Source organism: Pseudomonas sp. MEJ086, assembly GCF_030209025.1.
In the GTDB taxonomy this organism is placed as follows: Bacteria; Pseudomonadota; Gammaproteobacteria; order Pseudomonadales; family Pseudomonadaceae; genus Aquipseudomonas; species Aquipseudomonas fulva_A.
Window position 1 is genome coordinate 170,185 of the sequence record NZ_JARVSV010000020.1, and the last position, 56,068, is coordinate 226,252.

Here is a 56,068-nt window from a genome sequence, read left to right on the forward strand (position 1 = left end):
TGTTCAAGGCAGCCGGCGGTAGCCGAGCCGGCTGGAAGCTGGGCGTCGGCAGCCCAACGGCCATGCGCGCTGCGCAACTATCGCGGCCGCTGATAGGCCAACTGGAAGCCGCCCGCTGCCGCCCCAGCGGCACACGACTACAACTTCCGGCAAGTGGGCCACTGACCATCGAATGCGAAATCGCGTTCGTGCTCGCCCGGGATATCGAGCCGCTGCCGGGCCGTGGCGTGCAGCCCGATGACATCCGCCACACCTGTCTGACCTTCGAAGTGGTGCGCTCACGCTTCATCGACCGCAAAAGCGTCGGCTGGCCAAGCTTCACGGCGGACAACGTCGGCTTCGAAGCGCTGATCATCGGCCCGCCCGCCTGCACAGGCCTCGACCTGCAGGTGCTGCGCGAACTCGCGCAAACGACCCTGGTGCACCTGAACGGCGAGCCCAAGGCGCGCACGCTGCAAGGCGATGCCGCCACCGATCCGCTGAGCTCACTGGCCGCCCTCTACGCCCATGCCGCCGAACGCGGCGAGACGCTGCGCGCCGGCGACATCGTGTCCACCGGCGCGCTGTGCGAACCCTTCGATATCAGCGGCAGCGGCCATGAACTGACGGTGCGTTATCTAGGCCGGGAGCTTTGTTTTTTCTGTTGACGAGGACAGACGAGACCAACGCCACCCCGGCCGAGCCTCAGCCTTCAGGCAGCGAGCGACGCACCTTGTCGAGCAGCTCGTTCATCTTGAACGGCTTGGTCAGCAGTTCCATGCCGCTGTCGAGGAACACCTGGCGGTTGATGGCGTTCTCGGCATAACCGGTCATGAACAGGATCGGCAGATCGGGACGCAGCTTGCGCCCCGCCTCGGCCAGCTCACGACCGTTCATGCGCGGCAGGCCGACATCGGTCAGCAGCAGGTCGATCACTGCGCCGCTCTGCAGATGGGCCAACGCAGTCTCCACGTCTTCGGCTTGAGTACAGCGATAACCCGCCTCCTCCAGCACTTCGCAGACGAAGGCCCGTACCGTGGCCACATCCTCGACAACCAGTACCCGCTCGCCAGCGCCGCGATGCTCGACCTGTTCGGCATCGCTCTCGATGACCACCGGCTCGCTGCTGGCCGGCAGCATGATGGTGACTTCGGTACCTCGCCGGGTGGCGCTGCGAATGCTCGCGTTGCCGCCAGACTGGCGGGTGAAACCATAGATGGTCGACAGCCCCAGCCCGGTGCCTTGGCCTACCGGTTTGGTGGTGAAGAAGGGATCGAACACCTTGTCGATCAGGGCATGGTCGATACCGCTGCCGTCGTCGCGCACCGACAGCGCCACGTACACGCCATCGGCCAGGTTCGGGTCGCCACTGGAGTGAGCGGTGTAGGTATTGACCCAGATATTGCCGCCATTGGGCAGTGCATCCCGGGCGTTGATCACCAGGTTGAGCACGGCGTTTTCCAGCTGACTGGGGTCGACCAGGGCGATGGCCGGCTTGCCGGTCAGTTCCAGGGTCAGGGTGATCTGCTCGCCGATGGTACGCACCAGCAGCTCTTCCAGCGAACGCACACGCTCGTTGACGTCGACGGCGCGATTGTCGAGCGGCTGCTTGCGGGCGAACGCCAGCAACCGATGGGTCAGCGCAGCAGCGCTCATCGCCGAATTCAGCGCAGCCTCGGTATACAGCTGCACGCGGTCGAGGCGCTGCTCGGCGACCCGTTTCTGAATCAGCTCCAGGCTGGTGATGATGCCGGTGAGCATGTTGTTGAAGTCATGGGCAATACCACCAGTGAGGTTGCCCAGGGCCTCCATCTTCTGCACTTGCAGCAACTGCGCTTCGGTGCGGGCGCGCTCGGCGACTTCGCGGGCCAGCCTGCTGGTGGCGTCGTCCAGTTGTGCCAGGTGCAGACGTTCGCGGCGACGGTGCTCGGTAACGTCTTCGACGAACACCAGGCTCAGTTCCGGGGTGCGGTAAGGCGACACCTGCCACTCGGTTTCCCGGGTTTCGCCCTGCACCTGCATGTTCAGCGAGCCCTTCCAGCGCTCGCCAGCCTTGAGACGCAGGCGCAGCTCGTCGAGCAGCGAAGCCTGGCCATCGGCAAAACACTGGCTGAGCAGTTGGGTATCCGGCTCGTCCTGAATCAGCTGAGCGAAGGCGTGGTTGCACTCATGCACCTTGAGGTCCGAATCGAGGACGGCAATCGGCGCTGAAACGTTGACGAAAATCTCCCGAAAACGTGCCTCGCTTTCCCGCAACGCATGTTCGGTATCGCGTACCCGCAGCAGAGTGCGCAGGGTCGCCAGCAGCACGTCGGGATCGACCGGATGCACCAGATAGGCGTCGGCCCCGGCCTCCAGACCGGTAATGATGTCGCCCGTCTGGATCGACGCCGCCGAGACGTGGATCACCGGCAGCAGCGCCGTACCCGGCTCGGCACGCAGGATGCGGACGATATCGAAGCCGCTCATGTCCGGCAGGTTGACGTCGAGGATCAGCGCATCCGGCGACTCGCCACGAATCAGCGCCAGCCCGTCGGTGCCCGTGCCGGCCTCCAGCACCTGATACCCGTGCTTCTCCAGGCGCCGGCGCAGGGCATAGCGGGTGGCGACGTTGTCATCGACGATCAGCAGGCGGGTATCAGGCTTCATCGACAGACTCCGCTGCGATCGCCAGGGGAATGCTCACGAAGAACACCGACCCGACGCCCGGCTCGCTTTCCACCCCGACCTCGCCTCCCAGCAACGCCGCAAAGCGCTTGCACAGGGAGAGCCCCAGGCCGGTGCCGCGCAGACGTTTCTGCAGCGGCGAGTCGACCTGGGAAAAGTCCTCGAACAGCGCGCCGTGCAGCTCGGGGGCGATGCCAATGCCGGTGTCGCTGACCGCGAAACGCACCCGATCGGTACCTTCCAGGCGGGCGGACACCCGCACTTCACCACGGGTGGTGAACTTCAGTGAGTTGGCGATGAAGTTACGCAGGATCTGCGCAAGCTTCTTGTCATCGGTGTACAGCCGCGGCAAGCCCACCGGCTCCTCGAAAATCAGGTCCACGGCGCTGGCGTCGACGATTGGCCGGAACATGCCGCGCAAGGCCGAGAACAGGTCCAGCATGTCGAACCAGGCCGGCGAGATGCTGATGCGCCCGGCCTCGATCTTGGCCAGGTCGAGCAGGTCATCGACCATGTCGCTGAGCTCGCGTGCCGCCGTGCTGACGAAGGCTACCTGGCGATGCTGCTCGGCGCTTAGCGGGCCATCGAGTTCATCGGTCAGCAGGCTGGTGATGCTCAGGATCGAGCCCAGCGGCGTACGGAACTCATGGCTCATGTAGGACAGGAAGCGGCTCTTCAGGTCCGATGCCTGGCGCAACTCGTCGGCCTGATTGTCGAGTTCGGCATACAGGGCGAGGACGCCCTGGTTGGTTTCATCGAGTTCTTCGCGCAGCGCCGCACTTTCACCTTGCAGACGGGCGATCAGTGCGGCCTGCTCGGCATGGGTCAGGTCAGTTGGCTCAACCATGAGCGGGCTCCAGGGCAATGACCACGACCGTGACATCGTCACGGCCACGGCAGAAATCTCGGTGCAGCACGGCGGCGATCACCGCCGGATGGCAGTGCACCAGGCCGGGGTAGTCCTTCAAACTCCAGCGCGACTGCAGGCCGTCACTGTGCAGAATCAGCAGCTGGCCATTGACCTCGTCGTAGTCGAAAGGCTGCGCCTTGCGGTATTGGCCACCGACGATGCCCGGATGCGATGCCAGGCCGCGGGACTTCTCGGCGTTGATCAACGCGGCGCTGATATTGCCGACCCCGACGAAGCGCAGGGTACCGTTGTCGAGCCGTGCCTGGGCGATGGCCACCGCGCCACCGCGGGTGCCGTTCATGGCGCGGTGCAGCTCCTCGAGCAACATGACCGGCTCACTGAACGGGCTCAGAGCGAAGGCGCGCTCGCCTGCCTGCGCGGCGCGCTCGGCTTCCTCGCCATGGCCAAGCCCGTCGATTACCAGCGCGCTGAAGGTGCGGCCCTGGGCTGCGAGGTACCAGACATCACCGCAGGCCGGGTCGTCGTGCAGCGAATGCTGGCTGATCCCGAAGCGCCAGTCCGGCTGTTTGTCCGTGCGTGCGTAAACGCGTGCGAGCAACACCGCACCGCGGGCATCGGCGTACACGTCGAACACCTCGGCCTGCCGCGACACCGCGCCCAGCCCGATGCCCTGGGTACCGCCGGTGGAATAACCGTCGGCCAGGCAGGCATTCAGATCGAACCCCTGGGCGCGATCCACGGCAAGCACCTCGATGCCAGCGCCGCTGGGGCGTGGCACGACCCGCAGGTGCAACTCACCACGCCCGGCATGCTTGAGCAGGTTGCTTGCCAGTTCGGTGGTCACCAGGGCGACACGGCCCGCATCGGTGTCGTCGAAGCCCTGCTGCTCGGCCAGTTTCTGGGCGGTACGCCGGGCATGACCGACCTGGCTGCTGTCGTCGATGGGCAGCACCAGGGTCATGCTGCCGCTGATCGTCATGTCCATCGGGTGATCGTGATTCGTGTGCCTTCACCGGGTGCGGTGTCCAGCTCGAATTCGTCGACCAGACGCTTGGCGCCCGTCAGGCCGAGCCCCAGGCCATTGCCGGACGTCCAGCCATCGGTCATGGCGAGCTTGAGGTCGGGAATGCCGGGGCCTTCGTCGCGAAAGGTCAGGCGCAGCCCGATACGCGCGCTGTCTTCGAGCACCTGCCAGTCCATGTCACCGCCGCCGCCATAGACCATGGTGTTGCGCGCCAGCTCGCTGACCGCCGTGACCAGCTTGGTCAGATCGATCAGCCGCATGCCGCACTCGGTGGCCAGCTTGCGTGTGGTCTGGCGCGCCAGGACCACGTCCTGCTCGATGTTGATCGGTTGGGTACCGCTGCTGCGTACGATCATTGCCGAGCTACTCGTTCCCGCAGCAGCTTCATCCCGCGATCGACGTTCAATGCGGTGCTGACGCCCGGCAGGGTCATGCCCAGTTCCACCAGGGTGATCGCCACGGCGGGCTGCATGCCGACCAGCATGGTCTCGGCGTCCATGATCTTCGACAGCCCGGAGATGGTGCCGATCATCCGGCCGATGAACGAATCGACCATGTCCAGCGCGGAGATGTCGATCAACACACCGCGGGCCGAGGTCTTGCTGATCAGCTCGGAAAGATCGTCCTGCAGGGTCAGCGCGAGCTGGTCATGCATGTCGACCTGAATGGTCACCAGCAGGAACTCGCCCATCCGCAAAATCGGAATGCGTTCCATGGCTTCAGACCGCTTTGCTGAGGGTGACGCCAAGACGGCTCAGGGCCAGCTTCAGGGCGTCGGCCAGGTTGGCTTTGGTCACCACGCCTTGCAGGTCGAGGCCCAGGTGCACGATGGTCTGCGCGATCTGCGGGCGCACGCCACTGATGATGCAGTCGGCGCCCATCAGGCGAATGGCGGTCACGGTCTTGAGCAGGTGCTGGGCGACCAGGGTGTCTACGGTCGGCACGCCGGTGATGTCGATGATGGCGATTTCCGAACCGGTATCGACGATCCGCTGCAGCAGCGACTCCATCACCACCTGCGTGCGTTGCGAGTCCAGGGTGCCGATCATCGGCAGCGCCAGGACGCCATCCCACAGTTTGACCACCGGCGTGGACAGTTCCAGCAACTCTTCCTGCTGACGCTTGATCACCGATTCGCGGGATTTCTGGAACGTGCGGATGGTATGCAGGCCCAGATTGTCGAACAGCTCGGAGACTTCCCACTGCTGCTGAGCCAGTTCTTCGGGCTGGTCACGGTACTGGCGCTGCAGCAAGGCGAACAGCGGGCCCTTCAGGGCGAAGATGAAACTGGCGGCCTGGTGGGAGTCATGGCCCAGCAGCGCGCGGCTGGACGACAGGCGTTCGAGGAACTGGCGCACGTCTTCCCAGCTGGCGACCGCGATGTTGGCAGCACCGCCGCTCTCCAGCCCGGCGATGGTCAGTTGCAGAAACTCCGCGGTCTGCTGCTGCAGATCCTGCTCCTTGAGGTTGCGAGTCGAACCGCTCGCCTCCAGGCCCCTGATCCACTCATCGAGCAGTTGTGCCTGATTGTTCTTGATCGCCTCGATGGTGCCGAGCTGCAGTGCTGCCATGTGCCATTAACTCCTGAACGAATACGGATCGATACCGAACTGACCGCTGTTAGACAGTGACAGGAGGGGTTCGGGATAGTTGGAGATAGTTTTGCGCCACGCATAGTACGAGCAAATCATCCCCATAAAGAAGGGGTAAATAGACCCAGAATGACATCATTGTCCGACGCACTGAGAATCGCTTCGCATTCCTTTTCGAGCAAGGCCGCCAGGGCAGTGGCGACAGGCTCTGGCAGGGCCATTGCGGGCGTTCGGCGGCCCGCCGAACGGTATGCATGTCATGGCAGCATGAAATCATTCGTGCCCGTATACTGACGCCACTCCAATGACATGGAACATCACCCATGCGCCTCGACACACTGACACTCAAGACCCGCCTGATCATCGCAGTGGCCATCCCCTGCATCGCGCTGATTCTGGTCGCCGTGACCAGCCTCAACAGCATGTCCAACATGCAGAAGGAGGCCAGCGCGCTCTATCTCAATACCTCAGCCCCCATGCGCGCGATGGCCGAAGCCGCCTCGCGGATTCCGCGCATGCGCGTGGGTATCGACATGATGCTGCTGCAGGACACCGCCCTGCGTGACGAGCGAGGGGTCAAGACCCGTGTGCAGGAAGCCCTCAACGAGGACATCCCCGGCATGCGCACGGCCATGCGCAACGCCGTCGAGGCGCAAGTCAACCCGGAGCGCAAGGCCCAGGCGCAGCGCTTGCTCGACCAGTTCGAGGCCATGGTCAGCGGTGAGCTCACGCCCATGCTGCAGGCCCTGGACGGCGGCGACATGGCCAGGGCGCAGCAGATCTACCGTGATCAGTACGCGAAGAGCTACGGGGTGATGCGCCAGGGCGCCAACGAACTGCTCGACACCCTGCTGCAACAAGCCGAACAGCAGAACCAGCGCAGTACCGACAACTATGAGCAAGGCCGCGTGCAGCAGCTGACGATCATCGTGCTCGGCCTGCTGGTGTCGTTCATCGCCTCCTGGCTGATCGTCGCCAACCTGCGCCGCCGCGTATCCATTCTGCAGACCAGCCTGGGCAACGCCGCCGACAACCTGGCGCTGAACGCACGCATCGAACTGAGCGGCAGCGATGAGCTGAGCGACATCGCGCAGAGCTTCAACCGCTTTCTGGCCAGGGTGCACGGCATCATGCAGCAACTGGCCGGCAACTCGCGGGAGCTGTCGGGCATGGCCCGCGAAGTCGCCGAACGCGCCCAACTGACGCAAAGCAACTGCACCGCGCAGAGCGACCGTACGGTGCAGGTGGCCACCGCCATCCACGAACTGGGCTCGACGGTCAACGAAATCGCCGGTAACGCCGAGAATGCCGCCAAGGTGGCCCGCGAGGCGACCGAGCATGCCAATGGCGGTCGTGAAGTGGTGGACCAGGCCAACCGACAGATCGATGCGCTCAGCGGCGAACTGGAGCAGGCATCCAAGGTCATTGGCGCGCTGGCCGGGCAGATCGACGCGATCAGCTCTACCCTGGGCACCATTCGCAGCATCTCCGAGCAGACCAACCTGCTGGCCCTCAATGCCGCCATCGAGGCTGCCCGCGCTGGTGAGCAGGGCCGCGGCTTCGCGGTGGTGGCCGATGAGGTGCGTACCCTGGCCAGCCGCTCGGGCGCCTCGACCGAAGAGATCCAGAAGGTCATCGACCGCCTGCAGAGCGAATCCCGCTCGGCTGTAGAGGCCATGGCCAAGGGGCGTCAGCAGAGCGAGCGGGTGGTCGAATACGCCGCCAAGGCATCTGAAGCGCTGGCGCAGATCAACGGCCACATCAGCCAGATCAGCGATCAGAACATTCAGGTCGCCACCGCCACCGAGGAGCAGTCCTGCGTGGTCGAAGAGATCAATCGCAACGTCGAGCAGATCAACCAGTTCACTCAGGAAACCACGGTGATCGCCGACCAGCTCAACACTGCCAGCGGCAACCTGCAGAGCCTGTCCCGGCAACTGGATGATCTGGTGGGCAACTTCAAGCTGTAATCACGCCGCTACGCAGCACCGCCAGTGCATGCCTGGCGGTGCTCTGCGTTCAACCCGAGGGGCGCGCGTCACTCTCCCCGCCCGCAGTGCTCAGCAGGCGTGCCCCCAACGCCACGGCGCCGCCCAGATACACCACACCACTCCAGGCAGCCATCAGGATGCCGCCGAAGCGCTGATCGTCCAGTTGCGCGAAGCCGAACGCGCCCAGGCAGAGCTCGGCGGGATAGATCAGCTTGGGCGCCATGATCAGCATCACGCCGAGCATGGTCATGTGCGCGAAGGTCAGAAAGAAGCCGAACATCGCCGCGGCCACCCCGCGCCGCGACTGGCTGGCGAACCCCATCGACCACACACCCACCCCCACGGCCAGGAAGCTCGCCTGCTGGGCGACGAACGCCCAGACATTGATGGCCGCCGCTTCATGCAGCAACGGTGCATGCCAGCCCCACACCACCAGCATCTCGGCGAAGAACACCAGAAAGGTCCAGACGCCGACAGGGCGAAGGCTGTCCACACGCAGCCCCGAGCGCGCCAGCCCAATGGCCAGCAGCGGTGCGGCGAGCGCCACCACCCCGAGGTGCAGCAGCATATGGGCGGAGAAGGCCGTGCGGCTCATGGCGGGCAGCGGCCCCAGCCAGCAGGCGGCGAGCACCACGAAACCGAGCAACAGCGGCCAGTTGCGCGCCCGCCTGTTCTCTTGCTCACGCAGGGTGGCGGTCATTTAACGCTGGCCGATGGCGCTGGAGATTTCCTGCACCATCGCCTCGGCTGTCATTCGCGGGGAGAACAGCTCGGCGAACGCTCCATCCGGTGCCATCAGGTAAATCGAGCCGGTGTGATCGAGCATGTAGGTATCGCCCATCGGTACCTTCTCGACGTACACACTGTAGGCATCGGCGACCCGGCGGATCTGTTCGGCACTGCCGGTCAGGCCGAGGATGCGTTCATCGAAGAACGCGGTATAGGCCGCCAGCACCTCCGGCGTGTCGCGCTCGGGATCCAGGCTGATGAACAGCGGCTGAACCTGGCTGGCCTGCTCGCCCAGACCATCGAGCACCCTGGCCATGTGTACCAGGGTGGTCGGGCAGATATCGGCACAGCGGGTGAAACCAAAGAACACCAGCAGCCACTGGCCACTGAACGTCCGTTCACTGACGGCCTGGCCATGCTGATCCTGCAACTGGAAAGGCCCGCCAACCCGAGCGCCCTCGCCGACCGCCGCCGCTACCGGGGTACGGGCTGGCCACAGCTGATAGGACAGCGGCAACGCGGCGAGCAGCAGCACGATGGCGACGGCACTGGCGACCCAGGTACGATTCACGCTGCGCTGCCCTCCTCCATTATCCGCGTACGGCGAGCCCGAACGCGTTCCTCGACCTAATGACCGCAAGCCAGCCAGGGCGTGCAGGCAAATGAATGTTACCGGGAGCTGCGAACCTCTAAAGCTTGGCGGTGGACGACAGTTGCAGCCACAGCGAGAACAGCCCCAGGACCATCCAGAAGATGGTGAACAGCCAGGGTGACCGCAGCGAGAACCTCAGGGATTTGTAGTAACGCTCGTCACTGGACTCGTGCTCGCTGAACAACGGCGACTCGTCGTAGGCATGACCGAACTTCGGCTCGCTGCGCAGGAGTTGTTCCTGCTTGAAGTGCCAGTGGCCGATGATCGCCGATGACGCCTTGATGCCCGGCCAGGCGTTCAGCGAGCTGATGATCCCGAGGAGTGCCAGCAGGGCCGGCACTACCAGAGTGAACAGGTCGCCCCAGGACGGATTCGCATTGGCCATGGACGAGGCATAGGCGATGACCAGAAACGACTGGGCAGCCAGGTAGGCGTTGGTTCGATCGGCCAGCAGGTTGGTTTCGTACTGAATTTCCCGACGGTAGAAGTCCAGACGCTCCTTGGGCGTGCCGAACATCAGGGAATCGGATACGTCGGTGGCTTCGGCTTCAGGAGTCGGACCTACGGAGGAGATGATTCTGGACACAGCGGTTACCACGACATCATTGCGCATTGAAAAAGCGGCTGATCCTGCTCGGATCGACCGTGGCTCATCAAAGGTGGGAGCCGGGCCCTCGGGTATCGGTTCGAGAATGAGGACGAGTGGTCAGTTGGCAGACTCACTCGCCTACCGTCGTCAGGAAGCTGTCGCTATGGCGCATGGCGTCGATGGCACGACCAATGGGTCCGTAAGGCAGTCGACGGCACCTAAAGTGCGGCCTCTCGATCAGGCTGTGCTTTCCATCGAACACTGGCTACATTTGTCGAGCGGTTCACTCCAATAATAAAAGGACTTGCCATGAAACGCTTACTCACGCCACTGGCGGCGGCCTGCCTGCTGGCCAGCGCATCTTCCCTCTCCGCCGCGCCGTATAGCGCCCTCTATGTCTTTGGTGACAGCCTCAGCGATGCCGGGTGGTTTGCCGATGCCAATGGTCCCGCCGGTGCCACCACTCGCTTCACCAATCGCACCGGCCCGACTTACCAGAATGGCAGCGGCGAAGCATTCGGAGAGGTATCGCCCATGCTGCTGGGCAATGCACTCGGGTTGTCGGGCCCCGGTCTGGGCTCGGCGAACACCGTGGACGGCGGCAACAACTGGGCGGTCGGCGGTTTTCGAACCGATCAGATCCTCAATGCCATCACCGGGCCCGGCGGCTATCTGCAGTCCACCGGCGGCCGAGCCGCCCCCAACGCCTTGTACTACCTGACGGGCGGCGGCAACGACTTCCTGCAGGGCCAGGTCGTCAGTGGGCCCAGCGCCCAGGCCGCAGCGGGGCGTCTGGTGGATAGCGCCGAGGCGCTGCAACAGGCGGGTGCGCGCTACATCATGGTGTGGGTGCTGCCGGACCTCGGCTTGACGCCGAACTTTTTCGGCAGCCCGCTGCAGGGGCAGGTCAGCGCATTGGGCGCAGCCTTCAACACCGAGCTGGTCAGTCAATTGGCGACGCTGGACGCCAATGTGATTCCGTTGAACATGCCGCTCTACCTCTCCGAAGTGGTCAATGACCCTGGCCGCTACGGCCTGGTCGCCGATCGCGCCACGGTAATTGGCACCTGCTTCGCGGGTTGCAGCAACCCCAACCCGATCTTCGGGCTCAATGGCAGCACACCGGACCCGACGAAACTGCTGTTCAACGACGGGGTTCACCCGACGATTGCCGGCCAGCGCCTGATCGCCGACTACGCCTACTCGTTGCTGGCCGCCCCCTGGGAAGTCACCCTGTTGCCGGAAATGGCCCTGGGTACCCTGCGTGGCCATCAGGATCAGCTACGCGCCCAATGGCTGGCGGATTGGGACGCCTGGCAGGCGGTCGGTCAGTGGCGCGCTTTCGTCAATGGCGGTGGCCAACGGCTGGAATATGACCGCGAGGGTGGCAATGCCGATGGCAATGGCTACAGCCTCAACTTCGGCGGCAGCTATCGCCTCGATGACGCCTGGCGCGTCGGCCTGGCGGCCGGGCTGCATGAACAGAATCTCGAGGCTGGCGCAGCGGATTCCGATTACAACCTGCGCAGCTACATCGGCACGGCGTTCGCTCAATACCAGCACGATCGCTGGTGGGGCGACCTCTCGGCCAGCGCCGGACGCCTGGAATACGACGACCTGAAACGCAAGTTCGCTGCCGGCCCGGCCACCAACTCGGAGAAGGGCGACACCGATGGTACGCTCTGGGCCGTCAGCGGCCGCTTCGGTTACGACATCGCCCAGCCGGGCAGCCAGTGGCACCTGAGCCCCTTCATCAGCGCCGACTACGTGCATATCGATGTGGACGGGTACAGCGAGAAAAGCCAGCGCTCCACTGCGCTGAGCTTCGACGACCAGACGCGCAAGTCCAGGCGCCTGGGTGCTGGTCTGCAAGGGCTTTACGACCTGAGCCCGCAGACCCGGGTGTTCGGCGAGCTGGCAGTGGAGCGCGAATACGAGGATGACCCCGCCGAGCTGCGCATGTCGCTGAACAGCCTGCCGGGGATCGGCTTCGAACTGCCCGGCCATCGCCCGGATGACCGCAGCCTGCGCGGCCACTTCGGTGTCAGCCAGCGCCTCGGCGACGGTCTGTCACTGCGCGGCAGTTACAGCTACCGCCACGCCGATGACGAGCTGCAACATGGCTTGAATCTGTCGGTGTCGCTGGACATCTGACCTGGCAGTGGCTATTTCGCTACTCCTGATAGGAGCCCCGCGGCGACGGGTGACCATCACACGGCACATGCGATGGTCACCCGTGTATCGCGTCGAAGGCGACGCGCCTTGCACCCTCCCCTCGATACCCGCCTACGGGCGAAGAATGACCTTGCGGCAGTCCTCGTCCTTCTTGTCGAACAGCCGATAGCCCTCGGCCGCGTCGGACAGGTTCAGGCGATGGCTGATGATGATCTCCGGGTTCAGCGCGCCACTCTGAATACGCTCCAGCAGATCCGGCAGCAGGCTGTGAACATGGGTCTGGCCCATCTTGAAGGTCAGCCCCTTGTCGAACGCGTCGCCGAACAGGAAGCCATGGATGAAGCCGGCATATACGCCCGGCACGCTAACCGTGCCGCCGCGCCGTACGGCGGCGATGCATTGGCGCAACGCCTTGCCGCTGCTGCCTTCCAGCTTGAGCTGGGTCAGCAGGGTTTCGGTGGTGCTGCCCTTGGCTTCGAAACCGACCGCATCGATCGCCGCGTCGACACCGCGGTACCCCTCGGTCTGCTCGATGATGGCCTCGGCCGGATCGTCGATCTTGTCGAAATTGATCGGGATCACGCCATAGGTCGACTGCGCGTAGGCCAGACGATAAGCGTGATGATCGACCATGAAGATCTGCTTGGCGCCGAGCATCCGCGCACACGCAGCAGCCATCAGACCAACCGGCCCGGCCCCATAGATGGCCACGCTGCTGCCTTCGCCGATACCGGCATTGATCACCGCCTGGTAGCCAGTGGGCAGGATGTCGGAGAGGAACAGCACGCGCTCGTCATCGAGCTCGTCGGGGATCTTGAACGGCCCGGCATTGGCTTTCGGCACCCGCACCAGCTCGGCCTGCCCTCCGGGGATGCCGCCATACAGGTGGCTGAAACCGAACAGCGCAGCACCCGAGGGAATCTGCTTCTTGTTGATGATCGCGCCACGCCCGGTATTGGTGGTTTCGCAGGCGGCCTGCAGGTTCATGTCGCAGAAGAAGCAACTGCCGCAGGCGATTACGAAGGGCACCACCACCCGGTCGCCCTTGCTCACCGCCGTCACCGCACTGCCGACCTCCTCGACGATGCCCATGAACTCGTGGCCGAATACGTCGCCATGCTTCACCTGAGGAATCTTGCCGCGATACAGGTGCAGATCCGATCCGCAGATGGCCGTGGCGGTGACACGCAGGATGATGTCATCCGGCTCTTGAATGACGGGGTCCGCCACGTTGTCGACGCGGACGTCGTTGCTGCCGTGATAGGTCAATGCGCGCATGGTGAACTCCGGGGCGTGAGGTAAGTATCCAGATAGATACCGAGAAGCCCCCTCGCCCTTAAGTTCATGCATGAGGATAAGCGGGGTTGGCTGGCCCACTTAGCGCGCTCAATGCCGGCGCTTGAGCAGCACGATGAAGAACAACCCGCCCAGTGCCGCCGTGGCGATACCGATGGGCAGGTCTTCCGGGGCGATCAGCGTGCGCGCGGCAACGTCTACCCAGACCAGGAACAACGCCCCCAGCAAGCCACTGACCGGGATCAGCCGACGATGCTCGGCGCCGACCAGCGCACGGGCCACGTGCGGCACCATGAGGCCGACGAAACCGATGGCACCGGACAGCGACACCAGCACGCCGGTCAGCAGCGAGGTGCAGACGAACACCTGCAGGCGCAGCCGCTTGCCGCTGAAGCCCAGGCTCACGGCGGTCTGCTCGCCGCTCATCAATGCATTCAACCCGCGCGACAGCACCAGCAACGCCGCGCAACCGAGGGCCACGCAGATCGCCGGTAGCCAGATCACCTCCCAGCGCGCGGCGCCCAGACCGCCGAGCATCCAGAACACCACCGACGCCGCGGCATGGTGGTCGCCGGTGTACAGCAGCAGATTGACCAGCGCCATCAGCACGAAGGACACCGCCACGCCGGCCAGCAGCAGCCGATCGCTTTCCAGGCGACCACTGCGCCGTGCCACCGCCAAGACCAGCAACATGCTGCCCGCCGCACCGATGAACGCGGCCAGCGGCAGGCTGAACACACCGAGGAACTCCCCCAGGTAAAGCACCACCAGCACCGCGCCAAGCGCTGCGCCGGAACTGACACCGAGCAGATGCGGGTCGGCCAGCGGGTTGCGGGTCACCGCCTGCAGCGCAGTGCCAACCAGCGCCAGCCCGGCGCCGACCAGCGCACCGAGCAGCACCCGCGGCGCCCGGATCAGCCAGACGATGGGCTCCTGGCTACGGCTCCATTCGGCGCCCAGCTCCAGGCCCAGCTGCTTGCCGAGGATCCCCCAGACGGTGGCCAGCGGCACCGCTGCCGGGCCGAAGCCCAATGCCATCACACAGGAAAACGCCAGGGCAACGCACAGGCCGATGACCAGCGTTCGATAGGCCGCTGCACTGCGGATCGGCATCAGCGGCTCTCCGACTGCGGATGCAGAGCGGCGGCGAGTTTCTCGATGGCCGTGGCATTCTCCACCGATGGCGTGACCTCCAGGTAGGAGAGCACCACGAAACGCTGCTCGCGGATCGCCGTCACCGCCTGCAATGCCGGGTTGCCGAGCAGGAAGTCACGCTTCTGCTGCCAGGAACGCGGGCCGTAGTCGACGATCACGATCACTTCGGGGTCGCGCTCCACCACGCTCTCCCAGTTCACCTGAGTCCAGCTGGCCGTGACATCGTCCATTACGTTGTGCCCGCCTGCCGTTTCGATCAGTGCCTGGGGCATGCCCATGCGCCCGGACGTGGTCGGACGGTCTTCGCCGCTGTCGTAGAGAAACACTCGTGGAGCCGTGCCGTCCTGCCTGACGCTGGAGCGTACCGCTTCGATGCGCTCGCGCAGTTGCCCGACCAGTGCCTCGGCCCGTGGCTGCACCGAAAAGATCCGTCCAAGGTTGAGCAGGTCGCGGTACAGGTCATCGAGGCTGGCGCCCTGCTGTTTCATCACCCAGGAACAGGATTCGCTGAGTTCATAGACCGCGATGCCGAATGGCTGCAGGGTCGTTGGGGTGACCGCACCACCGACTCGCATGCCGTAGTTCCAGCCGGCGAAGAACAGATCCGCGTCGGCCTCCAGCAAGGTTTCCACGGAGGGATAGCGGCTGGCCAGTTCGGGCACATCGCCAAGCGAATCCTTGAAGGCCGGGTCCAGGGTTTTCCAACCGCTGATGCCGGTATAGCCGACCATCCGTTCGCGCAGGCCGAGGGTGATCAGCATGCTGGTCATGTTGATGTCGTGGCTGACCACGCGCTGCGGCGCCTGCTCGAAGGTCACGTCACGGTCACAGCTGCGTACCGTGAGTGGATAGTCGCTGGCTACAGCCGGCAGTGCGAGCAGCGCCAGCGACAGGCCGCAAAGGTGTCTGAAGATGTTCATTGGGTAATCCAGGTGATCCGTGGGTAGGCATGCAGCGGATGGCTGTCGACCAGCGCCTGCACGGCGAATACGCGCTGCAACAGCTCGGCGCTCAGCACCTCGCTGGGTGTGCCACTGGCGACCAGGCGGCCAGCGGCCACGACATAGAGGCGGTCGCAGAAAGCCGCCGCCAGGTTCAGGTCATGAAAGCTGGCCAGGGTGCTCAGGCCAAGGCTGCGCAGGTGCTGCAGCAGCTCCAGCTGATAACGCGGGTCGAGGTGGTTGGTGGGCTCGTCGAGAATCAGCAGGCCGGGCTGCTGGACCAGCGCCCGGGCCAGCAGCACCCGTTGCTTCTCGCCGCCGGAGAGGGTGGCGAATGCTTCACTCGCCTGCGCACTCAGGCCGACCTGCTGCAGTGCCTGGGCTACCAGTGCGGTGTCCTCGGCGCTGTCGCCGGCGAACAGCCCCTGGTGCGGCGTGCGCCCCATGGCGACCACATCGGTGACGCTGAGGCCGAACTCCTGGGGAAACTCCTGCAGCACCACGGCAATGCGTTGCGCACTCCAGCGCGGGCTCTGCCGCCAGAGGTTCTCACCGTCGAGATGCAGGCTGCCGCTCGCCGGCTCGCTGGAGCGGTAGGCGCAGCGCAACAGGCTGGTTTTGCCACTGCCATTGGGGCCGATGAGGCCGACGAACTCGCCCTCGCCGATATGCAGATCGATGTCCTGCAACAGCCAGCGTGGCGCAGCGCGCCGACTCTCGACGGCCCATGACAGCTTTTCGATACGTAGCGTCGACATGCCAGACTCCTTCTTGTGGGCGCACCGGGATGGCCCGGTGCGCCAGCGTTTAGAAGCTGTAGTCAGCGGTAACGAAGAACGAACGCGGTTGGCCCAGGTACCATTGTTCGCCATCACTGCTGCTGGTGGTGGCGTACTGGCGGTCGAACAGGTTGTTCAACTCCAGCCCCAGGCGTACCTCCGGCAATACCTGCCAGGCGACGTTGGCATCTACCACGGTATACCCAGGAATCTCCACGGTATTGGCCGTATCGGCATAGCGCGTATCGACATAGCGGGCGCCGATACCGGCCTCCACCTGTTCGTTCAACGCCTTGCTCAACCAGAGGTTGGCGGTACGGCGCGGCACATCGGTCGGGCGATTGCCACTGCGGTCACCACCGGCTTCGGTGAAGTCGTCGTACTCGGCACGCACCAGCGCGGCGTTGGCAGAGACCTGCCAGCCCTGCCCCAGCGCCAGCTCCAGCGTGGCTTCCAGACCATCGGAAGATTGCTGACCGATCTGCTCGGTCGGTGCCGCTGGCGTGGCACGGCTGAGCAGCTTCTCCTTGACGATGTGATAGGCGGCCAGTGTCCACTCGCCACGTCCCTCCCAGAATGCGTGCTTGAGGCCGAACTCGGTCTGGCGCGCCTCGCTCAGGTCGAACTGCTGCTGGGCCGGGCTCAGCGTGAGCAGGTTGCTCACGCCCTCGGTGCTGGTGGCGTACTGCCCATAGAGCGACAGTTCCGGGGTCAGTTCGAAGACCAGCCCGGCGCGCCAGTTATCGCCGCTCAAGCTGCGATCGACACGCGAGTCATCGTCTAACGCGGTGCGATCGATATGCACCTGATCACGGCGCACACCGGTGACCAGAGACAGGCGCTCGGTGAGCTGGGTACGGTTCTCGGCGAACAGCGAGAACTGCCTGGCCTGGTTGAGCTCCCGCGGCCGGTAGCGATCATCGCTCAGATACGAGCCGCCGCCGGACTGTGCCAGCGGCACGACATCGCCAAGGCTGTTGTCGAAATCGTGATGGCGGGCGAAACGGATGCGGTTGTAATCGACACCCACGACGCTGCGGCTGTCGAGCCCGAACAGCGGATGGTCGAGGGTGAAGCTCTGGCGATCACCCACCTGTTCCTGAGTGTGCTTGATGCGCCAGAAGTCGCCACGCTCGACCAGATCACCCGGTTGCCAGCGATAGGCCTCGGCATTGCGCCAGTAGCGCTGGGTCTTGATGTAGTAGAGCTGGTTGCTGGCACTGAGGGTGTCGCTGATCTGCCAGTCGGTGACCAGACGGGTGATCTGGTCGTGGTACTGAATATCGGCGTCCCCGACGTTGTAGTTGCGCTCACGCAGGCCCTCGCGAAAACGGCCATCGACCAGCGGCGTGCCCAGGTAGCGCATCGGCTGCTGATCGGCATGATCGTGGGACAGGGTGAAGCTCAGGTCGTCACTGGCGTCCCAGCGCAACGCCGCGCTGAGCGCCAGGCTCTCGGAATCGCCACGGTCGACCCAGCCGTTGCTGGCCTGCTGGTTGAGGGTGAAGCGGTAACTCAAGGCGTCGTTCAGCGAGCCACCGCTGTCCAGCGCAGCCTGGCGACGATCATCGCTGCCATACCCCAAGCGCAGTTGATTGCGGACCTCACCCGTGAAGGGCTTCTTCGGGATGACGTTGATCACCGCACCGGTCGCGCCCTCGCCATAGAGCACCGAAGCCGGGCCACGCAGCACGTCGAGACGCTCCACCGACCAGGTATCGACCGGAAAAGTCACGGTGCCAGCGCCGATGTACTGGCGGGTACCGTCGTACAGCTGCATGGTCGAGGCATGCCCGGAAAAACCGCGAGCCGACAGCGCGGTGCCACCGTTGCCGGGCGTACCGATCGTGGTGATGCCCGGTGTGCGGGTCACGGCATCCTGTACGGTGAGGTTATTGCGGCCACGCACTTGCGTACCGCTGAGGCTGCTGGTGCTTGCCGGCGTTTTCAGTGGGGTGAGCCCCAGGCGCGAACCGGAGGTGGTTGGCGTGTGCAGATCAGGCGGCTGCGACGACTCGTCGGCTGTGCCGGTGATCGCCGTCGACGGCAAGGCCAAGGGCTCGTCCGACTCGGCGGCCTGCACGGGCATGGCGAACAGCACGCAGGGCACCAGGCCCACGCGCAGGGATTTGCCCGACAGGGCATAGAACAGAGAAGATCGGGACATGTCGTTCCACTCGAAACAGGAATGAATGAATCCCGGAGGGAACAACGCATAGGGAATCGCAGGCGTACGAAGCCCACGGAAACCGGCCTGCGCCCGCCCACCGCGGGTTTGCCAAACTGAAGTTTCGGGCCGGTCTCCGGGCTCGCGAGGGTCATGAAGCATTCACCTTCCCATGCCGTGGCACAGTGGTCATTCGAATGCTTCGCTCGCATACCGTTGCGGGGGCAGCGCCGGACTGATCATGTTCATGACGAACCGGCTTCCCGTTTCACCCCATGCACGGCGGCATGGGACACCTGAAACTGGCGCGCATCTGACCATCCAAGCGTCGAGCCGTCAATCATCGCCATGCAGTTGCCGCGATCCGTGCACCAAGGCATCGCCTGCTGGGATAACATCGCCCGACTCGGGTTGGCCAGGAAACACAGGATGCAGCGAGACGATGATCGAGCGACCGGCAGGCGCTCTTCTAGCGCCCCCGGCAAGCCGCCGACGCTGGCGGATGTGGCCAAGGTCGCCGGGGTTTCGCCGATCACCGTGTCGCGTACGCTCAACCAGCCGGAGATCGTCCGCCCCGAACTGCGCGAAAAGGTCTTTCGAGCCGTGCACAAGACCGGCTACGTGCCGGCCATGCTCACTGGCGTGGCCGAACAGCGCAGCCGGCTGATTTCCCTGCTGGTGCCCACGGTTGCCAACTCGATCTTCTCGGACACGGTGCAGGCACTGATCGACACCCTCACCGAAGCCGGCCACGAGACGCTGATCGGCCTGACCAACTACAGCGCCGAACGCGAAGAGCAGTTGCTCGACGCCATCCTGCGGCGCCGTCCCGATGGCATCGTACTGACCGGCACCCTGCACACCAAGGCCAGCCGCACGCGCCTGTCGCGTTCGGGTATTCCCATCGTCGAGTCCTGGGATCTCGCGCCGCGGCCGCTGGACATGCTGGTGGGTTTCTCCCACGAGGCGGTCGGAGTGGCCACCGCGCGCTACCTGACGGGCAAGGGCTATCGACGTTTCGCCGTGGTGACCCTGGATGACCCCCGCGGCCACCGCCGCTGCGAAAGCCTGATCGGCGAACTGGCGAGCCAGGGCATTGCCGAGGTGCCTCGCGTGGTGTTGCCGCCGCCGGCCACGGTGAACCTCGGGCGCGAAGGCCTGCAGCGCCTGCTGGCCGGTGGCGAGCGCCCCGATGTGGTGGTGTGCAGTTCCGATACCCTGGCCCACGGCATACTCGAGGAAGCCACCGAACGGGGCATTCGCGTGCCGCAGGATCTGGCCGTGATGGGCTTTGGTGATCTGAGCAGCGCCGCGCACCTGCACCCCGCCCTATCCACCGTGTGCATCAACGGCGCGGACATCGGCGTGCAGGCCGCCCGCGCGCTGGTGCAACGCCTCGATCACCCCCATGAAGAGCCGGTGAAGGTACGCATCGATACCGGCTTTAGCATTGTTGAACGGCAAAGTGCGTGAGAGTCGACTCACATATCCAGCCCCTAATTCACTCGGCTTTGGCTGTTTAGTGGCGAAAGCGGACCTTCGATTTGGTGGGCTAAAGCCCACCCTACAGCCGCGCATCTAACCGTAGGGTGGGCCGGGCGGCGATCCGCTTCAGCCCACCAATTGGCCCCCGACTACGAACGGCTGCTTTCGCCTTGAAGCAGCCCTGAAGCTCTGCCCATTCCCTTGAATGATTACCTAATCAGCTTAACGTCCGGATTCACGTCAGTGATTTGAAGCACCTGGCGGCACCAACAAAAACGTCAAGCGAGGTAATCAACGTGAGCGAACAACCCCTTTCCCAAGGCTGTGCAGACCAGGATCAGATCGCCTGGATTCGTATCGCTTCGGTGTTCCTGCCCCTGGCCAACCCGATCAGCGACGCCAAGGTGCTGACCGGCCGACAAAAGCCGATGACCGAGATCGCCATGCTGTTCGTGGAGATCGAAAGCAAGGATGGCCATCGCGGCCTTGGCTTCAGTTATTCGAAACGCGCGGGCGGCCCCGGCCAGTTCGCCCATGCCCAAGAAATCGCCCCGGCACTGATCGGCGAAAACCCCAGTGACATCCAGAAACTCTGGACCAAGCTGTGCTGGGCCGGCGCCTCGGTCGGCCGCAGCGGTCTGTCGACCCAGGCCATCGGGGCCTTCGACGTCGCCCTGTGGGACATGAAGGCCAAGCGTGCCGGCCTGTCTCTGGCACGCCTGCTGGGCGCTCAGCGCGACTCGGTGCGCTGCTACAACACCTCCGGCGGCTTCCTGCACACGCCCCTCGACCAGTTGATGAAGAACACCGACCTGAGCCGTGAAAAAGGCATCGGTGGCATCAAGCTCAAGGTCGGCCAACCCAACTCGGCCATCGATATCGAGCGCGTCAGCACCGTACGCCGCCACCTGGGCGACGACTTCCCGCTGATGGTCGACGCCAACCAGCAATGGGATCGCCCGACCGCCCAACGCATGTGTCGCCAGTTCGAAGCCTACAACCTGGTGTGGATCGAAGAGCCGCTGGACTGCTATGACGCCGAAGGCCACGCGGCCCTGGCGGCGGCTTTCGATACGCCGATCGCCACCGGAGAGATGCTCACCAGCGTCGCCGAGCACGCCGAGTTCATCAAGACCCGTGGCGCCGACTACCTGATGCCGGACGCGCCTCGAGTTGGCGGTATCAGCCCATTCCTGAAAATCGCCTCGATGGCCGAACAGGCGGGCTTGATGCTGGCCCCGCATTTCGCCATGGAGCTGCACGTGCACCTTGCCGCGACCTACCCCACCGAGCCCTGGGTCGAGCACTTCGAATGGCTGGAGCCGCTGTTCAACGAGCGCCTGGAAACCCGCGACGGACGCATGCTGGTCCCGACCCGCCCGGGTCTCGGCCTGTCGCTCAGCGACCGGGTCGCCGGCTGGACCGCCCAGGAAGTGGAGATCGGCCAGCGCCGCTAACCCACCCGACGCCGTCACGGCGATTTAGGATGAACCGGAGCGCGTCGCTGACGCTGTCTTCATCCACCGCTACGGCTACCGGTTGGTGACGCGTCACCTGTATGTAGGGTGGATGACGCTCTTTTCATCCACCACTGCGTTTGGCGATTGGTGGATGGGTCGGGCCGCGCAGGCAAGCGTCGGCTACGCGCCCCGGCCCACCCTTGCAATGCAATCGCCAATCAGCAGCTACAATCGTCGATGGTGGCACTTTAACTGCCTGAGTTGGGGCACTAAACTGCGCGCCCTTCACGCGGACAATTCCCTTGGATTAAGCGCGTAACGTCGCCGAAAGCTGCGCTGGCCATTAAAGCTTCCGCGCTGCCGGTCGAATAAAAGGAAACCCAAGGATATTTCTTAGCCAGGAGCTGCGGCATGCAGTCGTTGAAGTCGCTGTACGATTCGATCGAGATGCACTTTTTCGATACCTTGACCAAGAAGCTGTCCAGCCTTTTTCTGCTGGTGGTGGTCAGTGGCCTGCTGTTCTGGGTGGCCATCAGCCTGCGTGCCGACATCCTTCAGCAACTGCATGCCGCGCAGATCGATGCCGCCTTGCTGAGCCGCGTCGAAGCCAAGCTCGATACCCTGGGCAACGCACTGTTGCTCAGTGCGCTGTTCACCCTGGGCATGGTCAGCTTCATGGTCTGGTACTTCCGCCACCTGATCGTGCGCCCGGTCGACAACATGACCCGCGCCCTGGAAGAGATCGCCAACGGCGAAGGTGACCTGTCCCGCGATCTGCCCCTGCTGACCCACGATGAAATCCGTACCCTGGCCAGCACCTGCAACCGCTTTCTGGCCAAGCAACGCGAGATCATCAGCAACGTGCAGGCACTCACCGTGCAGATCGCCGTGGAGTCCGCCCGCTCGCTGAAGAACATCAGCGATTCCAGCGAGAGCGCCACCCACCAGGCGCGCTTCGCCAATGAAGTGATGAGCGAGAGCAACAGCGCCGTCGGCCGCATCGAAGAAGTGTCGCAACAGACCCAGGCGATCTCCGGCACCACCGCACAGAACCTCAGCATGGCCCGCGACTCCTACGCCGAACTGCTGGAGGTGACCGGCAACATCGGCGCCATCTCCAATAGCCTCAACGAATTCGGCACCCTGGTTTCCGCCCTCAACGAGCGCTCGTCGAACATCAAGTCCATCGTCGGGCTGATCCAGCAGATCTCCTCGCAGACCAACCTGCTGGCCCTCAACGCGGCCATCGAAGCCGCCCGCGCCGGAGAAAGCGGCCGTGGTTTCGCCGTGGTGGCCGACGAGGTACGCACCCTGGCGCAAAACGTCAGCCGCGCCACTGGCGACATCTCGCAGAACATCGACGCCATGCTCAAGGAAGTGGGTTCGACCCACGAGCAGACCGCACTGATCAGCACCAGTGCCCGGGAAACCCAGGTGGTGGTCGAACGCGCCACTGGCCATTTCGAAAGCATGATCGTCGACTTCGAATCCACCAACGGCAAGCTCGCGGAAATCGCCGAGCACATCCAGCAGGTGGCCGATGCCAACACCGGCATCAACGAGCGGGTCACGCAGATCCATGCCGACAGCCAGGCCATCGACGAGCGCATGCAGCGCTCCGCCACCGCCACCCGTGATCTGTCCGGGGTGGCCGAGCGGGTGCAGACCTTGCTGGGTCGTTTCGTGCTGGGCCAGGGTGAGCTGGATGCTGCCATCACCCGCGCCAGCCAGTGCCGCGACATCCTGCAGGTTCGCCTGGCCGCGCTGCAGCGCGAAGGCGTCAACCTGTTCGACCAGAACTACCGGTTGATTGCCAACACCGACCCCAAGCAGTACATGACCGGCTACACCGAGCGCTTCGCGCAGATCTGCCAGGAAGAGATCGACAAGCTGACCAAGGGTACGGCCGGCGGCATCGTCACCTTCATCGTCGACAGCAAGGGCTACTGCCCGGTTAACAACAGCTGGGTATCGAAAGCGCCGACCGGCAATCGCGCCGTCGACCTGCCGGTGTGCCGCAACAAGCGCATGTTCTCCGACCCGGTGGGCCTGCGCGCCGCGACCAACACCCAGCGCTTCCTGCTACAGACCTACCTGCGCGACACCGGCGAGATCATGACCGAGATCGACGTGCCGTTCATCTTCGACGGCCGCCATTGGGGCAACATGCGCATGGGCTTCGATGCGTCGCGGCTGCTGGGCAAATCCTGAAGCCGCTAGCGGCCGGCTGAGCGCGCGTCGCGCGCCTGTTGCTCAGCATCTCGTTCGTGCAGCTCCTTACGCAGTTGCATGACGAACCGGGACAGATCACGGGATGTCGACAGGCTGCTGCGCGGCACGCCGATGATCCTCACCAGTACCTCACCGCTCGCCGGCTCGCTGATCTGCACCACCAGCGAATCATCGTGACTGACGCTGCAACGGCAGATCTTGGGTAGAAACGCCGTTTCGATGATCCGCCGCAATTCGAGTACTGACATCATCGTGCAGCCTCCCTTCAGCCATCAAGCAGATGCAAAAAGCCCCGCATCAACGGGGCCATTCCAGCGCGCTGTCAGGCGGTGGGTCGCAGGCTATCGAGGTTGCGGCGCGACCACATCATCTTCGCAGCGGTCGGGTTCACTGGCGCGCCAGTGAAGGTCGGCAGCTTGCGCGACACCCAATGGGCCCCCGTGCCCTTCCAGTTGACCTCGCCACTGACCAGCTTGCGATCGCGCAGTATCTCGCGCTGCAGGGCATGCACACCCGCCTCGCTGATCACCGACTGCTTGTCGACCGCCTTGACGAAGACATTCTCGCCGTCCTTGCTGATGGTCAGCAGGTACATGCCATCCGGGCGCGGTTTGATGGAGACCTGATGGTCAGGCAGGGCAGTGATCAACTGGTTGATGGCAGAGACGGTCATCGAGAATTCCTTATTGGCAGAAGTGGCGCACTTATCAATTCTTTGCAAATGAATAAGTGCATCACCCGTGCCAACTTTCTCGACGCTGCAATGCCCCGGTTTCCGCGGACTTCGCTTCAGCCCTGATTAATCGGCCAGTGCAAAATGCATGAACGGCAAACTTATCGGCAGGCATCATGCACGCATGGGAGAAGGCGACTGATATCAAGATGCGATTATATACTTGTATATAATCACTATTCCTGTCACCGACCATCCCTTCATACGAACTTAATATCCGGGTGCACTTCGTACCCTTATATAGCGGTGAATGAATCGCGCTATATCCATAAAGATGGCAATGCGATCTCGCATGCTGGGGGACGACTCTCATCAAGCCGCCTGCAAGCCAGCCTACCCGCTACGCAGCCCCGAGGAGCCCTGCTCATCAGGCCTCCACCCTCTCAAACAGGAGCTCTACCATGAACGATCCCTCGCTATATTTCTGGCTGGGCGCATTTGTCGTGATCGCTTTCATCGATCTGGTGGCGATCATGAACTTGTGGCGCAGCGATAAGAGCCTCAACACTCGGCTGATATGGGCCGTCGCGATAATAGCGCTCCCATTATTCGGGATAATCGCCTGGGGATATGCCGGGCCACGCGGCATGCCGAAACCGCCCTCTTCACCCGAACATAGTAAATAGCCGGTTACTTGAAAGGAATTGACACTATCTTTTAAGCCGACATTATAACGCCACCCTTCAGGCTTGACGTCGAGAGCGATTATTGTGGCAACAATGAGATTTCTGGACGCGATGGCCCTGTTGTACAACTATTTCTCGCCAATTATTGTACAAGCGTCCCTGGACTCTCCCACGCGCATGAGCGTCACCCTCGAAGAGCCCGACTCATCCACCGCCATTCATGTCAGTGACATTCCCTGCAAAACGTCACTGACACCCATGGAAGTGTTCGCGATCATTCAGCTGATCGAAGACCGGGTTCGCGCCGAAACCCCGGCTATCTTCGAACGCCACCGCATGAACACTATCCTGCGTCAGTAACCGCCAGCATCAGTCCGCGAGCGCGTATCTGGCTGCGCCTGCTGGATCGCCTCGAGCAATACCACCAGCTCCGCCGCCGACGGAATCGTCCGCCCTCCCAGGTCATCATGCACCGTCGCCTGCACACTGCTGGTCTTCAGGCCGAAGCGGTTCAGGGCATCGGTCAGCGCCTGGTCATCGAGCCCTTGCTGCGCGAGCATCCGCAACAGGCTGTCCCATACGTCGCGTAGATCCGCCTGCCGATCACGGCCGTCCGGCCAGGGATGACCAACCCGAGGTTCCGGGTGCATTTCCGCCACGGTCACCTCGCCCTCGTAAGCACGTACCGTACCGCCCGCCTCGGCCACCCTGGCATCACGCGACGCGCGGTGCCAGGCAGCCTGTGCGAGCACCGGTGAGCGGGTTGCACACAGCAGTTCGTCGTCGAGATAAATCCTGAATTCGCCCATGTTTGTTCTCCAGCATCGTGGTTGTCGAACGTCCTTTCATTCGATCCGGGTCAGCACCAGAGATTCCGAGTTTCTGCACCCGGGGGGCCGTGAAACGGCCATTTGGAAGCATCCGGATACAGACGGGAATTGTCCGAACTCACCCGTCGGATCGGCCTCCTAACTGTAGAGCCCATTCGCCAACGAGGAGAACGACATGAGCAACACACCGATCGATCAGACCCCACCGAACGCTCCGGCCAAGGATGTGCAAGGCGACGACGTCAACGTGGTGAAGAAGGAGATTCAAAGGCCAGGAGAGAAAACCGAAGCCATCGACCGCGTCATCACCCCGACCTCGATCAAGACCAAGGAGCAGGAAGCGCAGAAGATCCGGGAGAAGTCCCAGGAAGCCGAGCGCAAGATTCGTCAGCAGGACTGATGCCGCACTGCGCGGGCCGATCGCTCTGGCGGTCGGTCGCGCAGTACCTCAGCGGCGTGGCACAGCTAGGCGCCGTGCCCGAGCAGCGGCTAACGCTGCGAAGCAATCACTGCCGAATGCTGTGGCAGGGTGTCACCTGGCGCCACCGCATCGCTGAGACGCAGCGTCACCGGTATCGACTTGGCCGCCGGGACCTTGCTGCGCTCGGCATGATGCCAGAGCGGCACCAGCGGGTTGCACTCCGGGTAGTAGGCCGCGCAGCAACCCTGGGGAATGTCGTAGGCGAGTATCTGCAGCGGCCCGACCCGCCGCTCGATTTCCGGCTGCACCGCGGTGGTCACGTCCACCCAGTCGCCGGCTGCCAGCCCAAGGCGGACGATGTCGTCGGTGTTCATGAAGATCACCGAGCGGGTGCCATACACGCCGCGGAAGCGGTCGTCGTAACCGTAGATGGTGGTATTGAACTGGTCGTTGCTGCGGATCGTCATCAATTGCAGCACGTCACGCCGCACATAGGGTGCCTGCACGTCATCATCGACGCTCAACCGCCGCGGGGTAACGAATTGCGCCTTGCCGCTCGCGGTGGCCCACTCACGCTGCGCCGCGCCCAGGGGCCGGTGAAAACCGCCCGGCTCCCACATGCGCTGATTGAAGTCGCGGAAGATCTCCGGGTAGATCGTGGCGATCGCCTGGCGGATCAGGGAGTAGTCCCGGCGCCAGCCGTCCCAGTCGATGGCGACCTGCGGTGACAAGGTACTGAGCGCCAGGCCGGCGATGATCGCGGGCTCGGAGCGCAGGTGCTCGCTGGCCGGCGCGCTGCTGCCGTGCCAGCCATGGATGCAACCGGTGCTGTCCTCGGTGCTGTGGCTCTGCTCGACGCCATCCTGCCGATCGGCTTCGATGCGCCCCAGGCACGGCAGCAGCCAGGCCTGCTCACCCGGCAACAGATGGGAATGGTTGAGTTTGGTGGCCACCTGTACGTTGAGTTTGAGGCGCTGCCAGGCCGGCTCCATCCGAGCGGTATCGGGCACCGCCCGAATGAAGTTGCCCCCCAGGCTGACGAAGCCGCGCACCCGCCCGTCGAGCATGGCGCTGCAGGCGTCGACGGTGCACAGCCCGACCTTCTCAGGCACGCTGAATTTGAAGTGTTGCTCGATGAGGTCGACCGGCACCTTGGCCGGGTCTTCGGCGATACCCACGGTGCGCTGGCCCTGCACGTTGGAGTGCCCACGCACCGGGCAGATACCCGCCCCAGGCTTGCCGATATTGCCGCGCAGCAACAGCAGGTTGACCAGCATCTGCACATTCTGCACGCCCTGACGATGCTGGGTCAGGCCCATGCCATACACGATCATCACCCGCTGCGCCTGGGCATAGGTCAGCGCCGTCGCTTCCATGGCGCCACGGCTGAGCCCGGTGATGGACTCCAGTTCGGCCCAATTCTGCTCGCGCACATAACCGATGAAGTCCTCGACGCCTCTGGTGTGGGTAGCGATGAATGCGTCGTCCAGCAGGCCAGGCTCACCGCGCTGCAGGGCCGCGTCGTGCAGATCCAGTAGCGCCTTGGCCACGCCGGTGACCGCAGCGGTGTCGCCACCGATCGCCACCTGATGGTACTGGGTGCTGATCTGCGTCGAGTTCGGCCCGAGCATCTCGCCTGGTGACTGAGGGTTGACGAAGCGCTGCAGGCCACGCTCCTTGAGCGGATTGAAAGTGATGATCGGCACGTCGCGCTGCCGCGCCTCCTGCAACTGATGAAGCATGCGCGGGCTGTTGCTGCCGACGTTCTGGCCAAAGAACAGCAGGCAGTCGGTGTGCTCGAAATCATTGAGGGTCACGGTGCCGACCGGTACGCCGATGCTTTCCTGCAGGCCCACCGACGTGCTCTCGTGGCACATGTTGGAACTGTCCGGCAGGTTGTTGGTGCCATAAGCCCTGGCGAACAGCTGATACATGAACGAGGCCTCCAGCGAGGCGCGCCCGGAGGCGTAGAACACCACCTCGTCCGGTTCCATCGTTCGCAGGGTGGCGCCGATTTCCTGGTAGGCGGCTTCCCAGCTGGTTTCCTCGTAGCGGTCGGTACTGGCGTCGTAGCGCATCGGATGGGTCAGCCGGCCATGCTGTTCGAGCGCGTAGGCCGACCAGTTTCGCAATTCGGCCACGCGGTGCCGGGCGAAGAATTCCGGGCCGGTGCGTTTCGCGGTCAGCTCCCAGGCCGTGGCCTTGGCGCCGTTCTCGCAGAACTCCATGGGGTGGGTGTCACCGGGCTTGGCCCAGGCACAACTCACGCAGGCGAACCCCGAGGGTTTGTTCTGCTTGAGCAACGCCGCGCCGATCTTCACCACCGCCTGTTCACGCAGCACGATACGCGCCACGGACTTGGCCGACCCCCAGCCACCGGCTGCGTCGGTATAGGGTCGATAGCGGGTCTTCGGATCAGTCAGCATTACCCTCTCCAGCACGTTGGTGGTACTGGTACGACGAAGGCGCCTGCTGAAAGGTTCGGGTTAATGGCCCTACGGTCAGAGGGGGCGTTTATGACCTCATGTGTCCCGGCCGATCAGGCGCAGCGGCGTTTTGCCGATGGCGGGGCGCTGCATGCCAACGAGAAAAAGGCACCTGCGCGGAGGTGCCTTCATGCTCGCCGAATGGCCTTTACTTGTTGCCGGTCAGGGCCGCGTAGCTGGTCATCAGGTTACGGTAGTCCGGGATGTGGTCGGAGCAGATCTTCGCCAGCCCCTCCACATCGTTGCGCCAGTCGCGGTGCAGCTCGCAGGCCACGCCGAACCAGTTCATCAGCTGAGCGCCGGCGTTGGACATGCGGTTCCAGGCGGCGTCACGGGTGATCGAGTTGAAGGTACCGGAAGCGTCCGTCACCACGAAGACATCGAAGCCCTCCTCCAGCGCCGACAGCGCCGGGAACGCCACGCACACCTCGGTCACCACACCGGCGATGATCAGCTGCTTCTTGCCGGTGGCCTTGATCGCCTTGACGAAATCTTCGTTGTCCCAGGCGTTGATCTGGCCAGGGCGAGCGATGTACGGCGCATCCGGGAACAGCGCCTTCAGCTCGGGTACCAACGGGCCGTTGGGGCCGGTTTCGAAGCTGGTGGTAAGGATGGTCGGCAGGTTGAAGAACTTGGCCAGGTCGGCCAGCGCGAGCACGTTGTTCTTGAACTTGTCCGGCTCGATGTCGCGCACCAGCGAGAGCAGGCCAGCCTGGTGATCGACCAGCAGAACGACGGCGTTGTCTTTGTCGAGGCGGTTGTAGGTGAAGGAAGTGGTCATGGCGCGATCCTCTATTTTCAGTGGGCTGCCGAGTCGTTCGGCTGGATTCGTTTGGTGTCGTGCAGTTGTCGCTGCATGTGGTAAAGATTAAATTCGACACCCTTGATGCACCAGACAGCAAAATTCGCCCACAGCGTTCCATTTTCAGAACGGTATACCGATGGAAGATCTCAACACCCTCTACTACTTCACCCAAGTGGTGGAGCACGGCGGCTTCGCCCCCGCAGGCCGCGCTCTGGACATACCCAAGTCCAAGCTCAGCCGACGCATCGCCCTGCTCGAGGAGCGCCTCGGCGTGCGCCTGCTGCACCGTACCAGCCGCCATTGTTCGCTCACGGAAATCGGCCAGGAGTACTACCAGCGTTGCGTGGCCATGCGGGTGGAGGCCGAGGGTGCCGCCGAAGTGATCGAACGCAACCTCAGCGAGCCTCGCGGCCTGGTGCGCCTGGCGTGCCCGACCACCCTGCTCAACTCCTGGGTCGGGCCGATGCTGACCCGTTTCATGTTGCGCTACCCGGCCGTTGAGCTGTTCATCGAGAGCACCAACCGGCGCGTCGACCTGCTCCACGAAGGCTTCGACATCGCCCTGCGGGTGCGCTTCCCGCCGCTGGAAAACACCGACATGGTGATGAAGGTACTGGGCAACAGCCGACAGTGCCTGGTCGGCCGCCCGAACTTCCTCAAGCAGTTGCCGAAGAACTTTCAGCCCGCCGATCTGGGCCAGCTCCCGAGCCTGCACTGGGGTGGCTCGCAGCGTGAATACCAGTGGGAATTGTTCGGCCCGGATGAGGGAAAGCTGCTGATCCCCCATCGCCCGCGCATGGTCACCGACGACCTGATCGCCCTGCGCCACGGTGCCCTGGCCGGCGTCGGTATTGCCCACGTCCCGCGGGTCGCGGTGCGCGAGGACCTGGATGCCGGCACCCTGGTGGAAATGCTGCCGGGCTGGGAACCGAAGTGCGGCATCGTCCACGCCATCTTCCCCTCCCGCCGCGGCCTACTGCCCTCGGTACGCACGCTGATCGACTTCCTTGCCGAAGAGTTCCGAGAAAGCGATATGGCCTGATCCGCACGACGGTCCGCGCCCCAGGCGCCCAGGCAAAGCGGGCGCAGAGCGCCCAAAGACCAGACTCTCCGCTAAACGACGGGATGGAGCCGAGAGGCCGCGAGACCGAACACCGCCGCCAGGGCGATCAGCAGCACCAGGTTGAGCAGGATCCGCCGCCCTCTGGAAAGACCGGCAAACTCCTTGGCAACGCTCGCGACGAAGACGGCAGCCACCACCGCCATCGCTGGCATGGAAACCAGCCAGTCGGCGAGCCGGCTGTTCATCAGCAGTTCGCTGTCGGGATAGAGCCCCTGACTGATGGCCATGTAATCGGTCCTGGCATCCACCAGGCCCCAGTACGCCGCCACGGTAATCAGCTGAAGCACCAGCAGGATCAGGTTGCACAGTGTCTTCAGACGAGGGAATCGACCCGAGTCACGGCTGTGCACAGAGCGCGCTCCCGTTCTGGGTCTTGCCCATCATGTCCTTGATCACGCCACGAATCTTGGTGTCCGCCAACTGCCCGCCTTTGGACTCGACCTTGATCCGGCTGAGCGAGAAGGTGGATTCGTTGTTCGCGTCATAGATCGTGAAATTCACGTCCACGGTGCCACTGAAGGCCAGCGTCCCCTTCAGTTCCACCTCACCCAGCTTGCCAACCAGTGAAGAGCGACTGCACAGCCAGGCGTGCTTGGTCGTGTCGATCTTCATCCACGCCGTTTCGATATGCCCGGCGATCAGCGTACCGCTGTTGCCACCGATCTCGGGACCGGAGGCGATACCGAACGTCTGCGGCTGGTCGCTGCTCGAACGTCTTAGCTGGATATACACACCGCTGAACAGGCTGAAACCAATGCTGGTCTTGGGCAGAGCTGCGCCAATACCGCTGGCCAATATCTTCATTTCCATCACATGCTCCTTATGTGCACACAGGTCGGTGGCGATGTCGCTGAACAAGCATGACGAAGCAACACGCAATCCACCGTGAATGACCACGCACAACAGAAATAAATCCCCAACGCCTGCAGAAGAACGCCTTGCCCGAGCAACCCCAGGGTGGATCGCGCGTCATCGATCCAGCACGGCGGATGTAAAGAGCGACATCCGCCCTACGACGGCCGATCGCTGGTCATCGACGATGGCCCAGCCGTAAGGTGGACAACGCTTTTATCGTCCACCTTTGCGGCACCGCGCTGGCGGCTGGGTCAAGCGTCAGTCGTCAGCCAACAAGCGAGGCGACCAGTTCTGCTTCCACATCGCCTTCACGGGCGTCTTTCTGAAACACCGCGCAGGTCGCCGTACCGGCATCCGTGGTGCAGCGGTAAACCGCGATCACGCTGCCCGGCCCTACCCCGGTGTGGCCGGTTAGCAGGATGCCGCCCTCGATATCGCCCCGCATCAACCCCAGGGCATAGCCAGCGACCGTCCAGGGGCGCCCTGCAATCGGGCCACCCAGCACGCGCCGCTCCTGCATCTGCGCCAACAGCTCGGCAGGCAGCAGGCTGCCACCCAGCAAGCGGTCCAGCAGCAAGGCGGCGGCGGACACGCTGCCCACCAGCAAGCCGTGATAAACCCAGCCAGGGTGGTAGGCGGCTGCACTGCCCATATCGACGTCGCGCAAGTCCGCCGGGGTCTTCGCCAGACGAACCTCGGGCACGCCAAGTGGCTGCAACACCCGCTGCTCGATGGCGCTCCCGAGCGAGGTGCCGCTGAGCTGCTCGATCAACCGGGTGACGTACAGGTAGCCGACATTGGAATACCCCCAGCCAACCCCAGGCTGATAACGCAGACGCGTTGCATCGAGGCGCTCGAGCATTTCGCTGGCGGGCCAGGGCTCGTCGCCACGGGCAACGGCGGCGTGGTAGTCGGCAAGCTCACCGTAATCGGCCAGGCCAGCTTCGTGTTTCAGCAGTTGCCGCAACGTGAAGGGGCCGCCCAGCACGACCTCGTCGAGCGACACCAACCCATCACGCACCAGGGTCAGGGCGGTCGCCGCCAGCACGGTTTTGGTGAAACTCCACCAGGGCACCAACGGCTCAGGCAACCCCGAGGTAGCGAGCTGACCGTTTATGACCCGCTCGCATGAAAAACCAGACATCGCGCTCCACCGCCTGAAAGGCGTTTGATTGTCTTGCGGTTAGAACTCATCGGTCCAGGCGGCAGCTGGCGATGGCTACCCTGCTCAGCCGCTAGCGTGGAGCGGGCAGAGACGCAGAATCGCGCGCGTGGCGCGCTCCCACAACAGCGGCCCAGGCTACCAGGGCGAGATCAGCCTTCCACCTGACTCCACTGCTTGCTCAGGCGCTTGTCCGACACGGCCATCTTCGTCCCCAACTGCTGGGCGAACAGCGACACGCGATACTCCTCGAGCATCCAGCGGTACAGCACCAGATTGGCGTCACGCTTGCCCTCTTGCAGGTGCTTGCCGAGGCGCGCCTGGTACTGCTCCCAGTAGCCGGCCAGCTCGCCACTCCACACCCGGTCGCGTTGCAGTTGCGCGGCGATCTTGTCGAAGCGCTGTTCGATGGCCTTGAGATAGCGCGGCACCTCCTTGAGCCATTCGCTAGGGGTTTCGCGGACGAAACCGGGATAGACCAGATTGCCCAGCTGCGCCTTGATGTCGTTGAGCGCCACCGCCTGGGCCAGGTCGATCTTGCCCTTGAAGCGCTTCTGCAGGCCGTGCCACAGTTTGAGCACGTCCAGGGTCAGGCGGGCCAGCCGCTCGGCGTGGTCGGCCCAGGCACCGCGTTTTTTCTCGGCCAGGGCGGCCAGCGCGGCGCCGTCACGGGGCAGTGGCTGCTCGCCTTCGAGGATGCAGCTGTCGAGGCTGGCCAGCAGAATGTCTTCGACCAGCCCATCGACCCGGCCCAGCTCGCGGTGCAGCAGCCCCAGCTCGGTCAGCCCCGGCAACTTGCCACGCAGGAACTTGGCCGGCTCGGCCAACTGTTGCAGCAACAGGCGCTGCAGGGCACGGCGATGCTGGAACTCGGCTTCGGCCTGGGTCGGGAAGCGCCCTTCCTTGACCACACCGCCCTCTTCCACCAGCGCCGGGAAAACGGTCATGGACAGCCCGGCGACCTTCTGTTGAGTCTTCTCGGCGACCTGGGCGAAGCCCTTGGCCTCCACCGGTTTCTGCACCTTGTCGGCTTGCGGGATGGCCAGCGCGGCCTGGCTGGCCTCGGCGAAGCGTGCAGTCAGCTCGGCCAGGTCGCGGCCTTCGCCAAGCAGCTTGCCGTGGGTATCGACCACTTCGATGTTCATCTTCAGGTGATGTTCGAGTTGCCGGGTCGCCTCGACCCAGGCCTGCTCGTCGATACGCGCACCGGTCATGCGTTGCAGCTCGCGAGCCAGGCTTTCCGGCAGGCTGCCCTGGCCGAAGGTGAGCTTGCTCAGTGCTGCGCCGACGAAATCCGGCACCGGTACGAAGTTCTTGCGCAGCGCCTTGGGCAGGCCGCGCACCAGGTCGATGGCCTTGGCCTCGATCAGCCCCGGCACCAGCCACTCCAGGCGCTCGCCCGGCAGTTGCGGCAACAGCGGCGCCGGCACGCGCAGGGTCACGCCGTCACGCGGGTGGTTGGGTTCGAAGTGGTAGGTCAGCGGCAACTGCAGCTCACCGATATGCAGGGTATCGGGATACTGGGCGGCGGTGACTTCCAGCGCCTCGCGGGCCAGCACGTCTTCCTCGCGCATCATCAGCAACTGCGGATCTTTGCCGCTCTCGCGCTTGTACCAGCTCTCGAAGGTCGCCGTCTGGTAGATGTCCCCGGGAATGCGCGCCTCGTAATAGGCGAACAAGGTTTCCTCGTCGGCGAGAATGTCGCGACGGCGAGCCTTGGCCTCCAGCTCGTCGAGCCTTTCCAGCAACACACGGTTGGCGTTCAGGCACTTGGCGCGGCTGTTGATTTCGCCACGCACCAGGCCTTCACGGATGAACAGCTCGCGGGACGCCTGCGGGTCGATGGGCCCGTAATGCACGGGGCGGCGACCGACCACGATCAGGCCGTACAGGGTGACCTGCTCGTACGCCACCACCTGGCCGCGCTTCTTCTCCCAGTGCGGCTCGAAGTGGTTCTTCTTGATCAGGTGACCGGCCAGGGGCTCGATCCAGTCCGGCTCGATCTTGGCCACCTGGCGAGCGAACAGCTTGGTGGTCTCGACCAGCTCGGCGGCCATGATCCAGTTGGGTTTCTTGCGGCCGATCACCGACGACGGATGAACCCAGAAGCGACGCTGGCGGGCGCCGAGGAAATCGCCCTCCTCGGCTTTCTGGCCGATCTGGCTGAGCAGGCCGCTGAGAATCGCCTTGTGCACGGCCGCATAGCCCTTGGCACGCTGCGCTGCTTCACTGGCCTCGGCCTGCTCACGGAGGATCACATTGACCTTGGTGTCGGTGGTAGGCGCTGCCTGCACGGCTTTTTCGGCTGGACCTGCTGGCGCTGAATCGCCCGCAAGCGGGCTCCTACGGGAAGCGTTGTCGCCCAGTTGCAGGTCCCTCGCCAGCAACACCAGCTGGCGATGGGAGTCGCGCCACTCGCGCAGGCGCATGTAGTTGAGGAAGTTCTTCTTGCACCAGCTGCGCAGCGGGTTGGAACCCAGCTCCTGGCGTTTCTCCTCGAAGCCGCGCCAGAGGTTGATCAGCGCGGCGAAGTCGGAATCCACATCCTTCCATTGCGCATGGGCCTGGTCGGCCGCCTGCTGGCGATCCATCGGCCGCTCGCGCGGGTCCTGCACCGACAGCGCGCTGGCAACGATCAGCAGCTCCTGCAGGCTGCCCAGCTTGGCGGCCTCCAGCACCATGCGGCCGAGGCGCGGGTCGATGGGCAGGCGCGCCAGCTGGCGACCCAGCGGGGTCAGCTGCCCTTCGCGATTGACCGCAGACAACTCCTGCAGCAGGTTGAAACCATCGCTGATGGCCTTGCCATCCGGCGGCTCGATGAAGGGGAAATCCTCGATGCTGCCCAGGCGCAGGTGCAGCATCTGCAAGATCACCGCCGCCAGGTTGGTGCGCAGAATTTCCGGGTCGGTGAATTCCGGCCGGCCGAGAAAATCCTCCTCGCTGTACAGGCGCACGCAGATGCCCGGTTCGACCCGGCCGCAACGGCCCTTGCGCTGGTTGGCGCTGGCCTGGGAAACCGCCTCGATGGGCAGGCGCTGCACCTTGGCGCGGTAGCTGTAACGGCTGATCCGCGCCGTGCCGCTGTCGATCACGTAACGAATGCCCGGCACCGTCAGCGAGGTTTCCGCGACGTTGGTGGCCAGCACGATCTTGCGCCCGGCCATGGGCGCGAAGATCTTCTGCTGCTCGGCAGGCGTCAGCCGCGCATACAGCGGCAGCACTTCGGTAAAGCGCAGGTTGGCCTTGCGCAGCACCTCGGCGGCATCGCGAATCTCGCGCTCGCCCGGCAGGAAAATCAGCACATCCCCCGGACGCTTGCCCTCGGCACTCTCATGGGCGGCGATCTCGTCCAGCGCGGCGAGAATGCCCTGATCGACGGTGAGGTCGTCGAGCAGGCGCTCGCCCTCCTCGTCCACTTCGGCCGCCAGCGGCCGGTACCAGGTTTCCACCGGATAGGTACGGCCGGAGACTTCGACGATGGGCGCATCATTAAAGTGTTTACTGAAGCGATCCAGATCGATGGTCGCCGAGGTGATGATCACCTTGAGGTCGGGCCGACGCGGCAGCAGGGTCTTCAGGTAACCGAGCAGAAAGTCGATGTTGAGGCTGCGTTCGTGGGCCTCGTCGACGATCAGCGTGTCGTACTTTTCCAGATAGCGATCATGCTGGGTTTCGGCGAGCAGAATGCCGTCGGTCATCAGCTTGATCAGCGAACTGTCCTTGCTCTGATCCTCGAAGCGCACCTGATAACCGACCAGCTCACCCAACGGCGTACCGATCTCCTCGGCCACCCGCGTCGCCACACTACGCGCCGCCAGCCGCCGCGGCTGGGTATGGCCGATCAGGCCGTGCTGGCCACGGCCGATCTCCAGGCAGATCTTCGGCAACTGGGTGGTCTTGCCGGAACCGGTCTCACCGGCGATCACCAGCACCTGATGCTTGGCCAGCGCCGCCTTGATCTCGTCGCGCTTGGCCGCGATCGGCAACGCGTCGTCATAACGCATCACCGGCACACTCAACCGCCGCGCCTCGACCTTCGCGCACGACGCCTGAAAACGCTCCAGCCACTGCGCCTGCTTGGCCTCGTCGGGCCTCTTCTGCAGCTCATGCAACTGCCGACGCAAACGATGGCGGTCGGCAATCATGGCGTGGTCGAGGTTGTTCTGCAGGGCGGCGATATCGAAGGGGGCGTCGGTCATCAGGCTCGGGCGGTCGCGGAAAAGGTGGGATTGTCGCAGATTCCGGGGTGAGGCGTGCAGGGTGGGCTGTCGATGGAAGGCGGGGAGCGAGGGCGTTGGCGAGCGGTGGCCTTCGATCAGAAGCGGTAAGCTTGCCTAATAAATAAATCCGCTCCTTTTCGATTCAACGAGATATCTCCTCACGCTCTGCCATCGTAAGCGCAAGACTTGAGCGTTTACAGAACTGCTTGAGTTCACGGCGCAACTTCAGGACTGCAATGGACTCGAGAGCGTGCTTGGTCGATAGCGTTCATGCGCGCGCCAGACACCTAAGAACAGAGTTATCTACTCAGTATGTTCAAGAAATGCCAGAATCTTTTTTGGCTTGTTAGTGGCAGAAACTGCTTCATATATTGCTTCATAGAAATCCCCTTCCACCAAGAACGCAGCTGCACTGTAGCAGCGAGCCTTTGCGAAGCAATATAGATGATCAGGATCGCATAGGTCTTGAAGCTCAAAATATCGCTCATCGAACTCCTGAGCTAATGCCTGCAAGCGGCTGCCCTGCATCTGCTCAATCATCATGTCCATATGCTGCCTATCAAGGCCAAGGTCCTTTGCCACCCACAATACGGCCTTAGAAACGGAAAGTGAGCGCTCAGATACCGGCATGACATCCAGTGCTTTTTCAAATGCTGGGTCGATTGTGCTTAGCCGGGAACTCACAGCCATCTGTTGAAGCCCTCTGTAAATTCTCTCACTGCCACACATGACGTTGGAGTAGCTGGTTACAAACAGCGTTTACGTAAAGCAATCAACCGCAGCTCGCACCAACGCCGTACTAGACATTCTAATTTGTGGAGAGCTCTTGGCACACCCATACAGAAAAATCAGCCACTTCAGGATTTCCCGACGTTGAGAGAACTTCAAAAAAACCTAGCTCCTTGACCAGCTCTGCCCGGAGTTTTAGAGCCCAATCTTGAGACAATTGAAACTTCGAGCACTTGGCAAATCCCAGAATGATGTCGAGGATTTCAATCTTCAAATTATCGGGCGCTTGATTGAGAGCGGTCATCAAGAAGGGTAGCGCAGGCAAAGCAGCAGATGAAACGAATGCATGCTGATGGCACAACCCACACCAGAGCTGATGAGATGCCCGCTTTGCGATGGAAAAATCCGATGAGAAAAGGCGTTCGATGTCAGAAGGAACATCAGACGCCGTGCCATAAGCAGTAAAGAACTCTTCCCAAGAAATTGCCCCTAACTCACGGCGAATAGCGCTTGTGTCGTACGTGGCCATGCGGAAACCAATGTTTGGTAAAAAGAACGGATTTTAGGACGCCCCGGTGAGCGCAGCCAACGCTTCGACACGCTAGAGCTGGCGAATTTGCCATAGGTAACTTTAGCTGCTCAAGAATGAGGGCTACTGAGCTCGAGGCGTTCGTATTTGGGTCTTATGGTGTGCAGCTTCATCTACCAGCACTGAGAACCAAAATCTATCAGCACTTATCTCGAGCGGTAGCTTCTGTCGGAAAGCCGTCACGTTTTCAGCAATCCGCGAGGATATCAGAACACTTACCTCCCTAACGCGACTCAGGGTCGGAAGCTGCCCGCATCTGGGCACCATATGCCGGTTCTGAACGAGGGTAATTGGCTCCAAGCCACCCGCTTGCCCTTCAACATTTGCCACGCTAACCTGCGCACGTCGCTGCAAATTCAGCGACCGGGTTTGGCGACTCGAAGACCACACGGCGCACAAGCGCCCACCATCCGAAAGCAGGCGCTTTTTTCATGCCTGTAACTTCGTGTTATGGCGGCTGTGCGTGGGGCACCTTCGGGTGCGCCGGGTTCCGTGTGTCCCGGTTCGCCAACCCGCGTACAGCTGCCACCCATAATCGTTTGGCGACGGTTGTTGGCAGTTCTTCAACACACGGAGTTTTAAACCATGAAGCACACATACGCCCTCAATCCGTCTGCACTCTGCCCCGTTGATTACGAGAACGGAGGCCAGCGCCATGACTGACCCCCTCCCACTCTCCAGCAACCCAACCACGACAGCGGTGATGCTGATCGATGGCAGTTGCTCCTACATGGACCTGCAGGAAAGCGTCGAACAGCGCCTCAGAGCGGTGCGCGGTCTGCTGCATAGTCTCGCCGCCATGAACATTACCCAGGCAGACGCTCTGGACGTGCAACACATAAGCGAAGCCGCGTATCTGCTTAGCGCAGATGCCTGGGATCTGGTCCGGGCCGCTCACAAGGCCGCAGTGCGGGAAGCGCGTCAGGGGTAAGGATTGGAGCGAGCAGGCAGTTGCCCTGCCCGCTCCATACTGGCGTCTGTCATTGCCAAGCGTTCAGGCGAGTCTGGGGCAAAGCGATAATTGGGGAGTAACGATCGAGGGAGTGGTGTGAACGTTGAAGTAGGTCGACTGGCCGCCGCTACGGACGTTGGAGACTTGACTCACGGGTTCGCCAATTGCGGTCTGCGCGCGCCGCTGCAACGTATTTTCATCCGGTTTGACGCTCTGCCAACCCACTACGGCTAGCGCAAGCAACGCCATTGAACCGGACTCCACAGGATTGATCACCCCTCTCTCAAGCCACCGCAGCGGCTACGGCCTTGGAACGCCAGGCAAAGCCCAGCACCATCAATAGCCCCAGCCCCGCCATCGCAGCACCCGCCAGGGAAATCGCCGGGTAGCCCAGCCCTGCGTTGATCACCGCGCCGCCCAGCGCCGCACCAATCGCGTTGCCGAAGTTGAAGGCACCGATATTCACCGCCGAGGCCAGGTTGGGGGCGCCCTTGGCGGCCTCCATCACGCGCATCTGCAGCGGCGGCACGATGGCGAAGCTGGCGATGCCCCAGATCAGGATGGCCACGGCGGCCGGCAGCGGCCAGCGCATCAACACGGTGAACGCCAGCAAGACGATAATCAGCACGCTCAGCGAAACGATCAGGGTGCGGTCGATGGAGCGGTCGGCGGCCTTGCCACCCCACATGTTGCCCAGCGTGAGACCCACGCCATAGAGCACCAACATGGCGGTGATAAAGGCGGTGGACGCGTGGGTCTCGCTGCTGAGGATCGGCGCGATATAAGTGAATACGGTGAACATCGCGCTCGAGCCAACCACGGTCAGGGCCAACGCCCCCAGCACCGGGCCACGGCCCAGTGCGCGAACTTCGGCCATTACACCGACGCTTTTCGGCGCCGGCAGGTTGGGCAAGGCGAACCACAATGCGGCCATGGCCACCACGCCGAGGCCGGTGATCCCCCAGAATGCGGTGCGCCAACCGAACACTTCGCCAAACCAGGCAGCCAGCGGTACGCCGCCGATGGTCGCCAGGGTCAGGCCCATGAACATGGCCGCCACCGCGCCAGCACGTTTTTCCGGGGCGACCACGCTGGCGGCGACGATGGAGCCAACGCCAAAGAACGCGCCATGGTTCAGTGAGGTGACCACCCGGGCGACCATCAGGCTGTAGTAATCGGTCGCCAGGGCGGACATCAGGTTACCCAGGGTGAAGATCGCCATGAGGCCGATCAGCAGATAGCGCCGGGGAATTCTGCCGGTGGTCAGGGTCATCAGCGGCGCGCCGAGCAGTACGCCCAGGGCGTATGCACTGACCAGCAGGCCTGCGGCAGGAATGGATACGCCAAGATCCGCAGCGATGCTCGGCAACATGCCCATGGGGGCGAACTCGGTAACGCCAATGCCGAAGGCACCAATGGCGAGTGCTACGAGGGGTGGATTGATCTGCATGAGAGGCTCCTTATCTATGCTGCGAATGCTACGATCAAGCCTTTTCATGCGGTAGATTGCATTTCTGGAAAGCACCTTTGCTTACGGAGCACAAATGGACTTCAACGGTCGGTCAGGTGAAATGGGCGTATTCGTCACGGTGGCGCAGGAAGGCAGCCTGTCGGCCGCCGCGCGTGCATTGGGGCTGACACCCTCGGCGGTCAGTCGGATCATCGCGCGTACCGAGCAGCGTCTTGGCACTCGCTTGCTGCTACGCACCACCCGGGCGATCACCTTCACCACCGAGGGCGAGGCTTACCTGCGCGGCGCCCGGCGTATTCTGGCGGACATGGCCGAGGTCGAAGACGCCATCGCCGACCAGGGCGTACCCAGGGGCCGCTTGCGGGTCAGCGCCGCCCTTGGTCATGGGCGGCTGGCCATCGTTCCCCTGGTGGCGGCCTTCAGCGCGCGTTACCCGAACATCACCGTCGACCTGACCCTGGGTGACGAAGTGGTCGACATTCTCGGCGGCCAGGCCGACGTGGCGGTGCGCTTTGGCCATCTGCCCGACAGCCCGCTGACCGCGCGCAAGATCGGCGACACCGGCCAGGTGGTGGTGGCCTCGCCCGAGTATCTGCAGCGCCACGGCACGCCCCAGGAGCCGGAAGATTTGTTGAAGCACAACTGCCTGCGCTTCAACTTTCGCCGTGCCGAGCCCAACTGGCCGTTCGTGCGCGAGGGAAACGAGTTTTTCATGAAGGTCAGCGGCAACATCGAATGCAGCAGCGGTGAAGCGCTGGCACAACTCGCACGGGTAGGTGCCGGCATCGCCCGCATTGGCGAGTTCAGCGTGAGCGAGGATCTGCAGCGCGGTGACCTGATACCGCTGCTGGAAGCCTGGAACCCGGGCGACCGGGAACCTATTCACGCGGTGTTCGTGGGCGGCTCGGCAATGCCGGCGCGAGTGCGGCTGTTCGTGGATTTTCTGGTCGAGCATCACCGGCTGTAGGCGCAGAACTGACCGTACGGGAGCGGGCGGAGCGATCTGGCTGATGGCTGCAACACCTTTGGGCGCGCGCCATGCGCGCGAAATCACGGGCATGGCCCGTTCCCACAAAGCGGATGGTGGATCGCGTTCTAGTGATGCATCGCCGCCACCAACCAATGGTGCACGGATAAAGCGTCGTCCACCCTACGACGGATGGTTACACCACCTTTGTGGGAGCGTGCCATGCGCGCGATATCACGGGCATGGCCCGTTCCCACAGGCCGTACTGTGGATCGCGTTCTAGTGATGCATCGCCGCCACCACCCTATGGTGGACGGATAAAGCGTCGTCCACCCTACGACTGACGGTTGCAGCACCTTTGTGGGAGTGCGCCATGCGCGCGAAATCACGGGCATGGCCCGTTCCCACAGGCCGTACGGTGAATCGCATCTAGTGATACAGCGCCGCAACCGGTCAATGGTGGACGGATAAAGCGTCGCCCACCCTACGACGGATGGTTGCACCACCTTTGTGGGAGCGCGCCATGCGCGCGAAATCACGGGCATGGCCCGTTCCCACAGACTGTACTGTGGATCGCGTTCTAGTGATCCAGCGCCGCAATCGTTCAATGGTGGACGGATAAAGCGTCGTCCACCCTACGACGGATGGTTGCACCACCTTTGTGGGAGCGCGCCATGCGCGCGAAATCACGGGCATGGCCCGTTCCCACAGACCATACGCTGGATCGCGCTCTAATGATCCAGCGCCGCAACGGTTCAATGGTGGACGGATAAAGCGTCGTCCACCCTACGACTGGCGGTTGCAGCGCCTTTGTGGGAGCGCGCCATGCGCGCGAAATCACGGGCATGGCCCGTTCCCACAGGCCGTACGGTGGATCGCGATCGCATTCTAGTGATACAGCGCCGCAACCGTTCAATGGTGGACGGATAAAGCGTCGTCCACCCTACGGCTGATGGCTGCAGCACCTTTGTGGGAGCGCGCCATGCGCGCGAAATCACGGGCATGGCCCGTTCCCACAGGCCGTATGGTGGATCGCGTTCTAGTGATGCAGCGCCTCTACCACCCAATGGTGGACGGATAAGGCGTCGTCCACCCTACGTGCTGCATCAGTGATTCACATAGAGCAGAAACAGCAGGTACAACCCGAAGCCTGTGACTGGCAGCAAATGCCACAGGTTGGACAGCCAGGGCGCCGTGTTCAGGTAGCCGACGATCAGCAGGCACGCGGTAAAGATCGAGACAGCTGGTAGCAGAAGCATCAGGCTCGCCAGCAGGCGATCCTGGAAGGGTGTCAGTTCGCTGTTGTTGGCGAGCGCCGCGGCGGAAAAGACCACGATCAGGCCCTGCAGGCCCGCAAAAAACAACTGGCCAATCACGCCGATGATCAATGCCGTGAGCGACATGGGCTCGCTTCCTTTCATTCAACCGGTTGCAGGTTGCCCAGCAGTTTGCCAGTGAGTGCATGCAACTGCTGTTTTTCCTCGTCACTGAGGGCAGCCAGAACGCGCTGCAGGTTATCGACGTGGGCACCGAGCATGCTGTCGATCAGTTCAAAACCTGCCGGCGTCAGCGCCACCAGAATGCCGCGACGGTCACTGGGGTGGCGGCGGCGTTCGATCAGCCCGGCCTTTTCCAGGCGGTCGATGCGGCTGGTCATGCCGCCCGAGGAAATCATCGCACTCTCGTACAGCGCTGTGGGCATCAGCGCGTAGGGTTCGCCTGATCGGCGCAGGGTGGCGAGCAGGTCGAACTCACCGGCCTGCAGGCCGTGCGCGGCGAAGAACGGCAGCAGGTGATCACGGCTGATCACCTGGGACAGTTCACCCAGCCGACCGATCACCGCCATGGAGAACCCGTCCAGATCCGGGCGTTGCTGTTGCCACTGCGCGGCGGCCAGTTGTGCACGATCTTGCATATCGCCCTCGATTTATCTTGCCATCAAGATACTTTTCAAAAAGAATGTTGCCATCTTAACGTATTCATCGGATGAGGCCAGCCATGTCACCTGCCAATTCACGCCCCCTGCTGGCACTCGTGCTGCTACTCGCCATCGGCGCACTGATGGGGCTGACCAGCAATCTGGTGAAACTGGCCAGTGCGGCGGGCTGGGCACCGGTGGCCTATCTGTTGTGGAGCCTGCTGGGTGGTGGCCTGCTGTTGCTGGTGTTCACCCGCCTGCGTGGCGAAGCGCCCGGCCTGACCCCTCGCCTGCAACGCTACTACCTGGCCTCGGGCCTGCTCAGCATCGCCCTGCCCAATGGCCTGCTGTTCAGTTCGATTCCCCACGTCGGTGCCGGCTTCGCCTCCATGTGCCTGGCGTTTCCGCCGCTGATCACCTACCTGCTGGCTCTGGCGCTGCGCATGGAGCCGCTGAGCCGCGTGCGCCTGCTGGGTATCTGCATTGGTCTGGGCGGCAGCCTGTTGCTGGCTTTGGACAAGCTGCACAGTGGCGATAGTCCGCTGCTATGGATAGTCGCCGCGCTTGCCGTGCCGGTGTTTCTGGGCCTGGGCAATATCTACCGTTCGCGCTACTGGCCAACGGGTGCCAGCCCCCTGTCGCTGGCGCCCGGCATGTTGCTCGGCGGCGCCCTGCTCCTGCTGCCGCTGGCACTGTTCGACGTCAGGCTCGCCCCCACCCTGGACAGCGGCCTGGCGATCACCCTGCTGCTGGTGCAGATGGCATTGTTCGCCATCGTCTACGCGCTGTATTTCGTGCTGCAGAAGCTCGCTGGCGCGGTGTATCTCAGCCAGATCGGCTCGGTGGCGGCAATGCTGGGCGCGGCCATGGCGGTGACGCTGCTGGACGAGCGCGGCAGCCTGAACATGCTGCTGGCGGCGCTGTGCATCGTCGGTGGCGTGCTGCTGGTGGCCTGGCGTGGTGCCCAGGAGAACAAACGATGAAACGCCAGTCGCTGCTGCTGATCGCTATCGTGCTGCTCGGCCTCAACTTGCGCCCGGTACTGGCGGCGGTCGGCCCGCTGCTCGACCGCATCCAGCTCGACAGCGGCCTGGGCCATATTGGTGCCAGCCTGTTGACCAGCCTGCCCATCGTCATCATGGGCCTCGGTGCACTGGCGGCCAGCACCCTGCGCCGCTACTTCGGCGAGCGCACTGGCATCTTCCTCGGCGTGCTGCTGATCGCCCTGGCCTGCCTGGCACGCGGGCTGCTGCCCGAGGCAACGCCACTGATCGTCAGCGCATTGCTGGCCGGCGCCGGTATCGCCTTCGTGCAGGCGTTATTGCCCGGGTTGATCAAGGCGCGCTTCGCCGCGGACAGCGGCCGCCTGATCGGTTTCTACAGTTGCGCGATCATGGGCGGTGCGGCCTTCGGTGCGGCGCTCACCCCCTTGCTGGCGCAATGGCTGGGGTGGTCCTGGGCACTGGCGGCCTGGGCACTGCCTGCCCTGGCAGCCGCCGCGTTGTGGTGGCGCGCCGCACCGGGCGAAGCGCCTGCGACAACGGCCGACCTGCCGCATCTGGAGCTCTGGCGCTCGCCACGCGCCTGGCTGCTGCTGAGTTTCTTCGGGGTGGGCACCGCTGGCTACACCCTGGTACTGGCCTGGTTGCCGCCCTACTACACCGCCCTGGGGTGGAGCGCCCAATCCAGCGGCCTGCTGCTGGCTGCACTGACACTCTGCGAGGTGACCGCCGGGCTACTGGCATCGAGCCTGCTGGCGCGCTTCGCGGACCGCCGCATTCTGCTCGGCGTGGTGCTGGCATCACTGCTGGCGGGGCTGCTTGGTTTGCTGATCGCGCCGCTGCAGTGGGTCGTGCCGATCTGCATCCTCGTGGGCATCGGCATCGGCGCGCTGTTCCCGCTGTCACTGGTGGTGGCCCAGGATCATCTCGACGACCCACGCCAGACCGGCGATCTGCTGGCCTTCGTGCAGGGCGGCGGCTACCTGATCGCCGCTTGCGCCCCACTGCTGGCGGGCCTGCTGCGCCAGTACACCGACGACCTGCGCCTGAGCTGGCTGGCCATGGCCGTCGCCACTCTGGCGCTGATGGTCATGGCCGCGCGGTTCAAGCCGGGTAGCGGGCACTTCCGCACGCGAACCGGCTGAGGTGGTCAGGCGTGTCGGTCACGCAGATACGCAGTGACCGATGCTTCGTCGCCGGCGAACTCGATTCGCTCGGCCTTGCTGTCACGCTGATAGGCGTACATCGGGTCGTAATATTCGCGCAGCAGGCCTTCGATCCAGCCGCGGTGCAGGTCAACCTTGCCGCTGCGCTGCTGCTCGGCCAGCGCGGCCTGCATGATCGCCAGAAGACGCTGGTGACGCTCGCCCCCCAGACGTTTGTGGATGTTGTTCAAGCTCTGCAAAAGGCGCTCGGCGAACATGTCGAAGCCCTGCTGCGCTCCGTGCACGCGAATGAACTCGGCGCAAAGATCGACCACGTAATCGCGCTGAATGCGCTCGACACGGTTGTCGAAACAGTCCTCTAGCCAGACCAGCGGATAACCCTGCATGCCCTGGTACAGCCCCAGCGGCACATTGCAGCTGCCGACGATACGGCCTTCGTCCTCGACCACGAATTGCTCGATACCCGCTGCGCGCTTTCTGAGGATGTCGACGGCCAGAGCGTTCTCGAAATCGATCTGCGCAGGCTGAGCGGTGGCGCGCTTGCCGAAGCTGGAGCCACGATGATTGGCATGGCCTTCCAGATCCAGCGCATTGGGCAATTGCACCAGCACGTCGGTCTTGCCGGTGCCAGTCATGCCGCCAAGCATGACGAACTGGCATTGCGCCACCGCCTGCTCGAGGGTTTCCAGCAGAAAGGTGCGCATGGCCTTGTAGCCACCCACCACCCGCGGATAATCGATGCCGGCTTCTTTGAGCCATTGCTGGACGATCTGCGAGCGCAGCCCGCCGCGGAAGCAGTACAGGTAACCCTGCGGGTTGGCCCGCGCGAACGCTGCCCAGGCCTCGACACGCTCGGCCTTGGTCTGGCCGCCAACCAGTTGGTGGCCCAGCTTGATGGCGGCTTCTTGGCCGTGCTGCTTGTAGCAGGTGCCGACTTTCTGCCGCTCCAGATCGGTCATCAGAGGCAGGTTGAGCACACCGGGAAAGGCACCTTTGACGAACTCCACCGGCGCACGGGTATCCATCATCGGTACATCGGTGAGAAACAGCTCGCGGTAGTTGTGGGCGTCGTCACGCATCAGAACACCTCTACCGCGTGACGCTGTCGCTCGACCAGCACACCGATGGGCGCCAGCTCCAGCCCCAGCTCAGCGGCGAGCGCAAGGAACTCGGCACCGCTCTGCTCGCTGACGGCGATCAACAGACCGCCGCTGGTCTGCGGATCACAGAGCAGGTCGCGCTGCTCGTCACTGAGCGCCTCGATACGCTCGCCATAACTGTCGAAGTTGCGCAGCGTGCCGCCCGGTACACAGCCCTCGGCAAGGTAGTGCTCGACGCCCGGCAGGCGCGGCACGGCGGCGTAGTCCAGGCGCGCGCTGAGCCCCGATCCGTCCGCCATTTCCACCAGGTGGCCGAGCAGGCCGAAACCGGTCACGTCGGTCATCGCGGTGACGCCTTCGAGCTTGCCGAAACGGCTGCCCGGCTTGTTCAGGGTGCACATCCAGTCACGGGCCAGGCCGACGTCCTCGGCGCGTAGCTTGGCCCTTTTCTCGGCCGTGGTGAGGATGCCGATACCCAATGGCTTGGTCAGATACAGGGTGTCGCCGACCTGGGCGGTGTCGTTGCGCTTCATGTGGCGCTTGTTCACCACACCGGTCACCGCTAGCCCGAAGATCGGCTCCGGCGCATCGATGGAATGCCCACCGGCCAGCGGGATGCCGGCGGCATCGCAGACGGCGCGACCACCGCGGATCACTTCACATGCGACCTCCGGTGGCAGCAGGTTGACCGGCCAGCCGAGAATGGCGATGGCCATCAGCGGGTCGCCGCCCATGGCGTAGACATCACTGATGGCGTTGGTGGCCGCGATGCGGCCGAAGTCGAACGGGTCGTCGACGATCGGCATGAAGAAATCGGTGGTCGAGACCACGCCTCGCTCTTCGTCCAGCGCATACACCGCGGCGTCATCACGGGAGGCATTGCCCACCCATAGATTGGGGTCGAGATTCTGGGCGCCGCTGCCTGCGAGGATCACCTCCAGTACCTTGGGGGAAATCTTGCAGCCGCAACCGGCACCATGGCTGTACTGGGTCAGGCGGATCGGCTCACTCATGAAGATACCTCGCACGTGAAGAGGGGCGAATTCTACCAGCCCGGGGGCGCCGTCGCGGAGCAAAGGAACGAGTCGAGCCGCTCCTGGCCTCTTGCAGGCTGCCGCCCGGCGCGCTTTGCAAGCCACTGCAGTGAGCAACGCCTCACCGACTGTCTATGCTCCAGATACATGCCGAAGCGCCTGCATACTGGAGGATGACATGACCGACAACAAAAATGAGACGCGCGCACCTTCGCTGGAAGAACCAAACGATGCGACCCCGCCAAGCAGCACGGCGGCCCGCTGGAAGCTCATCGGCCCCGGCATCGTGGTGGCGGTTACCGGCGTAGGCGCCGGCGACCTCGTGGCGACCCTGATCGCAGGCTCCCGCTTCGGCTATGCACTGCTGTGGGCAGCCATCGTGGGCTGCATCGTGAAGATTGCCCTCGCAGAAGGCTCGGCACGCTACCACCTGGCGACCGGATCAACGATTCTCGAAGGCTGGCGCTCGCTGGGCAAATGGACGTACTGGTACTTCGGTATCTACATAGTGATCTGGGGCTTCGTTTACGGCGGCACGGCGATGAGCGCCACGGCGCTGCCTCTGGCCGCCTTGTTCCCGGACGTGATGCCATTCTGGATGTGGGGAGCGTTATCGGGAATCGCGGGCGCAGTATTCGTCCTGTTCAACCGCTACAGCGCTTTCGAAACGGTCATGAAGCTGTTCATCGGCATCATGTTCGTGGTCGTCGTCGGTCTCGCCATTCTGGTCATGCCGAACCTCGGCCAGGCGCTGACCGGACTGATGCCGACCATTCCCGAAGGCTCGGCGATCTACACGCTCGGCCTCATCGGCGGCGTTGGCGGCACCATTACCATGGCGTCCTACGGCTACTGGGTACAAGCCAAGGGTTGGCGTACGCCGGCCTGGATGGGCATGATGCGGCTGGACAACCGCGTAGCCTACATAGCGACCGGTATCTTCGTGATTTCGATGCTGATCGTGGGCGCCGAGCTGCTTTATACCGCACAGGTCACCCTCGCCGGCGGTGACCGCGGCCTGCTCGACCTGGATGAAATCCTGCGTGAGCGCTTCGGCAGCGTGGTGTCCATCCTGTTCCTCGTCGGCTTCGCCGCGACCACCTTCTCCTCGATCCTGGGTGTGTGGCATGGTGTGTCGCTACTGTTCGCCGACTTCGTACGCCAGGTTCAGGGCGGCGAGCAGGCCAAGGGTGCGCAGCAGGACCTGGAAAGAACTCCTGCCTTCCGCTTCTACGTGCTATGGCTGACCTTCCCGCCGATGATACTGCTCACTCTGGGCCGGCCATTCGGCCTTGTGATCGCCTACGGCGCCTTCGGCGCGTTCTTCATGCCGTTCCTGGCACTCACGCTGATCTGGCTGCTCAACTCGAAACGGGTCCCGATGGAGTGGCGATCGGGCTGGCTGTCCAACGGCCTGCTGGGCATCGCCGCCGCACTGTTCGTGGTGCTCTGTCTGAACGAACTGATCCGACTGATCGGCTAAGCCCGCGAGGTCGCCCCTGCGGCGCTCGCCGCGGGCGGCGACTGCCCCTATACTTGCCTCGCGCGTGTCGCGTACAGGCAGCCCCTACGTCCATCCAGCCCCAGCGGAGCGGTTCCAGCGCATCACCGCACAGGCAAGCACGCCGCACACACCCTCTCGTTTTTTCCGCTATTGAACCGGAGAAGTCCCATGCTCAAGCGCACCCTGGCGCTCGCCGCCGGCCTCGCCCTGTCCGTTTCCGCCCTGACCAGCTTCGCAGCCGAAACTCTGCGCGTTTCGGCCATTCCCGATGAGGCGCCGACCGAACTGCTGCGCAAGTTCAAGCCGCTGGGTGCCTATCTGGAGCAGCAATTGGGCATGAAGGTAGAGTTCGTCCCGGTGGCGGACTACCCCGCAGTGGTCGAAGCGCTGGCCACTGATCGCCTCGACCTGGCCTGGCTGGGCGGCTTCACCTTCGTGCAGGTGCATCTGAAGACCGGCAATGCGATCCCGCTGGTACAGCGCGAGCAGGATGCCCAGTTCACCAGCAAATTCATTACCGCGGACCCGAGCGTGAAGTCTCTGGCTGACCTGAAGGGCAAGACCTTTGCCTTTGGCTCGGTATCGTCCACCTCGGGCAGCCTGATGCCGCGTTACTTCATGCTTCAGGACGGCATCAAGCCAGAAGCCTTTTTCAGCCGAGTCGCCTATTCAGGTGCCCATGACGCCACTGCCGCCTGGGTGCAGGCTGGCAAGGTCGATGCCGGTGTACTCAATGCCAGCGTGTGGGACAAGCTGGTCAACAGTGGCAAGGTCGACGCCAGCAAGGTCAAGGTGTTCGCCACCACGCCGACCTATTTCGACTACAACTGGACGGTACGCGGCACCCTCGACCCGGCGCTGGCCGAGAAGATCAAGCAGGCCTTCCTGGCACTCGATCCGGCCAACCCGGAGCACAAGGCAATTCTCGACCTGCAGGCGGCGAGCCGCTTCATCGACACCAAACCCGAGAACTACAAAGGCATCGAAGAAGCTGCCCGCGCGGCCGACCTGCTGAAATGACCCTGCGGCTGTCCGGCATCGGCCTCACGCACGGCAACGGTGTTCAGGCATTGCACGATCTGCACCTGAACATCGAGCGCGGCGAGCAGGTGGCCATCATAGGTCCGTCCGGTGCCGGTAAGTCCAGCCTGCTCAACCTGCTGGCTACCGCGCTGGCACCTAGCACGGGCGAAGTGCAGGTGCTCGGCGAGCATCCCTGGCGGCTGTCCAGTGGCCAGCGACAACGCCTGCGCGCACGTATCGGGCTGATTCATCAGGCCCCGCCACTGCCCTCGCGTCAGCGGGTGCTCACGGCAGTACTGGCCGGCAAGCTAGGCCAGTGGGGTCTGTTCAAGAGTCTGCTCAATCTGCTGCACCCGCTGGATATTCCAGGCGCCCGTGCCGAGCTGGCCAAGCTGGATCTGGCCGATAAGCTGTTCGCGCGCTGCGGTCAGCTGTCTGGCGGCCAGTTGCAGCGGGTCGGTATTGCCCGGGCGCTGTATCAGGCACCAGCGCTGCTGCTTGCCGACGAACCGGTGTCGGCGATGGATCCACGCTTGGCCGAACACACCCTGTCCCTCCTGTGCAGCCACGCACGGACCCGTCAGGTGACGTTGGTAGCCAGCCTGCATTCGGTCGAACTGGCCCTGGCACATTTCCCGCGGGTGCTTGGCATCCGCGATGGGCAGGTGGTCTTTGACCTGAGTACCGCCGAGGTCGACAGGCAGCGCCTGGATGCCTTGTATGCCAACGATCAGCTCGCCCCGCCAGCCCGCCCGTACAGCGAGCCGTCCACCAGCGCCTGGGCGCCACGATGCTGAGAGGTGATCGACGCGATCCCGCAGCACGTTCACGCCTGCTCCTGAGCCTGCTGGCCATTGCTCTGCTATGGCCGGGCATCAAGCTGGCCGAGCTGGATCTGTCGGTATTGCTGCAGCCGGAGAGCACCCAGTCGATGGGTAATTTTATCGAGGGTTTCTGGCCGCCGGCACACGATGCCGACTTCCTCACGTTGCTGGTGCAAGCCACCCTGCAGACGCTGGCCATTGCCACTGCTGGTATGGCTCTGGCGTTGTTGCTGGCGGTGCCGGCGAGCCTGCTGGCCAGTCGCGCCCTGTCGCTGTCGGCGGCGTCGCGTGGTGGCCTGCCCAGCCTGCTCGGTCAGGGGCTGCGCTGGCCAGTACGCGGCTTGTTGATCATTCTGCGCAGCGTTCCGGAAATTGTCTGGGCATTGCTGTTCGTGCGCGCGGTCGGCCTGGGCCCTACCGCAGGCGTGCTGGCCATCGCGATCACCTATGCGGGCATGCTCGGCAAGGTGTATGCGGAAATATTCGAATCGGTGGATCAACGGCCGATGCATGCCCTGCTGCAATCGGGCAGCGGGCGCCTCGCGGCATTCGCCTACGGGGTGTTACCCAATGCGGCAGCCGAGTTGACCTCTTATACGGTGTACCGCTGGGAATGCGCCGTGCGTGCTTCGGTGGTAATGGGCTTCGTCGGTGCGGGAGGCCTCGGCCAGCAGATCGATCTGTCCATGCGCATGTTCGCCGGTGCTGAAGTCGCCAGCATGCTGCTGACCTTCCTGATGCTGGTGCTGCTGGCCGACCAGCTCAGCCGCCTGCTGCGCGGCAGATTCGCATGAGGCGCCTGGGCAATGGCTTGCTGCTGCTGACCATCACCGCCGCGGTGATCGGCTCCTTCCTCTATCTTGGCCTGGATCTGCTCGGCCTGTTCAGCGGCGACAGCCTGGCGCAGATGGGTAGCTACGTGCTGCGCTTCATGAGCCCGGACCTGAGTAGCGAGCACGTGCAGGCCACCGTCCGAGGCGCCAGGGAAACCTTGGCCATGTCGGCACTCGGCACCCTGCTCGCCGCCGTACTGGGGCTGTCCCTCGCCCTGCCCGCGGCCGGTCGCCTGGGTTGGCTGCTGCAAAGCGTCACGCGCTTGCTACTCAACGCGCTGCGGGCCATTCCGGAGCTGGTCTGGGCCGTTCTGATGGTTCTGGCCGCTGGCCTGGGGCCCAACGCCGGCACCCTGGCCCTGGCCCTGCACACCACCGGTGTGCTCGGCAGGCTATTCGCTGAAGCACTGGAAAACACGCCACCGGAACCGGCGGCCGCTATCCGCCTACAGGGCGCAGGGGCCTGGATGGCATTCTGTTATGGGACCCTGCCCTCCCTATGGCCACAGTTGTTGGCGTACACCCTGTATCGCTGGGAAAACAACATCCGTATGGCTGCGGTCATGGGCTTCGTCGGCGCAGGCGGATTAGGCCAGATGCTGTACGTCAGCCTCAGTCTGTTCCAGGAGGCCCAGGCCAGCACCGTGATCCTAGCCATGGTGCTGCTGGTACTCGCCGTCGATGCCTTCAGTGGCTGGACGCGACAACGCTGGGTGCGCAACTAATCTGTGAGTCACACGCTGTCGTCAGTGTCCGATGCCGAACAGCGCTTTTTCATTTCCGAGGTTCCACATGTCGTCACCCCGCGTCGGCTTCGCCTGCCAATACCGCCACCCTGATCGCAGCTTGCCGGCCGGCGAGTTGAAAATCATCGAGGCGGCGTTCAACCCGCGCACCACCACCCTGCGCTGGATGGACAGCGTCGCCCAGGCGGCCGCGCACGCCAAGCTGGTCGAGATCGTCGAGCACAACCTGCAGGCTCAACTGCGTCTGCTCGCCTATGTCGCCAGCCTGCCGAAGCCGTTGCAGATGCTGCGCCTGAGCAGCGACCTGCTGCCGTTCTACAGCCACCCGAAGGTCAGCGCCTTCTATCAGGACCCGACCATCCAGCGGCGCCTGATCGAAGGCTTCGCGGCGATAGGCGATGCCGCCCGCGCGGCGAATATTCGTCTGTCCATGCACCCTGGCCAGTACTGCGTGCTCGGCTCCGACCGCCCGGATGTGGTCGAGAACAGCATCGCCGAGTTCGAGTACCACGCCGACATGATCCGCATGATGGGCTACGGCCGTCAGTTTCAGGATTTCAAATGCAACCTGCACATCGCCGGCAAGCTGGGTGGTGAAGGTACTCGCGCCGTCTGGGCGCGCCTGTCTCAGGAAGCGCGCCACTGCATCACCTTCGAGAACGACGAGAAGACCTACGGCGTCGACGCCTGCCTGGCCCTGGCCGATCTGGCGCCGGTGGTGCTGGACGTGCACCACTGCTGGATCCATGAGGACGACTACATCGACCCGCACGCTGACCGTGTGGCGCGCATCATCGACAGCTGGCGCGGCGTACGGCCGACCATGCACCTCTCGCAGCCACACGAAAGCCTGCAGGAGCTGGGGCTCAGCGCCGAGCGCAAGCTGGAAATGCCCGAGGTGCTGAAGGTCGTGCCGAAGCGCGAGCTCTATGGCCACAGCGCGCGCATGTGGAACCAGTGGACGAACGAGTACGTCCTGCAATTCCTCGACCGCTTCGACATCATGTTCGAGTCCAAGGACAAGAACGTGGCAACCCTGGAGTTTTACGAGCGGTATCTGAAAGCCGAGTAACCGGAGTGTGCTTGCTTAGCCTGGGTCGAGCGTAGCGACACCCGGAAATTCGCCCTGGGTGTCGCTTCGCTCAACGCCAAGCGACGAGTGTCGAGGAAGCGCCGCCCGCACAACGCGAAAGGCCCTGCAGTGCAGGGCCTTTCGTGACAGCGCGCAGGGCTACTTCTTGCCGAGTTTCTTCAGTTCTTCATCACGCAGTTCGCGGCGCAGGATCTTGCCGACGTTGGTGGTCGGCAGGCTCTCGCGGAACTCGACCTGCTTGGGTCGCTTGTAGCCGGTGAGGTTGTCGTGCATGTGCTGCAGGACTTGCTCCTTGGTCAGGGTCATGCCCGGCTTGACCACCACGAACACCTTGATCGACTCGCCGGAGCGCTCGTCCGGTACGCCGATGGCGGCGCACTGCAGCACGCCTGGCAGGGTCACCAGCACTTCTTCCAGCTCGTTCGGGTAGACGTTGAAGCCGGACACCAGAATCATGTCCTTCTTGCGGTCGACGATGCGGATGTAGCCATCGGGCTGGATGATGCCGATGTCACCGGTCTTGAACCAGCCATTGGCGTCGATCACTTCGTCAGTGGCTTCCTGGCGCTGCCAGTAACCCTTCATCACCTGCGGGCCCTTGATGCACAGCTCGCCGGTTTCCCCCAGCGCCAGATCGTTGCCCTGATCGTCGATCACCTTGAACAGGGTCGACGGTGCCGGAATGCCGATGGTGCCCAGCTGGATATTGGTAATCGGGTTCACCGACGCTACCGGGCTGGTTTCCGTCAGGCCGTAACCTTCGCAGATGGCGCAGCCGGTCACCTGTTTCCAGCGCTCGGCAGCCGCTTGCTGCAGCGCCATACCGCCGGACAGGGTGACCTTGAGCCTGGAGAAGTCGAGCTTCTGGAAGCCTTCGTTGTTGCTCAGCGCCACGAACAGGGTATTGAGGCCAACGAAACCGCTGAACTTGAACTTGGACAGGTCCTTGATCATGGTCGGCAGATCACGCGGGTTGGTGATCAGCAGGTTGTGGTTGCCACAGTGCATCATCGCCATGCAGTGAAAGGTGAAGGCGTAGATGTGGTAAAGCGGCAGCGGCGCCACCAGGATCTCGTTGCCTTCGTTGAGGTTGGAGCCCATCAGCTCGCGGCACTGCAGCATGTTGGCGATCAGGTTGCGGTGGGTGAGCATCGCCCCCTTGGCCACGCCGGTGGTGCCGCCGGTGTATTGCAGCACGGCGACTTCGTGGGCGGCGGGGTTGGCTTCGCTGACGGCTTTGCCACGGCCCTGACTCAGGGCGTCGGTGAGTTTGATGGCGGCAGGCAGGCTGTAGGCCGGCACCATCTTCTTCACGTACTTGACCACGGCGTTGACCAGCAGGCGCTTGATTGGCGACAGCATGTCGCCGACCTCGGTGATGATCACCGTCTTCACGCCGGTCTTGGGGACTACCTGCTCGGCCAGATGGGCCATGTTGGCCAGGCAGACCAGCGCCTTGGCGCCGGAATCCTTGAACTGGTGTTCCATCTCACGGGCGGTGTACAGCGGGTTGGTGTTGACCACCACCAGCCCGGCACGCAGCGCGCCGAAAACCACTACCGGGTATTGCAGAACGTTGGGCAGTTGCACGGCGATGCGGTCGCCGGGCTGCAGATCCGTGTGCTGCTGCAGATAGGCAGCGAAGTGACCGGAGAGCTCGAACAGCTCGCCGTAGGTCAGGGTCTTGCCCAGATTGGTGAAAGCGGGCTTGTCGGCGAAACGCTGGCAGGACTGCTTCAGCACCGCCTGAACGTTGGGGTACTGGTCGGGATCGATCTCGGCCGCGATCCCCTCGGGATACTTGTCCGTCCAGAAGTTTTCGGTCATGGACACCCACTCCTAAGCAACTGCTTGTCTTCACCGCGTATGCGGTTGTTTGTTGTATGTATGCCTGCCTGTTCGCCCCTGTGAGGCGCGAAGCGGGCCGAGAGTAGCAGAGTTGCCAGATACCGACCAGAGCTCGAAAAGGCCGGACAGTACTGAAAGTGACCATAATAAAACAAACGGTCACAAAACTTTTTTCACTCGGGATCGATTGGCAGAAATCATCGAACGGCAGGCAACGCCCATGAT

General features: G+C 63.5%; 51 protein-coding genes, 1 pseudogene and 1 riboswitch (1 of these 53 cut by a window edge). Of the genes and pseudogenes, 21 read left to right on the plus strand and 31 right to left on the minus strand.

The window, feature by feature from the left end:
- Positions 1-647, plus strand: partial view of a 2-keto-4-pentenoate hydratase gene (locus tag QRN22_RS13380; RefSeq protein WP_042552198.1) — the 3' portion only. It extends 139 nt beyond the left edge of the window; only the last 647 of its 786 coding nucleotides appear in the window; its start codon lies off the left edge, out of view; it ends in the stop codon at positions 645-647.
- Positions 648-684: 37 nt separating this feature from the next.
- Here QRN22_RS13380 and QRN22_RS13385 read toward each other — a convergent pair whose 3' ends face one another.
- The 6 genes from QRN22_RS13385 to QRN22_RS13410 are packed head-to-tail and all read right to left on the minus strand — an operon-like array spanning position 685 to position 6,112.
- Entirely contained in the window at positions 685-2,628 is a 1,944-nt protein-coding gene (locus QRN22_RS13385; RefSeq protein ID WP_042552197.1) for a PAS domain-containing hybrid sensor histidine kinase/response regulator, read from the minus strand.
- Positions 2,618-3,493, minus strand: a complete 876-nt coding sequence (locus QRN22_RS13390; protein ID WP_042552196.1) for a sensor histidine kinase — start codon at positions 3,491-3,493, stop codon at positions 2,618-2,620. Before QRN22_RS13390 ends, QRN22_RS13385 begins: the two co-directional genes overlap by 11 nt.
- Positions 3,486-4,496, minus strand: coding sequence for an ATP-binding protein (locus QRN22_RS13395; RefSeq protein WP_042552245.1), 1,011 nt, complete (start codon positions 4,494-4,496; stop codon positions 3,486-3,488). Before QRN22_RS13395 ends, QRN22_RS13390 begins: the two co-directional genes overlap by 8 nt.
- Positions 4,493-4,897 (minus strand): anti-sigma regulatory factor, encoded by a 405-nt coding sequence (locus QRN22_RS13400; protein ID WP_042552195.1) that lies wholly within the window; start codon positions 4,895-4,897, stop codon positions 4,493-4,495. Before QRN22_RS13400 ends, QRN22_RS13395 begins: the two co-directional genes overlap by 4 nt.
- Positions 4,894-5,256, minus strand: coding sequence for an STAS domain-containing protein (locus tag QRN22_RS13405; protein ID WP_042552194.1), 363 nt, complete (start codon positions 5,254-5,256; stop codon positions 4,894-4,896). The genes QRN22_RS13400 and QRN22_RS13405 overlap by 4 nt, the downstream gene beginning before the upstream one ends.
- Positions 5,257-5,260: 4 nt before the next feature.
- Positions 5,261-6,112 carry an STAS domain-containing protein gene (locus QRN22_RS13410; protein ID WP_042552193.1) on the minus strand — a complete coding sequence of 284 codons (852 nt, stop codon included), beginning with the start codon at positions 6,110-6,112 and terminating at the stop codon, positions 5,261-5,263.
- Positions 6,113-6,456: 344 nt separating this feature from the next.
- On the opposite strand from QRN22_RS13410, the pseudogene QRN22_RS26630 reads away from it, so the two are divergent.
- Both QRN22_RS26630 and QRN22_RS26635 read left to right on the plus strand, forming a co-directional pair.
- A pseudogene (locus QRN22_RS26630) lies at positions 6,457-7,245 on the plus strand (MCP four helix bundle domain-containing protein); the annotation flags it as partial.
- Positions 7,246-7,302: 57 nt separating this feature from the next.
- On the plus strand, positions 7,303-8,103 hold the full coding sequence (locus QRN22_RS26635) for a methyl-accepting chemotaxis protein (protein ID WP_413694639.1): 801 nt from the start codon (positions 7,303-7,305) through the stop codon (positions 8,101-8,103).
- A 49-nt stretch (positions 8,104-8,152) separates the two neighbouring features.
- On the opposite strand, the gene QRN22_RS13420 is transcribed toward QRN22_RS26635, so the two are convergent.
- From QRN22_RS13420 to QRN22_RS13430, 3 genes are all read right to left on the minus strand, one after another.
- On the minus strand, positions 8,153-8,824 hold the full coding sequence (locus tag QRN22_RS13420; RefSeq protein ID WP_042552191.1) for a cytochrome c oxidase assembly protein: 672 nt from the start codon (positions 8,822-8,824) through the stop codon (positions 8,153-8,155).
- On the minus strand, positions 8,825-9,424 hold the full coding sequence (locus tag QRN22_RS13425; protein WP_042552190.1) for an SCO family protein: 600 nt from the start codon (positions 9,422-9,424) through the stop codon (positions 8,825-8,827). It lies immediately after the preceding gene.
- A 118-nt stretch (positions 9,425-9,542) separates the two neighbouring features.
- Positions 9,543-10,091 (minus strand): RipA family octameric membrane protein, encoded by a 549-nt coding sequence (locus QRN22_RS13430; protein WP_156152644.1) that lies wholly within the window; start codon positions 10,089-10,091, stop codon positions 9,543-9,545.
- 312 nt (positions 10,092-10,403) lie between these two features.
- Here QRN22_RS13430 and estP point away from each other — a divergent pair, with 312 nt between their 5' ends.
- Entirely contained in the window at positions 10,404-12,248 is a 1,845-nt protein-coding gene (estP, locus tag QRN22_RS13435) for an esterase EstP (RefSeq protein WP_042552188.1), read from the plus strand.
- Positions 12,249-12,380: 132 nt separating this feature from the next.
- On the opposite strand, the gene QRN22_RS13440 is transcribed toward estP, so the two are convergent.
- The 5 genes from QRN22_RS13440 to QRN22_RS13460 form a co-directional block, all read right to left on the minus strand.
- A complete protein-coding gene (locus QRN22_RS13440; protein ID WP_042552187.1) occupies positions 12,381-13,547 on the minus strand; it encodes a zinc-dependent alcohol dehydrogenase in 1,167 nt (388 codons plus the stop codon).
- Between the two features lie 108 nt (positions 13,548-13,655).
- On the minus strand, positions 13,656-14,678 hold the full coding sequence (locus tag QRN22_RS13445; protein ID WP_042552186.1) for a FecCD family ABC transporter permease: 1,023 nt from the start codon (positions 14,676-14,678) through the stop codon (positions 13,656-13,658).
- Positions 14,678-15,640, minus strand: a complete 963-nt coding sequence (locus tag QRN22_RS13450) for an ABC transporter substrate-binding protein (protein WP_156152643.1) — start codon at positions 15,638-15,640, stop codon at positions 14,678-14,680. Before QRN22_RS13450 ends, QRN22_RS13445 begins: the two co-directional genes overlap by 1 nt.
- Complete coding sequence (locus QRN22_RS13455; protein ID WP_042552184.1) at positions 15,637-16,419, minus strand: ABC transporter ATP-binding protein; 783 nt, start codon at positions 16,417-16,419, stop codon at positions 15,637-15,639. The genes QRN22_RS13450 and QRN22_RS13455 overlap by 4 nt, the downstream gene beginning before the upstream one ends.
- Positions 16,420-16,468: 49 nt before the next feature.
- On the minus strand, positions 16,469-18,607 hold the full coding sequence (locus tag QRN22_RS13460) for a TonB-dependent receptor (protein WP_197076948.1): 2,139 nt from the start codon (positions 18,605-18,607) through the stop codon (positions 16,469-16,471).
- A 110-nt stretch (positions 18,608-18,717) separates the two neighbouring features.
- A riboswitch (cobalamin riboswitch) is annotated at positions 18,718-18,922 on the minus strand.
- 114 nt (positions 18,923-19,036) lie between these two features.
- Between QRN22_RS13460 and QRN22_RS13465 the strand changes: the two genes are divergently transcribed.
- The 3 genes from QRN22_RS13465 to QRN22_RS13475 all read left to right on the plus strand — a co-directional run bounded on the left by QRN22_RS13465 (position 19,037) and on the right by QRN22_RS13475 (position 23,763).
- A complete protein-coding gene (locus tag QRN22_RS13465; protein WP_042552183.1) occupies positions 19,037-20,080 on the plus strand; it encodes a LacI family DNA-binding transcriptional regulator in 1,044 nt (347 codons plus the stop codon).
- A gap of 308 nt (positions 20,081-20,388) precedes the next feature.
- A complete protein-coding gene (locus tag QRN22_RS13470) occupies positions 20,389-21,549 on the plus strand; it encodes an L-talarate/galactarate dehydratase (protein ID WP_042552182.1) in 1,161 nt (386 codons plus the stop codon).
- A gap of 414 nt (positions 21,550-21,963) precedes the next feature.
- Positions 21,964-23,763, plus strand: a complete 1,800-nt coding sequence (locus QRN22_RS13475) for a methyl-accepting chemotaxis protein (RefSeq protein ID WP_042552181.1) — start codon at positions 21,964-21,966, stop codon at positions 23,761-23,763.
- A 5-nt stretch (positions 23,764-23,768) separates the two neighbouring features.
- Here the strand turns inward: QRN22_RS13475 and QRN22_RS13480 are convergent, their stop codons facing one another.
- Together QRN22_RS13480 and QRN22_RS13485 are read right to left on the minus strand one after the other, a co-directional pair.
- Positions 23,769-24,035 (minus strand): DUF1652 domain-containing protein, encoded by a 267-nt coding sequence (locus QRN22_RS13480; protein ID WP_042552180.1) that lies wholly within the window; start codon positions 24,033-24,035, stop codon positions 23,769-23,771.
- Between the two features lie 71 nt (positions 24,036-24,106).
- On the minus strand, positions 24,107-24,457 hold the full coding sequence (locus tag QRN22_RS13485) for a hypothetical protein (RefSeq protein ID WP_042552179.1): 351 nt from the start codon (positions 24,455-24,457) through the stop codon (positions 24,107-24,109).
- Between the two features lie 461 nt (positions 24,458-24,918).
- Here QRN22_RS13485 and QRN22_RS13490 point away from each other — a divergent pair, with 461 nt between their 5' ends.
- Both QRN22_RS13490 and QRN22_RS13495 read left to right on the plus strand, forming a co-directional pair.
- On the plus strand, positions 24,919-25,143 hold the full coding sequence (locus tag QRN22_RS13490; RefSeq protein WP_082045704.1) for a PLD nuclease N-terminal domain-containing protein: 225 nt from the start codon (positions 24,919-24,921) through the stop codon (positions 25,141-25,143).
- Between the two features lie 111 nt (positions 25,144-25,254).
- Entirely contained in the window at positions 25,255-25,503 is a 249-nt protein-coding gene (locus QRN22_RS13495; protein WP_042552177.1) for a DUF1652 domain-containing protein, read from the plus strand.
- On the opposite strand, the gene QRN22_RS13500 is transcribed toward QRN22_RS13495, so the two are convergent.
- Complete coding sequence (locus QRN22_RS13500) at positions 25,497-25,952, minus strand: hypothetical protein (protein WP_042552176.1); 456 nt, start codon at positions 25,950-25,952, stop codon at positions 25,497-25,499. The two genes, QRN22_RS13495 and QRN22_RS13500, sit on opposite strands and share 7 nt — an antisense overlap.
- 196 nt (positions 25,953-26,148) lie before the next feature.
- Between QRN22_RS13500 and QRN22_RS13505 the strand changes: the two genes are divergently transcribed.
- Positions 26,149-26,373, plus strand: a complete 225-nt coding sequence (locus tag QRN22_RS13505) for a hypothetical protein (protein ID WP_042552175.1) — start codon at positions 26,149-26,151, stop codon at positions 26,371-26,373.
- 89 nt (positions 26,374-26,462) lie between these two features.
- On the opposite strand, the gene QRN22_RS13510 is transcribed toward QRN22_RS13505, so the two are convergent.
- Both QRN22_RS13510 and ycaC read right to left on the minus strand, forming a co-directional pair.
- Positions 26,463-28,820 (minus strand): FdhF/YdeP family oxidoreductase, encoded by a 2,358-nt coding sequence (locus QRN22_RS13510; RefSeq protein WP_042552174.1) that lies wholly within the window; start codon positions 28,818-28,820, stop codon positions 26,463-26,465.
- A gap of 208 nt (positions 28,821-29,028) precedes the next feature.
- Positions 29,029-29,661, minus strand: coding sequence for an isochorismate family cysteine hydrolase YcaC (ycaC, locus tag QRN22_RS13515; RefSeq protein ID WP_042552173.1), 633 nt, complete (start codon positions 29,659-29,661; stop codon positions 29,029-29,031).
- A gap of 160 nt (positions 29,662-29,821) precedes the next feature.
- Between ycaC and QRN22_RS13520 the strand changes: the two genes are divergently transcribed.
- Positions 29,822-30,727 (plus strand): LysR substrate-binding domain-containing protein, encoded by a 906-nt coding sequence (locus QRN22_RS13520; RefSeq protein WP_042552172.1) that lies wholly within the window; start codon positions 29,822-29,824, stop codon positions 30,725-30,727.
- 71 nt (positions 30,728-30,798) lie between these two features.
- Here QRN22_RS13520 and QRN22_RS13525 read toward each other — a convergent pair whose 3' ends face one another.
- From QRN22_RS13525 to QRN22_RS13550, 6 genes are all read right to left on the minus strand, one after another.
- On the minus strand, positions 30,799-31,158 hold the full coding sequence (locus QRN22_RS13525) for a hypothetical protein (RefSeq protein WP_042552171.1): 360 nt from the start codon (positions 31,156-31,158) through the stop codon (positions 30,799-30,801).
- Positions 31,145-31,618, minus strand: a complete 474-nt coding sequence (locus QRN22_RS13530; protein ID WP_042552170.1) for a hypothetical protein — start codon at positions 31,616-31,618, stop codon at positions 31,145-31,147. Before QRN22_RS13530 ends, QRN22_RS13525 begins: the two co-directional genes overlap by 14 nt.
- A gap of 310 nt (positions 31,619-31,928) precedes the next feature.
- Positions 31,929-32,807: a serine hydrolase domain-containing protein gene (locus QRN22_RS13535; RefSeq protein ID WP_042552169.1), complete on the minus strand. Its 879-nt coding sequence runs from the start codon at positions 32,805-32,807 to the stop codon at positions 31,929-31,931.
- A gap of 170 nt (positions 32,808-32,977) precedes the next feature.
- On the minus strand, positions 32,978-37,024 hold the full coding sequence (hrpA, locus tag QRN22_RS13540) for an ATP-dependent RNA helicase HrpA (protein WP_042552168.1): 4,047 nt from the start codon (positions 37,022-37,024) through the stop codon (positions 32,978-32,980).
- A 324-nt stretch (positions 37,025-37,348) separates the two neighbouring features.
- Positions 37,349-37,735 carry a hypothetical protein gene (locus QRN22_RS13545; protein WP_042552167.1) on the minus strand — a complete coding sequence of 129 codons (387 nt, stop codon included), beginning with the start codon at positions 37,733-37,735 and terminating at the stop codon, positions 37,349-37,351.
- Between the two features lie 118 nt (positions 37,736-37,853).
- Positions 37,854-38,303 (minus strand): hypothetical protein, encoded by a 450-nt coding sequence (locus QRN22_RS13550; protein ID WP_156152642.1) that lies wholly within the window; start codon positions 38,301-38,303, stop codon positions 37,854-37,856.
- A 715-nt stretch (positions 38,304-39,018) separates the two neighbouring features.
- Here QRN22_RS13550 and QRN22_RS13555 point away from each other — a divergent pair.
- A complete protein-coding gene (locus QRN22_RS13555; RefSeq protein WP_231570108.1) occupies positions 39,019-39,294 on the plus strand; it encodes a hypothetical protein in 276 nt (91 codons plus the stop codon).
- A 304-nt stretch (positions 39,295-39,598) separates the two neighbouring features.
- On the opposite strand, the gene QRN22_RS13560 is transcribed toward QRN22_RS13555, so the two are convergent.
- On the minus strand, positions 39,599-40,765 hold the full coding sequence (locus QRN22_RS13560; RefSeq protein ID WP_042552166.1) for an MFS transporter: 1,167 nt from the start codon (positions 40,763-40,765) through the stop codon (positions 39,599-39,601).
- A 94-nt stretch (positions 40,766-40,859) separates the two neighbouring features.
- On the opposite strand from QRN22_RS13560, the gene QRN22_RS13565 reads away from it, so the two are divergent.
- On the plus strand, positions 40,860-41,753 hold the full coding sequence (locus QRN22_RS13565; protein WP_042552165.1) for a LysR family transcriptional regulator: 894 nt from the start codon (positions 40,860-40,862) through the stop codon (positions 41,751-41,753).
- Positions 41,754-42,859: 1,106 nt separating this feature from the next.
- Here the strand turns inward: QRN22_RS13565 and QRN22_RS13570 are convergent.
- Together QRN22_RS13570 and QRN22_RS13575 are read right to left on the minus strand one after the other, a co-directional pair.
- Positions 42,860-43,156 carry a hypothetical protein gene (locus QRN22_RS13570; protein ID WP_042552164.1) on the minus strand — a complete coding sequence of 99 codons (297 nt, stop codon included), beginning with the start codon at positions 43,154-43,156 and terminating at the stop codon, positions 42,860-42,862.
- 14 nt (positions 43,157-43,170) lie between these two features.
- Positions 43,171-43,668: a MarR family winged helix-turn-helix transcriptional regulator gene (locus QRN22_RS13575; RefSeq protein WP_042552163.1), complete on the minus strand. Its 498-nt coding sequence runs from the start codon at positions 43,666-43,668 to the stop codon at positions 43,171-43,173.
- A gap of 83 nt (positions 43,669-43,751) precedes the next feature.
- On the opposite strand from QRN22_RS13575, the gene QRN22_RS13580 reads away from it, so the two are divergent.
- Both QRN22_RS13580 and QRN22_RS13585 read left to right on the plus strand, forming a co-directional pair.
- Positions 43,752-44,654, plus strand: coding sequence for a DMT family transporter (locus tag QRN22_RS13580; protein WP_042552162.1), 903 nt, complete (start codon positions 43,752-43,754; stop codon positions 44,652-44,654).
- Positions 44,651-45,817, plus strand: coding sequence for a cyanate transporter (locus QRN22_RS13585; protein WP_042552161.1), 1,167 nt, complete (start codon positions 44,651-44,653; stop codon positions 45,815-45,817). Before QRN22_RS13580 ends, QRN22_RS13585 begins: the two co-directional genes overlap by 4 nt.
- Positions 45,818-45,822: 5 nt before the next feature.
- On the opposite strand, the gene mnmH is transcribed toward QRN22_RS13585, so the two are convergent.
- Both mnmH and selD read right to left on the minus strand, forming a co-directional pair.
- Positions 45,823-46,917 (minus strand): tRNA 2-selenouridine(34) synthase MnmH, encoded by a 1,095-nt coding sequence (gene mnmH, locus QRN22_RS13590; RefSeq protein ID WP_042552160.1) that lies wholly within the window; start codon positions 46,915-46,917, stop codon positions 45,823-45,825.
- Positions 46,917-47,951 (minus strand): selenide, water dikinase SelD, encoded by a 1,035-nt coding sequence (selD, locus tag QRN22_RS13595; RefSeq protein WP_042552242.1) that lies wholly within the window; start codon positions 47,949-47,951, stop codon positions 46,917-46,919. The genes mnmH and selD overlap by 1 nt, the downstream gene beginning before the upstream one ends.
- A gap of 199 nt (positions 47,952-48,150) precedes the next feature.
- Between selD and QRN22_RS13600 the strand changes: the two genes are divergently transcribed.
- The 6 genes from QRN22_RS13600 (at position 48,151) to uvsE (ending at position 53,974) form a co-directional block, all read left to right on the plus strand.
- The gene (locus QRN22_RS13600; protein WP_042552159.1) at positions 48,151-49,455 is read left to right on the plus strand and encodes an Nramp family divalent metal transporter; all 1,305 of its coding nucleotides are present in this window, start codon (positions 48,151-48,153) and stop codon (positions 49,453-49,455) included.
- Between the two features lie 189 nt (positions 49,456-49,644).
- Positions 49,645-50,496, plus strand: a complete 852-nt coding sequence (locus QRN22_RS13605; protein ID WP_042552158.1) for a putative selenate ABC transporter substrate-binding protein — start codon at positions 49,645-49,647, stop codon at positions 50,494-50,496.
- Positions 50,493-51,296 (plus strand): phosphonate ABC transporter ATP-binding protein, encoded by an 804-nt coding sequence (locus QRN22_RS13610; protein ID WP_042552157.1) that lies wholly within the window; start codon positions 50,493-50,495, stop codon positions 51,294-51,296. Before QRN22_RS13605 ends, QRN22_RS13610 begins: the two co-directional genes overlap by 4 nt.
- Complete coding sequence (locus tag QRN22_RS13615; protein ID WP_042552156.1) at positions 51,290-52,117, plus strand: PhnE/PtxC family ABC transporter permease; 828 nt, start codon at positions 51,290-51,292, stop codon at positions 52,115-52,117. Before QRN22_RS13610 ends, QRN22_RS13615 begins: the two co-directional genes overlap by 7 nt.
- Entirely contained in the window at positions 52,114-52,881 is a 768-nt protein-coding gene (gene phnE / locus QRN22_RS13620) for a phosphonate ABC transporter, permease protein PhnE (RefSeq protein ID WP_042552155.1), read from the plus strand. The genes QRN22_RS13615 and phnE overlap by 4 nt, the downstream gene beginning before the upstream one ends.
- 67 nt (positions 52,882-52,948) lie before the next feature.
- Complete coding sequence (gene uvsE / locus QRN22_RS13625; RefSeq protein WP_042552154.1) at positions 52,949-53,974, plus strand: UV DNA damage repair endonuclease UvsE; 1,026 nt, start codon at positions 52,949-52,951, stop codon at positions 53,972-53,974.
- 159 nt (positions 53,975-54,133) lie between these two features.
- Here the strand turns inward: uvsE and fadD1 are convergent, their stop codons facing one another.
- Positions 54,134-55,822, minus strand: coding sequence for a long-chain-fatty-acid--CoA ligase FadD1 (gene fadD1 / locus QRN22_RS13630; RefSeq protein ID WP_042552153.1), 1,689 nt, complete (start codon positions 55,820-55,822; stop codon positions 54,134-54,136).
- Between the last annotated feature and the right edge of the window lie 246 nt (positions 55,823-56,068).

Excerpts from the sequence above, each read along its gene's own strand:
- QRN22_RS13385 (WP_042552197.1), bottom strand. The coding sequence starts at position 2,628 with ATGAAGCCTGATACCCGCCTGCTGATCGTCGATGACAACGTCGCCACC.
- QRN22_RS13390 (WP_042552196.1), bottom strand. The coding sequence starts at position 3,493 with ATGGTTGAGCCAACTGACCTGACCCATGCCGAGCAGGCCGCACTGATC.
- QRN22_RS13395 (WP_042552245.1), bottom strand. The coding sequence starts at position 4,496 with ATGACGATCAGCGGCAGCATGACCCTGGTGCTGCCCATCGACGACAGC.
- QRN22_RS13400 (WP_042552195.1), bottom strand. The coding sequence starts at position 4,897 with ATGATCGTACGCAGCAGCGGTACCCAACCGATCAACATCGAGCAGGAC.
- QRN22_RS13405 (WP_042552194.1), bottom strand. The coding sequence starts at position 5,256 with ATGGAACGCATTCCGATTTTGCGGATGGGCGAGTTCCTGCTGGTGACC.
- QRN22_RS13410 (WP_042552193.1), bottom strand. The coding sequence starts at position 6,112 with ATGGCAGCACTGCAGCTCGGCACCATCGAGGCGATCAAGAACAATCAG.
- QRN22_RS26635 (WP_413694639.1), top strand. The coding sequence starts at position 7,303 with ATGGCCCGCGAAGTCGCCGAACGCGCCCAACTGACGCAAAGCAACTGC.
- QRN22_RS13420 (WP_042552191.1), bottom strand. The coding sequence starts at position 8,824 with ATGACCGCCACCCTGCGTGAGCAAGAGAACAGGCGGGCGCGCAACTGG.
- estP (WP_042552188.1), top strand. The coding sequence starts at position 10,404 with ATGAAACGCTTACTCACGCCACTGGCGGCGGCCTGCCTGCTGGCCAGC.
- QRN22_RS13440 (WP_042552187.1), bottom strand. The coding sequence starts at position 13,547 with ATGCGCGCATTGACCTATCACGGCAGCAACGACGTCCGCGTCGACAAC.
- QRN22_RS13445 (WP_042552186.1), bottom strand. The coding sequence starts at position 14,678 with ATGCCGATCCGCAGTGCAGCGGCCTATCGAACGCTGGTCATCGGCCTG.
- QRN22_RS13450 (WP_156152643.1), bottom strand. The coding sequence starts at position 15,640 with ATGAACATCTTCAGACACCTTTGCGGCCTGTCGCTGGCGCTGCTCGCA.
- QRN22_RS13455 (WP_042552184.1), bottom strand. The coding sequence starts at position 16,419 with ATGTCGACGCTACGTATCGAAAAGCTGTCATGGGCCGTCGAGAGTCGG.
- QRN22_RS13460 (WP_197076948.1), bottom strand. The coding sequence starts at position 18,607 with ATGTCCCGATCTTCTCTGTTCTATGCCCTGTCGGGCAAATCCCTGCGC.
- QRN22_RS13465 (WP_042552183.1), top strand. The coding sequence starts at position 19,037 with ATGCAGCGAGACGATGATCGAGCGACCGGCAGGCGCTCTTCTAGCGCC.
- QRN22_RS13475 (WP_042552181.1), top strand. The coding sequence starts at position 21,964 with ATGCAGTCGTTGAAGTCGCTGTACGATTCGATCGAGATGCACTTTTTC.
- QRN22_RS13480 (WP_042552180.1), bottom strand. The coding sequence starts at position 24,035 with ATGATGTCAGTACTCGAATTGCGGCGGATCATCGAAACGGCGTTTCTA.
- QRN22_RS13485 (WP_042552179.1), bottom strand. The coding sequence starts at position 24,457 with ATGACCGTCTCTGCCATCAACCAGTTGATCACTGCCCTGCCTGACCAT.
- QRN22_RS13490 (WP_082045704.1), top strand. The coding sequence starts at position 24,919 with ATGAACGATCCCTCGCTATATTTCTGGCTGGGCGCATTTGTCGTGATC.
- QRN22_RS13495 (WP_042552177.1), top strand. The coding sequence starts at position 25,255 with ATGGCCCTGTTGTACAACTATTTCTCGCCAATTATTGTACAAGCGTCC.
- QRN22_RS13500 (WP_042552176.1), bottom strand. The coding sequence starts at position 25,952 with ATGGGCGAATTCAGGATTTATCTCGACGACGAACTGCTGTGTGCAACC.
- QRN22_RS13505 (WP_042552175.1), top strand. The coding sequence starts at position 26,149 with ATGAGCAACACACCGATCGATCAGACCCCACCGAACGCTCCGGCCAAG.
- QRN22_RS13510 (WP_042552174.1), bottom strand. The coding sequence starts at position 28,820 with ATGCTGACTGATCCGAAGACCCGCTATCGACCCTATACCGACGCAGCC.
- ycaC (WP_042552173.1), bottom strand. The coding sequence starts at position 29,661 with ATGACCACTTCCTTCACCTACAACCGCCTCGACAAAGACAACGCCGTC.
- QRN22_RS13520 (WP_042552172.1), top strand. The coding sequence starts at position 29,822 with ATGGAAGATCTCAACACCCTCTACTACTTCACCCAAGTGGTGGAGCAC.
- QRN22_RS13530 (WP_042552170.1), bottom strand. The coding sequence starts at position 31,618 with ATGGAAATGAAGATATTGGCCAGCGGTATTGGCGCAGCTCTGCCCAAG.
- QRN22_RS13535 (WP_042552169.1), bottom strand. The coding sequence starts at position 32,807 with ATGTCTGGTTTTTCATGCGAGCGGGTCATAAACGGTCAGCTCGCTACC.
- hrpA (WP_042552168.1), bottom strand. The coding sequence starts at position 37,024 with ATGACCGACGCCCCCTTCGATATCGCCGCCCTGCAGAACAACCTCGAC.
- QRN22_RS13545 (WP_042552167.1), bottom strand. The coding sequence starts at position 37,735 with ATGGCTGTGAGTTCCCGGCTAAGCACAATCGACCCAGCATTTGAAAAA.
- QRN22_RS13550 (WP_156152642.1), bottom strand. The coding sequence starts at position 38,303 with ATGGCCACGTACGACACAAGCGCTATTCGCCGTGAGTTAGGGGCAATT.
- QRN22_RS13555 (WP_231570108.1), top strand. The coding sequence starts at position 39,019 with ATGACTGACCCCCTCCCACTCTCCAGCAACCCAACCACGACAGCGGTG.
- QRN22_RS13560 (WP_042552166.1), bottom strand. The coding sequence starts at position 40,765 with ATGCAGATCAATCCACCCCTCGTAGCACTCGCCATTGGTGCCTTCGGC.
- QRN22_RS13565 (WP_042552165.1), top strand. The coding sequence starts at position 40,860 with ATGGACTTCAACGGTCGGTCAGGTGAAATGGGCGTATTCGTCACGGTG.
- QRN22_RS13570 (WP_042552164.1), bottom strand. The coding sequence starts at position 43,156 with ATGTCGCTCACGGCATTGATCATCGGCGTGATTGGCCAGTTGTTTTTT.
- QRN22_RS13575 (WP_042552163.1), bottom strand. The coding sequence starts at position 43,668 with ATGCAAGATCGTGCACAACTGGCCGCCGCGCAGTGGCAACAGCAACGC.
- QRN22_RS13580 (WP_042552162.1), top strand. The coding sequence starts at position 43,752 with ATGTCACCTGCCAATTCACGCCCCCTGCTGGCACTCGTGCTGCTACTC.
- QRN22_RS13585 (WP_042552161.1), top strand. The coding sequence starts at position 44,651 with ATGAAACGCCAGTCGCTGCTGCTGATCGCTATCGTGCTGCTCGGCCTC.
- mnmH (WP_042552160.1), bottom strand. The coding sequence starts at position 46,917 with ATGCGTGACGACGCCCACAACTACCGCGAGCTGTTTCTCACCGATGTA.
- selD (WP_042552242.1), bottom strand. The coding sequence starts at position 47,951 with ATGAGTGAGCCGATCCGCCTGACCCAGTACAGCCATGGTGCCGGTTGC.
- QRN22_RS13600 (WP_042552159.1), top strand. The coding sequence starts at position 48,151 with ATGACCGACAACAAAAATGAGACGCGCGCACCTTCGCTGGAAGAACCA.
- QRN22_RS13605 (WP_042552158.1), top strand. The coding sequence starts at position 49,645 with ATGCTCAAGCGCACCCTGGCGCTCGCCGCCGGCCTCGCCCTGTCCGTT.
- QRN22_RS13610 (WP_042552157.1), top strand. The coding sequence starts at position 50,493 with ATGACCCTGCGGCTGTCCGGCATCGGCCTCACGCACGGCAACGGTGTT.
- QRN22_RS13615 (WP_042552156.1), top strand. The coding sequence starts at position 51,290 with ATGCTGAGAGGTGATCGACGCGATCCCGCAGCACGTTCACGCCTGCTC.
- phnE (WP_042552155.1), top strand. The coding sequence starts at position 52,114 with ATGAGGCGCCTGGGCAATGGCTTGCTGCTGCTGACCATCACCGCCGCG.
- uvsE (WP_042552154.1), top strand. The coding sequence starts at position 52,949 with ATGTCGTCACCCCGCGTCGGCTTCGCCTGCCAATACCGCCACCCTGAT.
- fadD1 (WP_042552153.1), bottom strand. The coding sequence starts at position 55,822 with ATGACCGAAAACTTCTGGACGGACAAGTATCCCGAGGGGATCGCGGCC.